The sequence below is a fragment of the Luteibacter sp. Sphag1AF genome (assembly GCF_014192715.1).
GTDB lineage: Bacteria > Pseudomonadota > Gammaproteobacteria > Xanthomonadales > Rhodanobacteraceae > Luteibacter.
In genome coordinates this window covers 57,672-115,342 of sequence record NZ_JACHYH010000005.1, presented here as the reverse complement: position 1 = coordinate 115,342, position 57,671 = coordinate 57,672, and the positions used below count along the sequence as shown (strand labels likewise).

General features: G+C 62.8%; 39 protein-coding genes (2 of these 39 cut by a window edge). 23 read left to right on the top strand and 16 right to left on the bottom strand.

All coding sequences use genetic code 11. The features are described from left to right. From FHW69_RS13500 to FHW69_RS13480, 5 genes are all read left to right on the top strand, one after another. A protein-coding gene (locus tag FHW69_RS13500) for an efflux RND transporter periplasmic adaptor subunit (RefSeq protein WP_183423611.1) crosses the window boundary here: on the top strand, positions 1-450 show its end. The gene continues 732 nt to the left of window position 1, outside the view; the window shows 450 of its 1,182 coding nt (coding positions 733-1,182); the start codon falls outside the window, past its left edge; it ends in the stop codon at positions 448-450. Between the two features lie 35 nt (positions 451-485). Next, positions 486-3,671 carry a CusA/CzcA family heavy metal efflux RND transporter gene (locus FHW69_RS13495; RefSeq protein WP_183423610.1) on the top strand — a complete coding sequence of 1,062 codons (3,186 nt, stop codon included), beginning with the start codon at positions 486-488 and terminating at the stop codon, positions 3,669-3,671. After that, positions 3,668-5,101, top strand: coding sequence for an efflux transporter outer membrane subunit (locus FHW69_RS13490; RefSeq protein ID WP_221195544.1), 1,434 nt, complete (start codon positions 3,668-3,670; stop codon positions 5,099-5,101). The genes FHW69_RS13495 and FHW69_RS13490 overlap by 4 nt, the downstream gene beginning before the upstream one ends. Positions 5,102-5,170: 69 nt before the next feature. Next, a complete protein-coding gene (locus tag FHW69_RS13485; protein WP_183423609.1) occupies positions 5,171-6,379 on the top strand; it encodes a carbohydrate porin in 1,209 nt (402 codons plus the stop codon). Further along, a complete protein-coding gene (locus tag FHW69_RS13480) occupies positions 6,376-6,489 on the top strand; it encodes a carbohydrate porin (protein ID WP_183423608.1) in 114 nt (37 codons plus the stop codon). Before FHW69_RS13485 ends, FHW69_RS13480 begins: the two co-directional genes overlap by 4 nt. Before the next feature lie 9 nt (positions 6,490-6,498). Here FHW69_RS13480 and FHW69_RS13475 read toward each other — a convergent pair whose 3' ends face one another. From FHW69_RS13475 to FHW69_RS13465, 3 genes are all read right to left on the bottom strand, one after another. Then, positions 6,499-7,794, bottom strand: a complete 1,296-nt coding sequence (locus FHW69_RS13475) for an Nramp family divalent metal transporter (RefSeq protein WP_183423607.1) — start codon at positions 7,792-7,794, stop codon at positions 6,499-6,501. A 245-nt stretch (positions 7,795-8,039) separates the two neighbouring features. Then, positions 8,040-8,360, bottom strand: coding sequence for a hypothetical protein (locus FHW69_RS13470; RefSeq protein ID WP_183423606.1), 321 nt, complete (start codon positions 8,358-8,360; stop codon positions 8,040-8,042). Positions 8,361-8,465: 105 nt separating this feature from the next. Then, entirely contained in the window at positions 8,466-9,536 is a 1,071-nt protein-coding gene (locus FHW69_RS13465; RefSeq protein WP_183423605.1) for a glycosyltransferase family 9 protein, read from the bottom strand. Positions 9,537-9,918: 382 nt separating this feature from the next. Between FHW69_RS13465 and FHW69_RS13460 the strand changes: the two genes are divergently transcribed. The 3 genes from FHW69_RS13460 to FHW69_RS13450 all read left to right on the top strand — a co-directional run bounded on the left by FHW69_RS13460 (position 9,919) and on the right by FHW69_RS13450 (position 18,055). After that, positions 9,919-10,362, top strand: coding sequence for a DUF2231 domain-containing protein (locus tag FHW69_RS13460; RefSeq protein WP_183423604.1), 444 nt, complete (start codon positions 9,919-9,921; stop codon positions 10,360-10,362). After that, positions 10,355-11,665 (top strand): sorbosone dehydrogenase family protein, encoded by a 1,311-nt coding sequence (locus tag FHW69_RS13455; RefSeq protein ID WP_183423603.1) that lies wholly within the window; start codon positions 10,355-10,357, stop codon positions 11,663-11,665. Before FHW69_RS13460 ends, FHW69_RS13455 begins: the two co-directional genes overlap by 8 nt. A gap of 237 nt (positions 11,666-11,902) precedes the next feature. Beyond that, on the top strand, positions 11,903-18,055 hold the full coding sequence (locus FHW69_RS13450; RefSeq protein ID WP_183423602.1) for an autotransporter outer membrane beta-barrel domain-containing protein: 6,153 nt from the start codon (positions 11,903-11,905) through the stop codon (positions 18,053-18,055). A gap of 675 nt (positions 18,056-18,730) precedes the next feature. Here the strand turns inward: FHW69_RS13450 and FHW69_RS13445 are convergent. Then, a complete protein-coding gene (locus FHW69_RS13445; RefSeq protein ID WP_183423601.1) occupies positions 18,731-18,982 on the bottom strand; it encodes a hypothetical protein in 252 nt (83 codons plus the stop codon). Between the two features lie 215 nt (positions 18,983-19,197). On the opposite strand from FHW69_RS13445, the gene FHW69_RS13440 reads away from it, so the two are divergent. After that, positions 19,198-20,631, top strand: coding sequence for a serine hydrolase domain-containing protein (locus FHW69_RS13440; protein WP_183423600.1), 1,434 nt, complete (start codon positions 19,198-19,200; stop codon positions 20,629-20,631). A 46-nt stretch (positions 20,632-20,677) separates the two neighbouring features. On the opposite strand, the gene FHW69_RS13435 is transcribed toward FHW69_RS13440, so the two are convergent. From FHW69_RS13435 to FHW69_RS13415, 5 genes are all read right to left on the bottom strand, one after another. Next, positions 20,678-22,126: an efflux transporter outer membrane subunit gene (locus FHW69_RS13435; protein WP_183423599.1), complete on the bottom strand. Its 1,449-nt coding sequence runs from the start codon at positions 22,124-22,126 to the stop codon at positions 20,678-20,680. Continuing rightward, complete coding sequence (locus FHW69_RS13430) at positions 22,123-25,431, bottom strand: efflux RND transporter permease subunit (protein WP_183423598.1); 3,309 nt, start codon at positions 25,429-25,431, stop codon at positions 22,123-22,125. Before FHW69_RS13430 ends, FHW69_RS13435 begins: the two co-directional genes overlap by 4 nt. Then, a complete protein-coding gene (locus FHW69_RS13425; protein ID WP_183423597.1) occupies positions 25,428-28,544 on the bottom strand; it encodes an efflux RND transporter permease subunit in 3,117 nt (1,038 codons plus the stop codon). The genes FHW69_RS13430 and FHW69_RS13425 overlap by 4 nt, the downstream gene beginning before the upstream one ends. A gap of 9 nt (positions 28,545-28,553) precedes the next feature. Continuing rightward, a complete protein-coding gene (locus FHW69_RS13420; RefSeq protein ID WP_183423596.1) occupies positions 28,554-29,768 on the bottom strand; it encodes an efflux RND transporter periplasmic adaptor subunit in 1,215 nt (404 codons plus the stop codon). Between the two features lie 127 nt (positions 29,769-29,895). Beyond that, positions 29,896-30,180: a hypothetical protein gene (locus FHW69_RS13415; protein WP_221195543.1), complete on the bottom strand. Its 285-nt coding sequence runs from the start codon at positions 30,178-30,180 to the stop codon at positions 29,896-29,898. 304 nt (positions 30,181-30,484) lie between these two features. Between FHW69_RS13415 and FHW69_RS13410 the strand changes: the two genes are divergently transcribed. Further along, positions 30,485-30,904 carry a hypothetical protein gene (locus tag FHW69_RS13410; protein ID WP_183423594.1) on the top strand — a complete coding sequence of 140 codons (420 nt, stop codon included), beginning with the start codon at positions 30,485-30,487 and terminating at the stop codon, positions 30,902-30,904. Between the two features lie 214 nt (positions 30,905-31,118). Next, on the top strand, positions 31,119-33,254 hold the full coding sequence (locus FHW69_RS13405) for a TonB-dependent siderophore receptor (protein WP_183423593.1): 2,136 nt from the start codon (positions 31,119-31,121) through the stop codon (positions 33,252-33,254). Between the two features lie 130 nt (positions 33,255-33,384). Here the strand turns inward: FHW69_RS13405 and FHW69_RS13400 are convergent, their stop codons facing one another. Then, entirely contained in the window at positions 33,385-34,302 is a 918-nt protein-coding gene (locus FHW69_RS13400; RefSeq protein WP_183423592.1) for a LysR family transcriptional regulator, read from the bottom strand. A gap of 151 nt (positions 34,303-34,453) precedes the next feature. On the opposite strand from FHW69_RS13400, the gene FHW69_RS13395 reads away from it, so the two are divergent. The 4 genes from FHW69_RS13395 to FHW69_RS13380 all read left to right on the top strand — a co-directional run bounded on the left by FHW69_RS13395 (position 34,454) and on the right by FHW69_RS13380 (position 39,963). After that, positions 34,454-35,884 carry an amidohydrolase family protein gene (locus FHW69_RS13395; RefSeq protein ID WP_183423591.1) on the top strand — a complete coding sequence of 477 codons (1,431 nt, stop codon included), beginning with the start codon at positions 34,454-34,456 and terminating at the stop codon, positions 35,882-35,884. A 27-nt stretch (positions 35,885-35,911) separates the two neighbouring features. Then, on the top strand, positions 35,912-36,394 hold the full coding sequence (locus FHW69_RS13390) for a DMT family transporter (RefSeq protein ID WP_183423590.1): 483 nt from the start codon (positions 35,912-35,914) through the stop codon (positions 36,392-36,394). A gap of 5 nt (positions 36,395-36,399) precedes the next feature. After that, positions 36,400-37,296, top strand: a complete 897-nt coding sequence (locus FHW69_RS13385) for a transporter (protein WP_183423589.1) — start codon at positions 36,400-36,402, stop codon at positions 37,294-37,296. 90 nt (positions 37,297-37,386) lie between these two features. Then, complete coding sequence (locus FHW69_RS13380; RefSeq protein ID WP_183423588.1) at positions 37,387-39,963, top strand: putative mucin/carbohydrate-binding domain-containing protein; 2,577 nt, start codon at positions 37,387-37,389, stop codon at positions 39,961-39,963. A 134-nt stretch (positions 39,964-40,097) separates the two neighbouring features. Here the strand turns inward: FHW69_RS13380 and FHW69_RS13375 are convergent, their stop codons facing one another. After that, positions 40,098-40,979 (bottom strand): glyoxalase, encoded by an 882-nt coding sequence (locus tag FHW69_RS13375; RefSeq protein ID WP_183423587.1) that lies wholly within the window; start codon positions 40,977-40,979, stop codon positions 40,098-40,100. 133 nt (positions 40,980-41,112) lie between these two features. On the opposite strand from FHW69_RS13375, the gene FHW69_RS13370 reads away from it, so the two are divergent. The 4 genes from FHW69_RS13370 (at position 41,113) to FHW69_RS13360 (ending at position 45,429) form a co-directional block, all read left to right on the top strand. Continuing rightward, positions 41,113-41,463, top strand: a complete 351-nt coding sequence (locus tag FHW69_RS13370) for a UBP-type zinc finger domain-containing protein (RefSeq protein WP_183423586.1) — start codon at positions 41,113-41,115, stop codon at positions 41,461-41,463. Between the two features lie 133 nt (positions 41,464-41,596). Continuing rightward, the gene (locus FHW69_RS19075; protein WP_255494802.1) at positions 41,597-41,725 is read left to right on the top strand and encodes a hypothetical protein; all 129 of its coding nucleotides are present in this window, start codon (positions 41,597-41,599) and stop codon (positions 41,723-41,725) included. A 292-nt stretch (positions 41,726-42,017) separates the two neighbouring features. Next, positions 42,018-43,553: an MASE1 domain-containing protein gene (locus FHW69_RS13365; RefSeq protein WP_183423585.1), complete on the top strand. Its 1,536-nt coding sequence runs from the start codon at positions 42,018-42,020 to the stop codon at positions 43,551-43,553. A 121-nt stretch (positions 43,554-43,674) separates the two neighbouring features. Beyond that, complete coding sequence (locus tag FHW69_RS13360; RefSeq protein ID WP_183423584.1) at positions 43,675-45,429, top strand: glycosyltransferase family 39 protein; 1,755 nt, start codon at positions 43,675-43,677, stop codon at positions 45,427-45,429. A 124-nt stretch (positions 45,430-45,553) separates the two neighbouring features. Here the strand turns inward: FHW69_RS13360 and FHW69_RS13355 are convergent, their stop codons facing one another. Continuing rightward, entirely contained in the window at positions 45,554-46,006 is a 453-nt protein-coding gene (locus FHW69_RS13355; RefSeq protein ID WP_255494800.1) for a hypothetical protein, read from the bottom strand. Positions 46,007-46,538: 532 nt separating this feature from the next. Between FHW69_RS13355 and FHW69_RS13350 the strand changes: the two genes are divergently transcribed. Genes FHW69_RS13350 through FHW69_RS13335 form a run of 4 tightly spaced genes read left to right on the top strand, consistent with a single transcriptional unit; the run spans position 46,539 to position 50,885 of the window. Further along, on the top strand, positions 46,539-48,737 hold the full coding sequence (locus FHW69_RS13350; protein ID WP_183423583.1) for a TonB-dependent siderophore receptor: 2,199 nt from the start codon (positions 46,539-46,541) through the stop codon (positions 48,735-48,737). Beyond that, positions 48,731-49,018 carry a DUF3649 domain-containing protein gene (locus FHW69_RS13345; RefSeq protein WP_183423582.1) on the top strand — a complete coding sequence of 96 codons (288 nt, stop codon included), beginning with the start codon at positions 48,731-48,733 and terminating at the stop codon, positions 49,016-49,018. The genes FHW69_RS13350 and FHW69_RS13345 overlap by 7 nt, the downstream gene beginning before the upstream one ends. Beyond that, positions 49,015-50,562: a PepSY-associated TM helix domain-containing protein gene (locus FHW69_RS13340; RefSeq protein WP_183423581.1), complete on the top strand. Its 1,548-nt coding sequence runs from the start codon at positions 49,015-49,017 to the stop codon at positions 50,560-50,562. The genes FHW69_RS13345 and FHW69_RS13340 overlap by 4 nt, the downstream gene beginning before the upstream one ends. Continuing rightward, complete coding sequence (locus FHW69_RS13335; protein WP_183423580.1) at positions 50,559-50,885, top strand: DUF3325 domain-containing protein; 327 nt, start codon at positions 50,559-50,561, stop codon at positions 50,883-50,885. The genes FHW69_RS13340 and FHW69_RS13335 overlap by 4 nt, the downstream gene beginning before the upstream one ends. Here the strand turns inward: FHW69_RS13335 and FHW69_RS13330 are convergent. The 4 genes from FHW69_RS13330 to FHW69_RS13315 all read right to left on the bottom strand — a co-directional run. Beyond that, positions 50,882-51,931 carry a hypothetical protein gene (locus tag FHW69_RS13330; protein WP_183423579.1) on the bottom strand — a complete coding sequence of 350 codons (1,050 nt, stop codon included), beginning with the start codon at positions 51,929-51,931 and terminating at the stop codon, positions 50,882-50,884. The genes FHW69_RS13335 and FHW69_RS13330 overlap by 4 nt on opposite strands. Before the next feature lie 123 nt (positions 51,932-52,054). Next, positions 52,055-52,678, bottom strand: a complete 624-nt coding sequence (locus FHW69_RS13325; RefSeq protein ID WP_183423578.1) for a hypothetical protein — start codon at positions 52,676-52,678, stop codon at positions 52,055-52,057. A 3-nt stretch (positions 52,679-52,681) separates the two neighbouring features. Next, positions 52,682-53,845, bottom strand: coding sequence for a type VI secretion system protein TssA (gene tssA, locus FHW69_RS13320; protein ID WP_183423577.1), 1,164 nt, complete (start codon positions 53,843-53,845; stop codon positions 52,682-52,684). 30 nt (positions 53,846-53,875) lie between these two features. Beyond that, positions 53,876-57,671 carry the 3' portion of a type VI secretion protein IcmF/TssM N-terminal domain-containing protein gene (locus FHW69_RS13315; RefSeq protein WP_183423576.1) on the bottom strand. It continues 113 nt past the right edge of the window, so the window shows 3,796 of its 3,909 coding nt (coding positions 114-3,909); the start codon falls outside the window, past its right edge; its stop codon occupies positions 53,876-53,878.

Here is a 57,671-nt window from a genome sequence, read left to right as displayed (position 1 = left end):
GCGAACGTCACCGAAGATGACGCGCCACAGGTTCACATCGGCGACGCATTGACGGCCACCTTCCCGGCATTGCCGCAGCAAACCATCAAGGCCACGGTGGATTATGTCGGCAACAGCTCCGATGCCTCGACGCATCGGGTGACATTGCGGGCTGTTCTGCATGCGCCACCGGCAGGTTTGCGCGCACAAATGCTTGCCACTTACCACATCGCCACCGAAGCACCCTCGAAGCACGCCTCGGTGCCCATGAATGCCGTGGTGCGCGAAGGCAGCGGAGCGATGGTGGTGTTCACCACCACAGACGGGCGGCGCTTCACCCGATGCCCTGTGCAGTTGGGACCCGCACAGGACGACTACTACCCGGTGCTCTCGGGCCTGGGGCGCGCGCAGTCCGTCGCGACCGAAGGCGCCCTCTTCCTGAGCAACGCGCTTGCGCTGAAATCGCAGTAAGTACGCCTGCGCTCCGTATCCACTAAGGATTGAACGTGTTTCGAGGCCTTGTCGCGTTTGCGCTGACTCGTCGTGCCATCGTGCTCACCGCGCTGGCAGCATTTGTTGTGGCTGGCCTGGTCGCCTATGCGCGGCTCAACATCGAGGCGTATCCCAACCCGGCGCCCGTCATCCTCGAAATCACGGCGCAGGCACCGGGCCTTTCTGCCGAAGAAATGGAACGAAGCTTCACCCGGCCGATGGAGGTGGGGCTGGCCACCACGCCCGGCGTGGACAGCATTCGTTCGACGTCCTTCTATGGCCTGTCGTTCGTACGGGTCACTTTCAAGTACGGCACCGACTATTACTTCGACTACACGCAGGCCGCGCTGGCGTTGCAGCAGAACGTCACGCTTCCCAACAACGTGCAGCCGCAGATTCAGGCATCCAGTCTGGTCGGGGAAATCTTCCGCTATCAACTGGTCGGCCCGTCCTCGGCCAGCCTCACCGAACTGCGCACGTTGCAGGACTGGGTCGTTACACGCCGTCTTTTGTCAGTGCCGGGTATCGCCCAGGTCGTCACTTGGGGCGGGACCACGAAGGAATATGAGGTGGAAGCAGACCTGCACAAGTTGCAGGGCTATGGCATCACCCTTCCGCAGCTGATCGCCGCCATCGGCAACGGAAACAGCAACGTGGGTGGGCGCACCATCAATATCGGCCAGCAGTCGGTGAACATCCGTGGCGTGGGCCTGATCCGGGATGTGGACGATATTGGCCATATCGTGCTCAGCCAGGCCAACGGCACGCCGGTGATGGTGAAGGATGTCGCGAAAGTGGACATCGGCTCCGTGCCTCGTCTGGGTCGTGCGGGGCGTGACAACCAGGATGACGTGGTCACCGGGATTGTGGTCATGAACCGTACCTTGCAGACGAACGAGGTCGTCGGGCGCGTGAAGGCCGAAGTGCAGCGCCTGAACAGCGACGGGACGCTCCCTCCCGGCGTGAAGCTGGTGCCCTTCTATGATCGCTCAACGCTGGTGGCGGTCACCACGCACACGGTGCTGCATAACCTGATCTTCGGGTGCGTGCTGGTCTTTCTTATCCAGTGGATCTTTCTGGGCGATCTGCGCAGCGCGTTGATCGTCAGCGCGAATATTCCGGTGGCGCTTTTCTTCAGCATCATCATGCTGGTGTTGATGGGTGACTCGGCCAATCTCCTGTCACTGGGTGCCGTGGACTTCGGCATCATCGTCGACTCGGCCGTGATCCTCATCGAGAACATCTTCCGCAATGTCCAGAAGAGTCAGGAGCAGCAGCGCGAACTGCTGCATGAAGCGGCGCAGAGCGACCTGGGCACCTACATGCGCACAGGCTCCACGCGCGGCTGGACGGAACGGCTGCGCATGCTTTTCATCAGCGCCATGCAGGTGGACCGGGCGGTGCTGTTCTCTTCGGCCATCACGGTGGCGGCGTTCATTCCCCTGTTCACGATGCAGGGCGTGGAAGGCCAGATATTCAATCCCATGGCGCGGACTTACGCGTACGCACTGACCGGCGCGCTGATCGCGACATTCACCGTATCGCCCGTACTTGCGTCGCTGCTGCTACCTCGTCACGTGAAAGAAACAGAGACCATCTTCGTTCGCGCCATCCGTCGCGTGTATACCCCCGTGCTGCGCTGGGCGTTGACCCGACGCCGGACGACCGTGGCGCTGGGCATGGGCTTCCTTCTGGTTGCCGGCCTGCTGCTGACGCGGGTGGGTACGGAGTTCCTGCCTGCGCTGGAAGAAGGCAACCTCTGGATACGCGCTTCCATGCCAACCACCATCTCGCTGGAAGCGGGCCAGGAACAGGTCAACGAACTGCGCCGCATCCTCCTCAGGCATCCGGAGGTGGTGACCGCCGTGTCGCAACACGGACGCCCTGACGATGGAAGCGATGCCTCCGGCTTCTACAACGTCGAGCTTTTCGTACCGTTGAAGCCCGAAGGCGAATGGCCTGCCGGGCACACGAAAGAGAAGCTGGTGGCAGACCTGCAACGGGAGTTCACCAGCGCCCTGCCCGGCGTCGAGTTCAACTTCTCCCAGTACATCCAGGACAACATCGAGGAAGGCCTTTCCGGGGTGAAAGGGGCCAATTCAGTGAAGATCGTGGGGCCGGAGCTGCCTGAACTCGAACGTCTTGCCGATCAGGTCATGCGCGAGATGCAGCACATTCGCGGCATTGAGGATCTTGGCGTCTTCCATGTACTCGGGCAGCCCAACCTCAACATCACCGTTGATCGCGCGAGGGCAGCGCGGTACGGCCTCAACACGGGTGACGTCAATACGGTGATCCAGGCCGCTGCCGGCGGCACGCCAGCCACAACCGTACTGGAAGGAGATCGCCAGTTCGATCTGGTGGTCCGCCTCGCGCCGCCATACCGGAAAAGCGTGGAAGACATAGGGAACATTCCTGTGGGCTATGCGCTCCCTGGCGGAGGCACGGGCTATGTGCCCCTGCGTGACGTGGCGCATATCAGTCTGGATACGGGTGCCTCGTACATTTATCACGAAGCCAACGAACGCTTTGTGCCAGTGAAATTCAGTGTGCGCGGACGCGATCTGGGTGGCACGGTGGCAGAGGCGCAGCAACGGATCGCCCGCAACGTAGCCATGCCGTCGGGGTATCACCTCGTCTGGGCGGGTGAATTCAATGATCTGCAACAATCCAAAGAGCGACTGGCCGTCGTGCTGCCCATTGCCCTTGGCCTCATCCTCGCCCTGCTCTTTACGCTGTTCAACTCGCTACGCGACAGCCTTCTGACGCTTGCCGCCATTCCGTTCTCCATGGGAGGCGGCATCGTTGCGCTGTATGTCTCCGGACTGGATTTCAGCATTTCGGCCGCCATCGGCTTTGTGTCGCTGTTTGGCGTCTCGGTCATGAACGGCATTCTGGTCATCACTTACTTCAATCACCTTCTGCTTGGCGGCCTGTCACCTGTGGAGGCCATGGCGCAGGCAGCCAGGCAACGCATGCGGCCCATGCTGATGACCGCACTGTCTGCCTGTATCGGCCTCCTGCCAGCTGCCCTTTCCACGGGCATCGGCAGCCAGGTGCAGCGTCCGCTGGCCACGGTGGTCGTGGGCGGCATGCTGATCGGTCCTGTGATGCTGCTGATCGTGGCGCCTGCCTTGCAGGTGCTGGTGGTCGAATGGTCACAGAAACGCGCACGCAGAAGGTCAGGAGGCACGCCATGACGCGGTGGATGATTCTGGCTGGCATGCTGGCGGCATGCGCCGGGTGCGCCGTGGGTCCGGATTACCAGCGGCCACGCACGCCCGAGCCCTCGTCGTATATCCGCGCTCCGTTGACGCCAACGGTCAGCAGCGCGAGCGGACCATCGCAGCAGTGGTCGTCGCAGGAGGTCATCTTACGGACGTGGTGGCAGGTATTCGGCTCCGCCGTGCTCGACGAGCGCGTGGATCGCGCCCTGAACCACAACCCTGACCTTCAGGCAGCGACGGCCGCGCTGCGACAGGCAGAGGAGAATGTGTCCGCGCAACGCGCTGCGTTCTTCCCGTCTGCCGCGCTCAACTATTCGCCGTCCCGTCAACGCAACGCGGTAGGCACGCTCTCGCCCACGCTTACCTCCGGCGCGGCGTACTACACGCTGCACACAGCCCAGCTCAACGTAAGCTACGCACCGGATGTGTTCGGCCTTGACCGTCGCGCTGTCGAATCGTTACAGGCTCAGGCGGACAATCAGCGCTACGAACTTGAAGCGGCGCGGCTGAGTCTTGCTGCCAATGTGGTCAATGCCGCCATTGGGGAAGCCTCACTGCGCGCCCAGATCGACGCGACTCATGCCGTGATTGACGACCAGACCCGCGCTCTTGCGATCCTTCGCGAGCAGGCGAAGCTGGGCTATGCATCGGCGCTTGACGTGGCGGCGCAGGAAACGGCACTCGCCCAGGCCCGGGAAACGTTGCCACCACTGGAGAAGCAGCTCGAACAGAATCGCGACCTGCTCGCGGTACTGTGTGGCGACACGCCCGATCAGGCCGGTAGCCTTCAGTTCGATCTGGAACACCTGACGCTGCCGGTAACGCTTCCGCTGACCCTGCCCTCCCAACTGGTCACGCAGCGCCCCGACGTACGGGCGGCAGAGGAAAACGTGCATCAGGCCAGCGCCGAAGTGGGCGTCGCGCTGGCGAACAGGCTTCCGCAGTTTGCGCTCACCGCCAGCTACGGCGGCAGCTCCACATCCTTCGCGCGAATGTTCACGGACGACAACGTGTTTTGGGCGCTGGCGGGAAGCGTCACGCAAACCGTGTTTGATTTCGGCGCGCTGAAGCATAAGCAGCGCGCCGCAGAAGCGGCACTTCAACAATCGGCCGCCCAGTATCGCAGTGTCGTCCTGGGCGCGTTCCAGAACGTTGCCGACTCGCTGTATGCCGTGGAAAGCGACTCGCGCGCCCTCGCCGCGGCGGATGACGCAGAAGCGGCCGCGCAACACGCATTGACCCTCACCCAGGCCCAGCAGCGCCTCGGCTACGTCAACGCACTGACGCTCATAAATGCCCAGCAGGCATACCAGCAGGCGCGCGTCTGGCGGATTCAGGCACAGGCCCTGCGGCTGTGCGACACGGCCGCGCTGATTCAGTCACTCGGCGGCGGCTGGCGATGACGTATAATCCAGACTTTCGCCGCACATTCCCGCGTGCAGCGTACGCACAATTCCCCACACTGGTCGGCCATGCACTTTCGCGTCTACGTCTGCATTGTTGCCTCCCAGCTCGCCATCTGCGTGGCTGCGGCCGACGAAGTACCGTTACTGAAACCTGTTCTTCTGGGCGCCCAGTACACTTTCGTGGACCAGCGTCAGGATGCCCTGCACTCGCCCTATGCCGGCGAGCGCAGCCTGCGCGCTGATGGCGACGTCGCCCGCTCTCATACCTTCGGCGCCTATTTCGGCATGCAGGCGTCGTCGCGGCTTGCCATGTACCTGGACGTGGAAATGTTCCGTGGTGAAGGGGTCAGTGATTCGACAGGCATGGGTGGCCTGCCCAATGGCGATGTGATCCATGGCGGCGGAACGCTGCCGCGTCACGCCTATGTCGCACGCGTGTTCGCCACCTACGACATTCCTCTGGGCGACGGGTCCACGGCCGTGAAGCGGAAGATGGATCAATTGCCGGGTCATCAGCCGACCGACCGCCTGCAATTGAAGGGCGGCCTTCTTGCGGTGAGCGACGACTTCGACAAAAGCTCCTATGCCGGCTCCGCACGCACCCAGTTTCTCAACTGGAGTTTCCAGAACAGCCCTGCCTGGGACTTTGCCGCCAATACGCGCGGCTACACGATGGGTGGCGTCGTCACCCTCGTGAAAAAGGCCTGGACCGTACGCTACGGCGTCTATCAGATGCCCTCACAGGCGAACGGCGATCATCTCCAAGGCCCGTTGAGCCGGGCACGCGGTGACAATCTGGAAGTGGTCTGGCAACCCGACCCGGACGGGATCAGCCTGCGCGTGATGGGATACCGCAATACCGCGCGGATGGGCATCTATCGTGACGCCATTGCCGCTGCACCGCCTGGCGGCGTGCCGGATATCGTGGCTGACGACAAAGACGGCCGGCACAAACGCGGGTTTGCCGTTGGCATGGATTTGCCACTGGCTGACGACGGCGATACGGGATGGTTCATTCGGGCGGCGCGTAATGATGGGCGTACCGAGTCCTTCGCATTCACTGAAGCCGACGCGAGCATCAGCACCGGCTTGCAGATAGCCGGGCGCGCGTGGGGCCGTCGCGACGACCGGATCGGCATCGCATTCGCGCAGAATCGCCTCTCACCGGACCACCGGGATTACCTGAAGGATGGTGGCGTGGGCTTCGTGCTTGGAGACGGCAATCTGCGCTATGCCCGGAGGACATCGCCGAAGCGTACTACTCGCTGGCCGTGAATCGCTTCTTTACCGTCAGTGCCGATCTTCAGTGGGCTGCCCATCCGGGTTACAACGCGGATCGCGGGCCGGCACGCTTTGCCGGCCTGCGCATGCATCTGGAATATTGATCGCAACGTTCAACCGTTGCCCAGGGTGAGGAACATCACGATAGCTGCGATGCCCATCACCACCGTCGCCGCCCAACCCAGCCACGCTACCAGGCCGCGCACCACCTGCGGTCCCATCGCGCTGTTTCGTTGTGCGAGAAGCATCATCATCACCATCATGGGCACGGCGCATACACCGTTGACTACCGCGCTCCAGTACAGCGCCTTGATCGGATCAATGGACGTAAGGTTGAGTGCCGCGCCAAGCAGCATCGACACGATCAGCACACCATAGAAAAAGCGGGCGTTCTTCGGTTTGTATTCCAGCCCGTAACGGTGCCCGCTGCCCCCGCTTACCGCGAACGCGGTCGCGCCGGCCAGCACGGGAATGGCCAGCAGGCCGGTGCCAATAATGCCCGCGGCGAACAGATAAAACGCAAACCTTCCCGCCACCGGCCGCAAGGCTTCGGCCGCCTGCGCGGACGATTGAATGTCGGTCTTTCCATGAGCGTGTAGTACGGCCGCGCCAGTCAGCACAATGAAGAACGCCACCACGTTGGAGAACACCATGCCGACCGAGGTGTCGATGTTGATTCGACGCAGCGCGTCCGGTGCCTGCGACGGTTTATCAGAGAGGGGTTCACGTTCATTGCTGGAACGGATTTCTTCCACTTCCTGTGCTGCCTGCCAGCAGAACAGATACGGACTGATGGTTGTTCCCAACACGGCCACAATGGCCACCGCATAGTCGCGATTCCACTGGAATGCCGGAATCAGGGTGCCGTGCAAAGCCTGACCCCAAGGAATCTTTTCCACAAATACCGTGGCCACGTACGCAAACAGGCTCACCGTCAGCACCTTGAGCACGGGCGAATAGCGCGAAAACGGGATGAAGACCTGAAAGCCCAGCGAAAGCAATGCAAACCCGATGCCGTACACCACTGCGGGACCACCGATCAGCAATTGCAGCGCCGCGCCCATGGCCGCCACGTCGGCGCCAATATTGATGACGTTGGCGATGACCAGAAGCGCCAGGATGCTGTAAACCCAGGGGCGCGCGAAGTGCTGTCGCAGGTTTTGTCCCAGATCCTTGCCGGTAACGCGTCCGATCCTGCCGCTAACGATCTGTATCCCGATCATCAGGGGAAGCGCAAGGAACAGCGACCACAGCGTCGCATAGCCGAACTTCGCACCCACCTGGGAATAGGTGGCAATGCCGCTCGGATCATCATCGGCCGCACCGGTGATCAGCCCCGCACTCAGGCGCCGCCACCAGGATTGATTCTGTGTACTGTGTTGAGGCTCGGATGACGCATCGTTCAACATGTACACGCCTTGACGGGTTGGGCTCAGTGCCGCATCGCGTCCCGGCAGGAACGTGCGGCTGGCCCCATCATGACGGGGTGTTCGCAAGGGGGAGTGAAGGAGGTTCATGGAGGCCATGCAGGGCTTGGGCAGCCATACAGGCCGAAGCAATTGAATGGCCGGGAGACGCTGCGCCATCTTTGGTAGCGCAGCGTTTTCCGGCTGCCGGGAGGCCTTCGCGAGCACGTTCGCTCCGGCAGAAATCTCTAGGAGACAACAAACGCCAGCCCGATGCTGATTCGATCGTCGCAGCGGTTTCGTGTCTGCAAGTAGTAGTAGCCCGCCTGGACTTCTTCAGGCACGGTAAACGTGACCAGGTTCGCGCCCTCACTTGTCCGATTTGCCAGGAAGTCGTAGCTGCGGGGCAACGTTGGCTCTCCAGCAAAAGGTATGAATTGCACTAACGACATGAACTGCCATTGCCGTTCGGGAGATACCTCGAAACCGCGCAACGTGACCACCTCACCCGGCTTCAATGTTTCCGGTACGGTGATACGGGGCTGCACTTCCTCTTTTTCGTTAGCCATGACCTGTCCTCAATAGGGTTGATCGCTGTTTGCCGCGCTCGGCGCAAACATTCGACCGTACCGATCAGACAGGGTCAATTGACCGTTGGACGTAGGGGAGGTGCGTTATGGCCGCGCGAATGAGGTTTGCGGCGGCATCGTCACGGGCCGTGCACCCGTACCCGGCAGAAGGCCCGCAATCTCACCCGCAATATCGGACGGTGTGCGGTCATAGCCGTAGATGGTGTGGTTCTGGCCACCGTACACGCCCCATTCCTGGGCTTTGGTGCGGGTGAAAATGCCCATGGTGGGCACGCACGTTGCGGACGCCAGATGCATGATGCCGCAATCCGCGCTGATGTAGACATTCAATGCCGACAGCACGCTGGCCAGTTTGCGAAGATCGGTAGAGAAGAACGTGGGATAGCGACCGCCGAGCATCGAGCGCCCGAACATCGGCACGATTTCCACCAGCTGATAGTCCGGGTGCGCCGCTTCCAGCGTATCGAGGAACGGCGTCCACCAGTCCTGGCCCAGCAGCTTGTCGCCCGTGGCATTGGCGAAGATGCCAATGACGCCTTTTTTGCCGGCTGCCGATGACACCGTGGCGAGTACGCGCGCAAGCGCCTCGCGACCTTCGTTCTGCTCGCCGGCTGACAGGCGAATGTCCGGCTGCGGCCACGAGTCAGACGCGGGCTTGCCCAGTGCACTGCGCAATAGAAATACGAGGCTCTTTCCCTTGCTCTCGGGAGCATCCGAGAACGGTACGGCGTGGGTCAGATTGCCCGTCTTCTTGCGGCTGCTGAAACCCAGCTTCCATTTCGCGCGAGCCATCAGCAGATAAAGGCGTCCGGTTTGCGACTGCGGGTCCGGATCAATCACCAGATCGTAGGAGTTCCTGCGCATGGCGCCGAGTTCGCGCCACAGCGCAATGGGATGTCCGAAACCGTGCGCAGGCAACGAAAAGATGCGGCTGACGCTGAAGTAGTTACGATAGATGACGCTCGCCCCGCCGCGACGCGTGAGGATGTCGATTTCCGCGCCCGGATAGGTGGCTTCCAGCTCCTGGATCAGCGGCGTCAGCAACAGTGTGTTGCCAAGCGTATGGCTGACATAGCAGACCAGAATGCGGTGGATGCCGGTAAGCGGTAACGGTTCACCGGCCGGCTGCGGCGGCTTGCCGAAAATAAGGCGCATGAGTCCGCTGGCAGCGCGACGACGAAAGCTTGAGGGCGGGGTCTGCATGGGTGATCTGGAGGCCGTCAATGGCCAGTCGCGGGCGTCGACAGGCAGTAAGGGAGAATGCGTCGCGGGTATTTTCCACATCACGCCTTACGGCGGGGTGACGAAATGTTCACAATCGCAACTCATAAGTGCGCGGACGCTTCCTTGCCCGCGCATTGCGTGGGAATTCGATCCGAAATTCCACGCCTCGTCAACGGTTGTCACGGCAGGTTACGTGCCCGCCATTCAGACACGCCGTCCACATCTTCCGCACTAGTCTGCCGCCACGCCAGCGCCTCGCCCCAGGACCTGTCCGGGCTGCGCTTTCTCTCCATTCCCAGGGAAACCCCCGCCCATGAGCCTCCGTGCCGCACCGCACCGCTCCGTCGTGGCCAATGCCATCTACGGACTGCTCAATCCGATCCCTTTTGGCTGTTTTGTCGCCGCCATGATTTTCGACATCCTGTACGCCCGCACTGGCGTGATCGTGTGGATGAAAGGTGCCGCCTGGCTGATCGTTATCGGCCTGCTTTTTGCGGTAATCCCGCGCGTGCTCAACCTGGTGCAGGTGTGGATCACGTCCCGGGTGGTCGCGCGCACGGCCGACCGGCTCGACTTCTGGCTCAACCTGGTCGCCATCGCGCTGGCCATCGTGAATGCCTTCGTGCACAGCCGGGATGCCTACGCGGTTATACCGCAGGGCGTCTGGCTTTCAGTCGGCACGGTCCTTCTGCTGGCCGTGGGCCATCTGGTGATGGCAGTGCGTTACAGCACGCCGGGAGATCTGATCCATGAATAACGCCTTCTGCCGAAGCATCCTTACCCTGGCCTGCGTCGCGGCGCTCGGCGCCTGTAGCGACAAGGCCACGTTTGAACCTGCCCAGCAATCTGGCAGTCACCCCACCCTGCCCGCGCCTCGCAATTTCCTGATGCCGCCGATGCAGGTGCCCGACAAGGCGGGCTGGAAGGACGGGCAAATGCCGACCGTGGCGCCTGGACTTAACATCGAGAAAGTCGCGGATGGCTTCATGCACCCACGTCAGTTGTACGTGCTGCCCAACGATGATGTGCTGGTGGTGGAATCGAACGGCCCTGGCACGGAGCCGGTCACCACGCCCAAACAGTTCCTCGCAGGCATGGTGAAAAACCAGTCCGGCAAGGGCGGAAAAGGCGGCAACCGGATCACCTTGCTGCGCAGAAACGGCAATACGTGGGACAAGCACCTGTTCATCGAACACCTCAATTCGCCCTTCGGCGTGCAGCTGATCGGTGATTGGCTCTACGTAGCCAACACCGATGGCATCGTGAAATTCCCTTATCAGGCGGGCGAAACCACCATCACGGCACCGGGTACGCCTTTCGCAGACCTGCCCTCGACGATCAACCATCACTGGACCAAGTCGCTTCTGGCCAGCCCCGACGGCACGAAGCTCTACGTGGGTGTGGGTTCCAACAGCAACATCACTGAGAACGGTCTGGACGTGGAATACCGCCGCGCTGATGTTCTTGAGGTGGATGTGGCCACGGGCGCCAGTCGCATCTACGCAGCGGGATTGCGCAATCCCACCGGCCTGCAATGGGAGCCAACCACGGGCAAGCTCTGGGCCATCGTGAATGAACGCGACGAAATCGGTGCCGATCTGGTTCCCGATTACATGACCTCTGTGCAGGACGGTGGTTTCTATGGCTGGCCCTACAGCTACTACGGTCAGCACGTGGATATGCGCGTAAAACCGCAGCGTCCTGACCTGGTGGCCAAAGCTCTCGTTCCCGATTACGCCATCGGTTCGCACGTGGCGCCGCTCGGTTTGCTGATGTCCAATGGCAGCGTGCTCAGTGGCAAATATCAGGCCGGTGCGTTCATCGCTGAGCACGGCAGCTGGGATCGTTCGCCATTGAGCGGCTACGAAGTGGTGTACGTGCGCTTCGAGGGCGGCAAGCCTGTGGGCCTTCCTGAAACCGTGATTTCCGGCTTCCATTCAAAAGACGAGTCGAAGCTTTACGGGGCGCCCGTTGGCCTGGTTGAGGATAAAAGTGGTGCGTTGCTGGTGGCGGATGACGTGGGCGACACGGTATGGCGGGTGACCAGCACAGCGCCCTGACAGCTGAAAATCAAGCAATTGGCCTGCCAGAATCGCCCAACCGGACTACCACCTATGGCCGACTGGGCAAGTTATCGGGTACGCGCTAATCCTCGACGCGCCGCGTCAACGTGCTGCGGGGTGCAGTCACGGACGTCGGGTTTTTCGCCGATCAACATTTGGCGACGTTGCTGCGGGAGCGACGTGTTCGGATGATGCGGGCGGACAAGCCTGACCGCGGCATATCAAGGGGTTGATATGAACGCTGTCTACCGACTGGTATGGAGAGCGGGAATCTGCGCTTGGGTGGCGGTATCGGAACTGGGCAAATCACATGGTCATCCTGCGCAGGGGCGCAGGCACATCCGGGCGAAACGACTGCTCGCCACCTCCCTTCTGGCCTGTGGCACGCAGGCGGCATTCGCACAGGTCGTGACCCTGGGCGCGTATGACCCCCAGATCAACGACAACCTCGTAGGCGCACAAATCGTGGCTCCCGGGGCCACCATGACGTTGCAGGGCCCGCAGCTTTTCGGTGCCGGCGATCCAGGCACACGCACCACCACACTGGGCGCGCTGGGCGCGGCCAACCGGATCGTGTCCGGCTCACAGTGGATCGGGGCAGCCCGCCTCAATCCGGGAACACAGAACTTCGGCGTCACCGTGCCAGACCCCATCACGGGCGGCTCCCGCGTGGTATCCACGTATGCCACCGCCAACCTCGTACCCGCCGCACCCGTTGATGCCAGCACCTCCGTGTCTGACGTGGTGGACGTCAACGGGGCCCAGTACATCAATGTACGCGTCGGAACGGTCAACTCCACCGGCGGCACGCTCGACGTCAACATCGGTTCGAGCGGCGCGGCTTCTACCGCCGCGACCAACGGCTGGACCATGGCAGCCAAGCAATCCTCGCTGTTCTATGCCGATGGCACCGGAGCCAGCCCCAGTGCGATCAACTGGAACTCCACAAATCGCATCACCTTTACTGGCGTGACGGCCGCTCCCGCACAGCCGCAGTCACTGAATGTGACCTTTGTCGCGCAGTACGGCGGAACCTTCTCGGTAACCACGCTGGACGGCGCCACCACGACCCAGACCGTGACCAACGATGCGCAGTTGCGTACGTACAACAACTGGCTGATCAGCCAGCTGCAAAGCGGCAACATGGACCCGACGCAGTACACCGCCAACTTCAACAAGGCATACACGTCGTCCACGCAAAGCATCACTTACAGCATCACGGCAAGCAATCCGGCGGACGAGATCGCGCAACCGATTGGCCTGCGGGTGGTCATGCATGCGGTAGGCGGCCTGGCCCGGGATACCGTGGCCATCGGCGGGAAGCTGGAAGTGGCCAATTCGGTCGGCGGCGCCATGCGTGCCGAAGCAGGCGGGGCCATCGTGAACAACGGCACGCTTGCCACGATCAATGGCAGCGGAGACGGCGTGGCCATGCTGGTGACCGGTGCAAGCCACGGTTCCAACAGCGGCGTGATCAACGGTAACTTTTTTCTCAATCCCAATGGCACAACGGTCGACGGCTCGTTCGGATCGAACATCGTGGATCTGAGCGGCGGCAGCAATTTCGACAACAGCGGCATCATCAATCTTGCAACCGGTGCCACCAATGGCGCGGGCGCATCCGCTGGCATCCGCGTGGGAACGCAGTCGCTGGCCACCAGCGGCGGCATCATCAACGTGGGTGTTACCGGTTCCAAGTCCAATGGCTCGATGACCGGCGTGCTGCTCAACGATCCGACGGCATCGTTCACCAACCTGCCCGTTGGCCTGATCTATATCGGTCGGGGCCCGCAGACATCGGCAACGGCCGCACCGGCCGACGTCGCCGTGAACCAGGGCACCATGACGGCAGGCATCACGGTCAACGGCAACGCCACGGCGCGCAATCAGGGCACCATCACCATTGGCAGCAAAACGCAGAACGCCGCCGCCATCCTGGTCACCGGCGGCCCGAATGCCACGGTGAACAACACCGGCACCATCAACATCAATGGCGCAGCCGCCACCGTACCGCGCGAGAACGATGGCATTCTGGTCATCAATTCCGGTTCGGGTGGCGGCATCACGGACAGCGGCACCATCAACCTCAACGGCGTGAACGGCGTTGGCATCAAGGTGTTGAGTACGGGCGGCACAGCATCGGCGGCCACGGCGAACGGCGTCATCAATGTAGCCGGTGGTGCTGATCCGGCCAGCGGCACGCGCAACTTCGGCGTCTGGGCGGAAGGCCAGGGTTCGGCCACGGCCACGGCAAGCGTTGGCGGCACCGTCAATCTGCTGGGCAACGGCGCCATCGGCATACATGCGCGGGGTCGCTCCACGGTCAACGTCATGGCAGGTGCCGAGCCCACCTTTGCGGGCGGCAGCAATCAGATTGCGTTCTTCGCGTTCGGGCCGAATGCATTGATCAACGTGGCCGCCACATCCCTCAACGTCACCACGACAGGATCCACCCTGTTCAGGGTGGAAAACGGTGCGAACTTCGACGGTACTGGCCTGAGCATGACCGCCTCCGGAACTAACTCGCTGGCCGTGCTTGGCACCGGAGCCCCTTCCGTCGTCAACACGCATGGCGCACAGATTGAAGTCACCGGCAACAACGCAACGGGCGTCGTCGTGGAAGGCGGTGCTACCGGCACCATTGATGCGGCCACGACCATGCATCTCACCGGAGTGGGTTCCGTGGCGGGCATCGTGGATGGCCAGAAGCACACGCTCACTGGTGCCAACAGTGGCTCGCCCGTCGCCTCCACGGCCCTGACCACAGCGGCAACGCTGACGGAGAGCCAGCAGTCACTCACCGGATACATCGCGAGAAACAGCGGCAAACTCACCAACTCGGGCAACATCAGTTTCAGCGGTGCAGGTTCCACCGGCATTCTGGTTCAGACCGGCGCCACGGCAACCAACAGCGGCGATATAGCCATTACTGACGGCGGCACCGGCATACTGGTGGACAGCACGGGCGCGACCAGCGCGACCACGGGCACCACTACCGGGCTGGTAACGGTCAACGGTGGCAGTACATCGGCAAGAACGCGCGGTGTGGTGGCAACCGGCTCGCGCGCGGTGGTGAATCTGTCCACCGGCAGCCGCATCCAGATGAACGGTGACGGCGCCATCGGCGCGGAAGCCAGCAACGGCGGCACAGTGAATGTGGTGGCAACTGCCACGCCTGTATTTGGCGCGGCGGATCAGATTGCGTTTCACGCACTGGGCGCGGGTGCATCGGTACGCAGTGCGGCAAGCGCGATTGACGCCAGCACAGCCAACTCCACCATTTATCGCATCGACGACGGTGCGACGCTCGCGCTGACCGGCGCTGCCGGACTTACTGCCTCAGGCAACAACGCGCGCGGCATTACCGGATCGGGAGTGGGTACGGTGGTCACGACCGGCAGCGCGAACTTCAACGTCAGCGGCAATGGTGCGCAGGGCATCGGCATTGACGGCGGGGCCAGCGGCACACTGAGTGCCGGATCGAGCATGAGCATGGGTGGTCCCAACGCCACTGGCGGCATCGTGGATGGACAGAAGATCGACATCACCGGCGCTGCGGTGGGCTCACCGGTAAGCACCACATTGACCAGCAATGCCGCAGTCAACGGCAGCGGCACCAACGCCACGGGCTTTATTGCCCGCAACATGGGCACCCTGGTCAACAACGGTGCCATCACCATGACGGGCGCCGGGAGCACGGGTGTCTGGTTGCAGAGTGCAGGCAATCTGACCAACACCAGCAGCATCCACGTCACCAATGGCACGGGTGTGCGCGTGGAAGGCGCCAGTCCACAGACCATCCAGATCGGCTCCGTGACGGTGGACGACGGACTCGCCGGCTTGCGCCTGCTGGCCGGCGCACAGGCGACGATCAACGACTCGGCAGGCAGCATCGTCACGCATGGCTCCGCGAACGGCATTCTGCTCGATACAGGCGCCGTCTCCCTGTCGGCCGCCAACACCACCATCACAACGGACGGCACCGGCAACGGCATCGAGAACGCGGCGGAAATCGCCGCCGTCACGCTCGACAACGTCACCGTGAATGCCGGCAACGGCGCCGGCATCCGCACTGCGACGGCGTTTTCGCCCTCTTCCAGCGTGACTATAAACGTCGCCGGATCGGGAACCGGGCTGGCCTTCCGTCATGCCGACGGGAGTGCCGCTTCCGGCGATCTTCTGCTGGGTACGGGTTATGTGGTGCAGGCAAACGGCGCCGGAGCCACGGGCATCCAGGCGCTGACCACGGGCGCGGTCAACACGCAGGCTACCGTAAACGTGAACAGCGCATCGGGCGGATCGGCGCTGGTCGCAGGCACGGCATCAAGCACGGTCAACGCCGGAGTGCTGACCTCAGCCAGCACGGCCGCTCCCGTGGTGGACCTGTCCAATGGCACCGGCACAACCTTCACCAACACCGGCACGATACAGTCCAGCAGCCCCACCGCCGTGGCCGTGATGGGCAGCGCCGGTAACGACGTGCTTGCGCTGACCGGGGGTGCCGTACGTGGCGACATCGCAACCGGCGCCGGCACCGATCAATTCAGCTGGACCGCAGGCACGCTCAACGGCAGCCTCACCATGGGAAGCGGTGCCGGCAACAGCGCACTGGTTGCCGGGGTGGATCTGGGCCAGACCTATCACCTGACCGCCGGAACGGGAGGCGGCAACGCGCTCACCTTGCAGAACATCGTGGCGCGCGGCGGCTCCTTTGCCGCTGATGATCTGGGCAAAGGTACCAACCTCGGCAGCGGCTGGAACACCATCAACTTCAGCAACGGCACGAACTTCACGCTGACTGACAACCTCCAGCTTGCCAACAGCGACGTCGTCATCGACAGGACGTCAACGCTGCGGGTGGGCAACGGGGTGAATCCGGTGATCTTCGGCGCATCGCCGGGAAGCGCACGGGTGACCAATGCCGGCGTGATCGACTTCACCAATGGTGGATCGCCGGGAAACCAGCTCACCATCAACGGTGACTACGTATCCAATGCGGGTGTGCTGCGCATGGGCACGGACACGAATGCTGGCGGAGCGCTGTCCAACCAGTTCACCGACCGCCTGCTGGTGCAGGGAAACGTCACCACACCGGGCGGCCCCACCATTCTGGCCATCACGCCATCGGCGGCCAGTACAGGCGCGCTGACCGACCTCAACCAGAACAGGGCCGTGGAAGCGAACGAAGGCATCTCGGTGGTGCAGGTGGCGGGCACATCCACGCCGGACGCCTTCCAGCTGGTCAACGGCTACCTGGGCGTGGGTCCCTGGAAGTACGGGCTTTATTCGTTCGCTCCGGGATCGAGCGACGCCACGCAACGCGTGGTGCCCGGCAGTGGAAATACGTTCTGGGACTATCGCCTGGCCAACGTCTACGCATGCGAAGCCGACTGCGAGCCGACTGGCCGCCGGGAAGTGGTGCCGCAGGTGCCCTCCTATATTTCCACGCCAACCGCCCTCGCCTCCTACAGCTACATGGTGATCGACAATCTGCACAAACGGCTGGGTGAAGTACGCCACGAGAGCGATCTGGACGAGGGGCAGAACGGCGAAGTGTTCGCCCGCTACATCGGCGGCGACTACCACTACGACACCGACCGCAGCTTCAGGGAGTTCGGCTACGACTACGACCTGACCACCCAGGCGATCCAGGTCGGCGCCAATGTGCTCAGCATCGACTCCGACAAGTCCGGCATGCGTGGCGGCGTAGCGCTGACCCACGGCACCACGCGCATCGAGCCGAACGCCGTGGATGGCTACAGCCGGACGAAGTTCTACAGCAACAGCATCGCCGCCTTCCTCACCTGGCAGGACGTCAACGGCTTTTACGTCGATGGCATCGTGTCCGGTGACCGTCATCAGGGCGATGTGGATACCGCATTCAACAAGGACGTCGCGCGCCTGCGCGTGTCGGGCTGGACGGCATCGGTGGAAACCGGTTACCCGTGGAAGTTCGACAATGGCATGACGCTTGAACCGCAGTTGCAACTGGCCCGTATCCATCAGCACGTGCAGGACACCACAGACCTCACCGATGCCTCGGTCCATTACGACGACTACAACCAGAACATCGGGCGGCTGGGTGTGCGCCTGACCCGGACCTGGGACAGCGGTGATGGCATGCTGCGCACCCCATATGTACGCCTGAACTACATCCAGGGCTGGGGCGGCCGACCGCAGGTCACGGTGGCCGATGCCGCCATACCGGACATCACGGCGAACTTCACCGGAGGCAGCTACGGGCGTGCGCTGGAGCTGGGGCTGGGCGGCACATGGACCTTCCGCAATCACATCTCCCTGTACGGCGAAGGCGATTACCAGAAAGCCCTTGGCAGCGACGGCACCCGGGGCTGGGGCATCAACGTGGGTGCGCGCTGGAACTTCTGATACTTGCGTAAGCGACAGGACTTCGTCACGGTCTCCTGACAGAATGCGTTGCCCCCGAAGGGGCGCGATCACACAGATCAGGGGGAAGTGGATGAGCAAGTCGTTCGGATGGGCACGCATCGCGCTGGCGTGCGCTGCCCTGGCAGTACAAGGTGGCCCCATTCCGCAGGAACTTCTGAACCTGCTGCCCGGCTTCGAGCCACATTGATGACCGCGCGAAAAGTCCCCCGGATCGTTGCTGGCATCATCGTGCTGATCCCCGCGCTCTACTTCACGTCCTGCAGCCTTATCTCAGGCCAGCGGGCGCGTGCATTCGAGCAAGTCCATGTTGGCGATACGGAGCAACAGGTCATTGATGTCATGGGTAAGCCCGCCGACCGAGAGACTGCCGGCGGACCCCGCCAGACGAAATATGGCGTGGCAGCCTGCACGGCACCATGCATGCAGCGGTTGTGGTATCCCAATAGCATCAGCTTGGCGGGAGAGGCATGGTCCGTAGATATCGGGTCGGACGGTCACGTAGTGAATGACGACCATATAACTTCGCCTTGAGTGGCCATCCAAGGCCGTCAGTGCAAATCGATAAATCCTTATAAATCTGTTTTTGTACGAATACCTGCCGATCCTCTATAAGCCTGGGCGCGCACGGCTATCGCGACCCGCGACAGTTCGACCTTAGTCGGCGTGAAGTCGCAACAGATCCGCCCGTAACGCGTCGGGATCGCCCATGACCATACAGAGTTCATTCCACTGATCGACCAGGTGCAGCAGCTGCGTCGTATCAAACGTGGCTCGCAAGGTTTCCAACACCATCGCATCGGCGACGTCCGGCGTCAGCAAAGCGCGAATGCGGCGGCCCGCCGGCAAGTCCTCCGATTCTTCCAGCAGGATGGCCAGGACATCGTCGAGTCGGGCTACCAACGGCATGTACGCCTGAACTACATCCAGGGCTGGGGCGGCCGTCCGCAGGTCACCGTGGCCGATGCCGCCATACCGGACATCACGGCACCCGAGGCTGGGGCATCAATGTGGGGGCGCGCTGGAACTTCTGATACTTGCGTAAGCGACAGGACTTCGTCACGGTCTCCTGACAGAATGCGTTGCCCCGAAGGGGCGCGATCACACAGATCAGGGGGAAGTGGATGAGCAAGTCGTTCGGATGGGCACGCATCGCGCTGGCGTGCGCTGCCCTGGCGGTAGCAGGCATGCCGGTGCTCGCCGCCGAAAAGGAATACAACGACACTGCGCTGCTCTGGCAGGTGCGTAACAACGAGCAGCGCTATGGCATCGAAGGTCAGGCAGTACTGATCATCCATAACGGCAAGGTGCTGTTCCGGCAAGCCGATGGCTACGCCGACAGGCCCACCCACCGGCCCGTGATGACGGACACCATTTTCGAAACGTTCTCGGTGGCCAAGCTTTTCGCCAGCACACTGGTCATGCAACTGGTGGACGAGGGCACCGTGGAGCTGGACAAGCCCGCCGTCCTGTATGTAACGGGGCTGCCGAAGACATGGCACGCCATCACCGTACGGCAGCTGCTGAATCACACATCGGGTCTTCCCGAATATTTCGAGGAAGGCAAAGGACAGGTCCCGTTCCCGGAGAGTCCGGCCGCGATGTACACCGCGCTGGCCGACAAGCCCCTGCGCTTCCCTCCCGGCTCCGATGTCCGCTACACGCAGACCAACTACGTCGTGATCGCGCAGCTGATCGCCGAGCACTACGGCAAGCCGTACGCGCAGGTGGTCGATGAGCGGATCATCGGCAAGCTGAAGCTCACCAACACCTCGCTGGGCGCTCCGCTGCCGCGTCGTCAGGGCGTCGCGACGCAGTTCATCGGCAAGGATGGCAAGCTGGAGAAAGATCCCGGCATCACCTTCCCGGCGTATGGCTATGGCCATGCGGGCATGTTCTCGACCATTGATGACCTGGGCACCTTCCTCAAGGCCATGGCTGCCGGGGAGATGGTCAGGAAGGAAACGCTTGAAAAGCTCTGGCGGGAAGACACGCTTTCCAACGGCAGAACCGGCTGGTTCGCGACAGGCTGGGAATCGGGCCAGAGCGACGGCTATCGCTACGTCGGCCACGATGGCGGCACGAAGGTACGCGTCCGCATCGCGTGGAAAGGTTCGCTGGACGGCGATACCTACATCGTGGTGTACCTGACCAACGGAAGCCGTCGCAACGTATGGTCACGCGTTCTGGTCGACAGCATGCTTGGCACCGTCTCGCCGGGGGATTTCCCGGCGGAGGCCCTGTCCAATCGGCTTATCGACGAGGCGACCGCACGCTACGCCAACCCGGTCGTCGGCACAGCGAAATCCATCCGTGAAAGCACCCCGTTGCAGGGCAAGGACCTCGAACGCCAGGTCAACACCACCGGATACACCGTGCGTGAAAACCTGGGCGTGGAGGCGGCGCTGCGTGTGTTTGAACTGAACACCGTACTGTTTCCCGCCTCGGCCAATACGTGGGACAGCCTGGCGGAAACCTGGGCGGCCAAGGGCGACCAGCAGAAGGCGAAGATGTACTACGACAAATCACGCGAGCTGGCGAAGAAGGCCGGCAAATAGGCGCCTAAGCGAACGAACGGAACACGATCCGGCTTCAGCGGCGTTCTCAGGGTGAAGACGTCGCTGAAGCAGGTGGAGCTGGCTGGGTGGCCGAGCCGCCCAGATCACCGATGAGCGACACCGCATCCAGAAGACGCTGCTGCTGAACACTCAGCGCGCTTTGCTGGGTGCTGACCAGCGTCGTCTGCGCGGTCAGTGCGGTGGTGTAATCGACGGTGCCTGCCTTGTATTCGTTGAACGCAATCTCCGATCCGCGGGTCGCGTCGCGAACCGCCGAGTCCAGCACTTCGGCCTGCTGCGCCAGGATGCGCAGGCCAGCGAGATCGTCTTCCACGTCCTGCAAGGCGGTGAGTACGGTGCCGCGATAGTTGGCTACCGCCGCTTCGTATGTGGCACGCGCGGCTGCGACCTGTCCATGGCGGGCGCCGGCGTCGAAGATCGTCTCACTCACGTCGGCACCCAGCGACCACACGTGGTTCGCCACGTGCAGGAGCCCGGCCAGTGGCGACTGCGAGAAGCCATCAGCGCCGGACAACGTGATGTCCGGGTAGTAGGCGGCGATGGCTACGCCGATGGCCGCGTTTTGCGCAGCCATCTGTCGCTCGGCTACCGCGATGTCGGGGCGGCGCTGCAACAGCGTGGACGGGACGCCCGCCGGCACGGTGGGAAGCGTGGGCAGCTTGTCACTGTGAGGGATATTCAACTCCTCCGGCGTCTTGCCCACCAGCACCGCAATGGCATGCTCGTATTTTGCGCGGGATACACCGAGCGCGATCAGGCTCGACTGCGCGTTCTCCAGCTGCGTGCGGGCCGAAATGAGGTCCGAGGGCGGGATGATGCCCGCGGCGTCCTGATTGCCGATGACGCGCAGGTATTCCTTGTAGTCGTTGACGGTCCGCGTCAGCAGGTCGATGTTCGCATCCGTCACGCGCAGGTCGATTACAGCCGTAGCCAGCGCCACCTGCGCGGTAAGCGTTGCATTGGCAAGGCTCGCGGCATCTGCCTCGGCAGTGGCCGTGTTCTCTTCCACACCACGGCGCACCTTGCCCCACAGATCAGGTGCCCAGCTCACGCTGCCTTCCAGCGAACCGGACGAACGGATGCCCGGACTGACGCTGACCGTATTGCCCACGCCATTGCTTCCCGTGCGCTGCCGGGTGGCCGAGCCCGTGATGCCGATGGTCGGGAACAATCCGCTGCGCGCCACCTGCACATCGGCCAGCGCGGCCTGATAGTTCTCGTAGCTTTGCCGAACCGTCTGGTTCGACACCGACACCATGGGCTCCAGTTCGTTGAGCAGCGGGTCGTCGAAGACCGCCCACCACTCGCCCTTGGGCACCGCGTCGCCGGGCTGCGCCTTGCTCCAGCCGGGTGTTTCCTTGAAGTCAGCAGGCATGCTGACCTGAGGCTTGTGATAGTCGGGCCCCACCATGCAGCCATGCAGCAGCCACAGGAGCGAAACCACCAGAGCTTTGCGGGAATGGGTCATAGTCATGCGCTTGCGTCCACGCGATTCCACGGCAGGCGGGCGGACCAGGTCGCCAACCTGGCGCGTAATCCGTCCAGATAGAGATAGATCACAGGGGTGGTGTAAAGCGTGACGATCTGGCTGAGGATCAGCCCGCCCATCACCGTGATGCCCAGCGGCTGCCGCAGCGACGCGCCCTGCCCGATGCCAATGGCCAGCGGCACGGCACCGAGCACAGCCGCTGCCGTGGTCATCATGATCGGGCGCAGCCGGATCACCGCGGCCCGGTGAATGGCTTCGCGCGCTTCCAGTTGTTCATGGCGCTGCAGGCGGATGGCCACGTCAATCATCATGATGGCGTTCTTCTTCACAATGCCGATGAGCAGGATGATGCCGATCATCGCGATCACCGAAAACGGGATGCCGAAAATCAGCAACGCCAGCGTCGCGCCAATACCTGCTGACGGCAGCGTGGACAGAATGGTCAGCGGGTGAACGGTGTTTTCGTACAGGATGCCCAGCACGATGTATACGGCCGCCAGGGCAGCCAGGATCAGCAACGGCATGGTGGACATGGATTGACCGTATGCCTGCGCCGCCCCGGCGAAACTGCCATGGATGGAAGCAGGCAACCCGATCTCCCGGGACACCTGGTCGATCACCGCCGAGGCGGCACTCAACGAACCACCCGGCGGCAGATTGAACGAGATGGTGGCCGCGACCAGGCCGTCCTGATGACTCACCTGGGTGGCTGTGTGGTTGCTGACGTAGCTGGCCATCGCGGGAAACGGCACGAGCGTTTCCGCCGCCGTGCTGTCCGCGCTGCCGCTGGAACTGCCGCCCTTGGCGTTGGCAATGGCGTTGGTAAGCTGGTTGGCCACGGCATCCGCGTTCCTCTGGTTGGTGTTACTGGTGGCCGCTGTGCTGGTCACCGTGGATGGCACCGTGACCCCTTTCACCAGCGAGCTGGACATCTGCGTCTGCTGGCTGCCTGCCGCATTGCCCGCCGCTGTACTGAAACGTATGCGGTCGAGGGTCTGCGGGTATTGCCAGTACTGCGGCGCCACTTCCATCACCACGTAGTACTGGTTGAGCTGGTTGTATACGGTGGAAACCGTGCGTTGCCCGAAGGCGTCGTACAGCACGCTATCGAGCTGGTTCGGGGCGAATCCGAAGCGCGCCGCCGTGGCGCGGTCGAAGTTCACGAAGATCTGCAAGCCATGCTGCTGAAGATCGGAATTGACGTCCGACAGCTGCGAGTGGCCCTTGCTCAGGGCGGCGACAAGTTTCGGCACCCAGGCGAACAGTGCGGCAGAATCGTCACTGGTCAGCGTGTATTGATATTCCGCCGCCGACTGGCGACCGCCGATGCGCAGGTCCTGCGCTGCCTGCAACAGCAATCGCGCGCCCGATACCGCATTGAGTCGGGGTCGCAGCCGATCCACCACCTGCGCCGCCGAAATTTTCCGTTCGGCCAACGGCTTCAGCTCGATGAATACGTTGGCCGTGTTGAGGGCGCGCCCTCCCGTGAACCCCGCAACGGACGCTACCGCCGGATCTTTCTGCACGATGTCCTGGAGCTGGGCCAGCTTCTTCTCCATCGCCTGGAACGAGATGCTCTGGTCCGCAATGATCTGGCCGGTGAGAATGCCGTTGTCCTGCTCGGGGAAAAACGTGGACGGCACGAAGCGGATGAGCAACACGTTGAGGATGATGAGGCCAATGAGCGTGAGGCCCACCAAAAGCCGATGATCCAGCGCCACGGCCAGCGAGCGGTCGTAGCCATCCTTGAAGCGGTCAAACTGGCGCCCTGCCCAGGCCGCCCAGCGGCCCGGCCCTTTGCCGCGCGCCGCTTCACGACGCAGCACCGCTGCGGCAAGCACAGGCGTCACGGTCAGCGAAATCAGCAGCGACAGCAGGATGGCGATGGACAGAGTCACCGCGAATTCATGGAACAGCAGGCCAACGATACCCGGCATGAGAAGAATGGGCAGGAACACGGCGATCAGCGACAGGCTCATCGAGATCACGGTGAAGCTGACCTCGGCGCTACCCACCAGCGCGGCCTCCTGCACATCCATGCCCTCGTCCACATGGCGCACGATGTTTTCCAGCACGACAACCGCATCATCCACCACGAATCCGGTGCCGATGGTCAGCGCCATCAGCGACAGGTTGTCCAGGCTGTATCCCAGCATGTACATCGGACCAAACGTGCCCACGATGGACAGAGGCAACGCCACCGCTGGCACGATCACCGCGCGCGGGGATTGCAGGAAAATGAATACCACACCGATGACCAGAAGCACCGCGATGAACAGCGTGCGTTCGGTGTCATCCACCGCTGCGTTCACCGACTGCGAGCGGTCAACGGCAACGCCCACATGCACGTCGTGCGGCAGCGATGCCTCCACGGCAGGCAACACCTTGCGAATTTGCCCGACGGTTCTGACGATGTTGCTTCCGGGCAGCGGATACACGATCACCAGCACGGCGTCCTTGCCGTTGTACAGACCGGCGTTGCGCAGGTTCTCCGCCGAATCCACCACGTCGGCCACATCGCGCAGGAACACCGGAGCATTGTTGCGATAGGCCACCACCAGATCGCGGTACGGCGCGGCCTTGCTGATCTGGTCGTTGGACAGGATCTCGAAGCGCTGGTCGCCCTGGTCGATATGGCCTTTCGCGCTGTTGGCGTTGGCCGAGCCGAGCGCGGCGCGCACGTCCTCCAGCCCGATGCCATAGCTGTTCAACTGGTCCGGATGCAGTTCCACGCGCACCGACGGCAGCGCGCTGCCTCCCAGGGTGATCTGCCCTACCCCGTCTACCTGCGAAAGCTGTTGCTGGAGAATGGAGTTGGCCGAATCGTAGAGCTGCGCGCGCGTCAGCGTGGACGAGGTGAGAGCCAGCACCATGATCGGTGCATCGGACGGGTTGTACTGGCGATACGTCGGGTTGTTGCGCAGCGTGGATGGCAGGTCGGCGCGGGCGGCCTGGATGGCAGCCTGCACGTCACGCGCGGCACCATTGATGTCGCGGCCCAATCCGAACTGGATCACCACCATGGCCGAGCCGACCGAACTGGTGGAGGTCAGTTCGGACACATCGGCAATCGAGCCCAGCCGGCGCTCCAGTGGTTCGGCCACGGTGGACGCCATGATGTCCGGGCTTGCGCCGGCCATGCTTGCCTGCACCACAATCACCGGAAAGGTGACGTTGGGCAGCGGAGCCACTGGCAGATTCATATACGCCAGCATGCCCGACAACAGGATCGCCACCGCCAGAAGCGTGGTGGCGACGGGCCTGCGGATGAATAGCCCCGGGATGTTCATGGGGTGTGCTCAATCGCGGGATCGGCAGGTGGAGCGGGCTTGTGGCGGAACCGCGAGGCCAGCCGGTCGAAGAACAGATAGACAACCGGCGTGGTAAACAGCGTGAGCAGCTGGCTGAGTGCAAGTCCGCCGATGATCGCCAGACCCAGCGGGCGACGCAATTCCGAGCCGGTACCGCTTCCCAGCAGCATGGGCAGTGCGCCGAGCATCGCCGCCAGCGTCGTCATCAGGATGGGACGGAAGCGAAGCAGCGATGCCTCGAACACGGCATCTTCAGGCGACTTCCCGTGCTCACGCTCACCTTCCAGCGCGAAGTCCACGATCATGATCGCGTTCTTCTTCACGATACCGATGAGCAACACGATGCCGATGATGCCGATCACATCCAGATCGTGGCCGGTCACCATCAGGGCAAGCAACGCACCAATACCCGCCGAAGGAAGCGTTGACAGAATGGTCAGCGGATGGATGAAGCTCTCGTACAGCACGCCCAGCACGATATAGACGGCTACCAGCGCGGCCAGCAGCAGGTAGACCTCGCTGGAGAGCGAGTCCTGAAAAGCCTGCGCTGCACCCTGGAACGACGAGGAGATGGACGACGGAAGATGCACCGCCTGCTCTGCCTTCGTGATGGCATCCACGGCTGCACTGAGTGAAGCCCCATTGGCAAGGTTGAACGACAGCGTCACCGTGGGGAACTGCGCGAGATGACTGATGACCAGCGGCGACTTCACGATGTTGATGGTCGCAATGCCTTTCAGGGGCACCTGCCCGCTCGTGCCTGTCTGACTGGGCAGGTAGATGTCACCCAGCGACTCCACCGTCGGAAGACTTTCCGGCTTGGCCACCAGAATGACGCGGTACTGTCCGGCCTGCTCGAAAATAGTGGACACGATGCGCTGGCCCAGCGCGTCGTACAGCGCATTGTCGATGGTGGCCGCCGTGATGCCGTAGCGTGCGGCCAGCTGCCGGTTCACCTCGATATTGACCGCCAGGCCGTCGTTGTTGAGATCGCTGGTCACGTCCGTGATGGAGGTGATCTTGCGCATGCGATCCAGCAGATCAGGCACGACCTTGGCCAGATCCTGCTGCGTGGAACCGCGCAGCACGAACTGGTACTGGTTGGGCGACACCGTCGTGTCCAGCGTCAGATCCTGTTCCGGCTGAAGGAACAGCTTGATGCCTGCAACGCTGGCTGTGGACTGCTGGAGGCGGCGCGCAATCTCTTCAGCGGTCCCTGAGCGGTCGCTCTTGTCCTTCAGGCTGATAAGAAAGCGGCCGTTGTTGAGCGTCTTGTTGGTGCCGTCGATGCCCACGTACGACGTGAGGCCGGTGACGTCGGCGTCTTTCAGCAGCACATCGGCGAGCGCGGCCTGACGCTGCACCATGGCACTGTAAGACACCGAATTGTCCGCCACGCTGATGCCTTCGATGGCACCGACGTCCTGAGTGGGAAACAGGCCCTTGGGGATGACGATATACAGGCCAACGGTGATGGCAACGGTAATCACGAAGACCACCAGCGTCAGCGTTTGCCGGGCCATCACAAAACGCAGCCCACGCTCATAGGCTCCCAGCGTGCGGTCGAACAGTGCTTCGCTGATGCGCTCGAAACGACTGGGATGCCGGTCGACCTGCGCCCGCAAAATCCGCGCGCAAAGCATGGGCACGAGGGTCAGCGACACGATCCCGGAGATCACGATGGTGATGGCAAGCGTCACCGCAAACTCATTGAACAGCCGTCCGATGACGCCCCCCATGAACAGCAGCGGGATCAGCACGGCAATCAGGGACACCGTCAGGGAGATGATGGTGAAGCCAATCTGGCCCGCGCCTTCCAGCGCGGCTTCCAGCGGAGTCATGCCCTCTTCCAGATAACGCACAATGTTCTCGATCATCACGATCGAGTCGTCCACCACGAAACCTGTCGCAATGATCAGCGCCATCAGGGACAGGTTGTCGATGGAGTAGTTGAGCTCGTACATCGCCGCGAGCGTGCCGATCAGCGACACCGGCACCGAGATGCTGGGAATGATCGTGGCCGGCACGTTGCGCAGGAACACGAAAATCACCAGCACCACCAGCGCGATGGCCAGTCCCAGCTCGAAGGCGGCATCGGAGACCGACGCGCGGATCACGCCTGTGCTGTCCGAAACGATCTGCACCTTCATGCCTGCGGGTAAGGTGGACTCAAGCTGCGGCAGCTTCTGCTTGATCTGGTCCACCGTGGCGATCACGTTGGCCCCCGGCTGACGCTGCACGTTGAGCACGATGGCCTGCTGCTTGCCGTACCACGCGCCCTGCTCCGTGTTCTGCGCCGACTGGGTCACGCGTGCGACGTCGCTCAGGTATACCGGCGCGCCGTTCTGATACGAGATCACCGTGGCCAGATAGTCTTTCGGGTCATGGATCTGGTCGTTGCCGTTGATGGTGTAATCCAGCTCCGGGCCGTCGAAATTTCCCTTGGGCTGGCTGACATTGACGTTGGCCAGCAACGAACGCAGGTCGTCGATGTTGAGCCCATACGCGGCAAGTTTCTTCGGGTCAGCTTCCACGCGGATCGCCGGCACATTGCCGCCTGCGGGAACCACCAGGCCCACGCCGGGTACTTCGGAGATCTTCGAGCCCAGGCGATTGTTCGCGATGTCCTGCAATTGCGGCAGTGACATCGACGTGGAGGTCACCGCCAGCGTGAGGATCGGCAAGTCGGCGGGGTTGACCTTGGCATAGGTGGGCGGCGCGGGAAGGCCGGTCGGCAGCAGACTGTTGGACGCATTGATCGCCTCCTGCACGTTCTGTTCGGCGACATCCAGGCTCAGCGACAGGTCGAACTGCAACGTGATGATCGAGGCACCGGCCGAGCTGTTGGAGGTCATCTGTTGCAGCCCGGGGATCTGGCCCAGCTGCACTTCCAGCGGCGCGGTAACGGTGTTGGCCATCACCGAGGGACTGGCGCCCGGATAGAACGTCTGCACCTGGATCACCGGGTAGTCGACGTCCGGCAACGACGACACAGGCAGGAAGCGCACGGCCACGAGGCCGACCAGCACGAGCGCAACCATCAGCAGCGCTGTCGCCACCGGTCGCAGCACAAACAAACGGGAGATATTCATGCGCGGCGGTTACGTCGAATGCCGCCGTGAACCGCCACCGTGTGTCGATGACGACGACGCAGGATGATCCGTGGAACGCGCACCGGGAAGCCTGATCTTCGCGCCATCCGTCAGCCGGTCCATGCCATCGGTGACGACGGTTTGTCCGGCCGTGAGGCCTGCGGTGATTACCGTGTTCCTGCCGTCGCTGGGTCCGAGCGTGACCTTGTGCACCGAGACCGTCTGGTCGGCATTGACCAGATACACATAGTCGCCCGGTGCGCCGCTCTGCACGGCAGGCGTGGGCACCAGCACGGCCTGCGACAGCGTGTCGACCAGCAGGCGCACGTTGACGAACTCATTCGGATACAGCGCTTCGTCGTCGTTGTCGAAACTGGCGCGCAGCATCACCGTACCCGTGCTTGTGGCCATCTGGTTGCCCAGGGCGTAAAGCTTTCCGGTGGCGATCACCTTGCTGTTGTCACTGTTATAGGCCGTGACAACGAGCGGTGTCCCCGTGTTGAAGCGCTTGAGCACCTTGCCCAGCGCATTCTGCGGCACAGTGAACTGCACCGTGGTGGGCTTCATGGTGGTGATGGTGACGATGCCCGGTGACGTCGATTGCGTCACGTAGTTTCCCGGGTCAACCAGCCTCAGACCCACGCGTCCGGCAACCGGCGCGGTGATGCGGCAATAGGTCAGGTCCAGATCGTATTGTGCGATGGACGCCTGATCGGCTTGTACGGCCGCCTCACCCTGCTGCACGGTGAACTTCTGATCGACATAGGTCTGCTCGGCGATCGACTTCTGCTGATACAACTGGGTGAAGCGCGTCAGGTCGGAACGGGCCTGGGCCAGGCTTGCCTGGTCCTTGGCGAGCTGGGCCTGTGCCTGCTTCTTGCTGATTTCGTACTGGCGCGGGTCGATCTGCGCAAGGAATTGCCCTTTCTCGACATCCTGCCCTTCCTTGAAACCCACCTCCGTCAGGTAGCCGCTCAATTGAGGAAGCACATTCACGGTGGCCACCGGCGTGACGGTGCCCAGCGCGTTCAGCACTACCGGCATCTCGCCCAGCGTGGCTTTGGCGGCACTGACCAGCTGCGCCTGCTGGGGTGGCTTGCCCTTGCCTGCACCGCTGATGAGGTGAAACAGCACCAGGCCGATCAGGACGCAGACGATAACGGCGATGATCCAGAATCGCCTCCTGCGATGTGGCCGGTTCGCGGTAGAGGTCGCGTCATTCATTGATGCCATCTCGGTGCAGCTCCATTCGGATTCAAAGGCAGGAACGCGCCACTGCGCGATACGTTTAATAACGTATGACAGCGTTTACCGTACGCTCATTTTCAGCACAGCGCAGGAAGCTGCGATTTCAGAGGTTCACGACGTAAGTGATGAGGAAGCACACGCCCGTCAACATAATCATGGCGAGGATGAAGGCCACATCAGCAATACGCTCCAGCCGGTGCAGGCGCACGTCAGAGTCCACACGCATGGCCATATAGGCGGCAAGCGTGGCCACCAGAAAGAAGATGGCATCAAACGAAAGAAGGTCGTCAGCAATCGTGTCGGTGCGTGTGTAGGAGATGACAACACGCAGCAATCCGATGCCCGTGAGGCACACCCCGACCATGGCGGCGGAGATGGTGCAGATCATGCGGCAGGTCCCTTCCGCAAGCGGACTGATGGTTGGCGTCTTTTGCATGGGCATGCAGCTCCCAAAAAAGGATGCCTAAGCAACGATTGGCGTGACGACGGCGTTGACCCATTCATGTTCGCAACATGAATGGATGCCTTTTCATGCAGTAAACCGTGCCGTCTGCCCAGCCGTTTTTACGCGTGGCCACCAGTGATTCCGTGCCAGTCTGGCGACCCGCGTTCGCTTGGCACCAACGACACACCACGGCTCGTTCGTTTGCATCCACCTGCCGCGGCCACCCTCATCTATCGCAGGTGATCTCATGAAGACCTTTCGCAGCCTCGCCCTGACCACCGCCTTTCTTACCTGCGCGGCCGGCATTGCCCCGGCGGCGATGGCCCAGGTGTACGTCGATGCCAACGTGAATCTGGGACCGGCACCGGAATGCCCGTATGGCTATTACGACTATGACCCGTACCCGTGCGCGCCCTATGGCTACTACGGCCCGGAATGGTTCATCAGCGGTGTGTTCATCGGCGCTGGCCCGTGGTTCCATGGCCCGGCGGGCTTCCGCGGTCACGTGGACCCGCGCTTTGACCCGCGTCGTGGCTATGGGCGCCCGCTTCCGCCGCCCCATTCACGCCCCATGCCGACGGAACGGTTCGACCGGATTCCGAACTTCCGTGGCGACGAATGGCGTGACGGGCATGGCGGCGGTGGCCGCGGTGACGAGCACCGTTGATCGTCTGACAAACGGCTAAACGGCTATCGGAAGCCGCCGGGCGATCCGCCCGGCGGCTTCGCTACCCGCACTTTCATGCGAAATTCACGGTACAAAGCCCCCTCAATACCTATTGACGGCAGATAAGGCACGCCGGAGAATCCGCGCCTCAACTTATCTCCCGCCAGCCACGCCTCAGAAGCCCAGCAAGCGATTTCCTCATAGGGGCTTCTCTGTGGCACACATCTTTTCGCCTCGTCGCGCGATGCTTCCGCTCGCGCTGGCCATTTTTTCTTCACTGTCCGCCAACGTTGCCCAGGCAGATGACCGGGACAGCGACAAAGTCACGGACCTGAAAGCGGTGAACGTCAAGGCGACTACCGACGCTCCCGGCCGCACCGGTACCAAGCTGGACGCGCCACTGATCGAGGTGCCGCAGTCGATCTCCGTCATCACCAGCGACGATATCGTGATTCGCGCAGCTCACTCCCTGAGCGATGCCCTGACCTATTCCGCTGGCGTGTCTTCCAATGCGACCGGTACGGATCAGCGCTACGACTGGCCGTACATTCGCGGCTTCTCGGCAGGCTCGCAGGGCATCTACGTGGACGGCCTGCGCTTCCAGCCCGGCCAGTTTGCCGGCCGGGTCGAGCCCTATCTGGCCCAGGAAATCGCCATTCTGAAAGGGCCCGCTTCCGTGCTTTACGGGCAGAACTCCCCCGGCGGCCTCATCAACGTGACCAGCAAAATGCCGCAGGCTGAATCACTGCATGAAGTCGGCGTTTCCGTGGGCAACAACGGCTACAGGCAGGCCCAGGGCGATTTTGCCGGTGCCCTGAACGAATCGGGCACCTGGCAGTACCGCCTGACCGGCACCACGCACGACAACGATACGCAGATGGATCACTCCTACGACAAGCGCGTTGCCATCGCGCCGGCCATCACGTGGGCGCCGGACGCCGATACTCATCTCACCTTGCTGGCCAATTACCAGCGCGACCTGACGAATGCCATGTATCCGTTCCTGCCAGTACAGGGCACGGTGTATCCGAACCCGAACGGCCGCATCAGCACGAGCCTGTTTGTGGGTGATCCGGACTTCGACAGCTACCGTCGCAGCCAGTACGGCCTGGGTTATCAGTTCTCCCATCGCATCGACGATACCTGGACGGTGCGCCTGTCCGGCCGCGCAGAACGCATCGAAGTGGACTGGCGTCAGCTGTACGCCACCGGCAGTATTTCACCGGATCTGCGCTCGTTTAACCGCTTCGCGATGCACGATCTGTCGTGGAGCAATGCGTACACGTTCGACAATCAGGCGGTTGCCGATTTTGAAACCGGTGAGTTCAAGCACAAAGTGCTGCTTGGTCTGGACGCCTCATACAACGTCGGCTTCGATACGAGCTACGGCGCACTGGCCACCCCGATTGACGCATTTGCTCCCGTGTACAACCAGCCTGTGCCTGCGCTGGGCGCGCCGGGCTCCGAGGTCCATCAGGTGCTCAAGCAGACCGGCCTGTACGCGCAGGACCAGATTACCTGGGGCAAGTGGGTTGGCCTTTTCAGCGCGCGGCACGACTGGGTGAGCAGCAGCACGCATGACCAGGTAAGCAGCACGGAAAGCCATCAGGACGACGGCAAGAACACGTTCCGCGCTGGCATCGTCTATGTCGCCAGCAACGGACTGTCGCCGTATGTGAGCTGGGCAACCTCGTTCGAGCCCAACACCGGCACCAACTTCCAGGGCACGCCGTTTGCTCCTTCTGTAGGCAAGCAGATCGAAGGTGGCCTGAAGTACCAGCCGCGCGACATGGACGCATTCGTCACCGTATCGGTGTTCGACATCCATCAGACCAACGTGCTGACCACCGACGTTGCCCATCCGCAGTTCTCCATCGCCACGGGCGAAATGCGCTCGCGCGGCGCGGAACTGGAAGGCGTGGCCAATCCGCTGCCGGGCTTGCAGCTGCGTGCGGCCTACACCTATGACCAGGTGGAAACCACGCGCTCCACCGATCCCACGGCCATCGGCAAGCCCCCGGTAACCGTGCCGATGCACATGGCCTCGCTGTGGGCTGATTACACCTTGCAAGGTGGCGCGGCACGGGGACTCGGGTTTGGTGCGGGCGTCCGTCGCCTCGGCGAGAGTTATGGCGGCACGTATGCGCCCAACGGCGTGACCACCGACTTCAATGTTCCCGGCTTCACGCTGGTGGACGCCGTGGTTCATTACGACATCGACGGCGTGCGCCTGGCACTCAATGCGAACAACCTGCTCGACAAGCGCTATGTGTCGACCTGCTATGGCGACCTGGGCTGCACGTTCGGCAACCGTCGCACGGTGATGGCCAGCGCGACGTACCGCTGGTAATCAACGACCTGCCTGTGGGGGCGAGCCTGCTCGCTCCCACAACAGCCCTGCCTCAGAGAAACAGGTATCGGGTCGTGCCGGTGATCGTCTCGTCGAGGGGGCGGCTGCGTGCCCGCACTGATGCGCCACGTTAAACCGCAGGCTCCACGTTGCCCATGGCCACCTGGCGCACCACGTGAATGAAGGCTTCCAGGCTCGGCGGCATCCGCGTACGGCTGGGGTGATACAGATAAAAACCCCGGCTGGGCGGCGAGAAATCGCGCAGCAGCGGAACCAGCTTGCCCTCGTCAAAGAGTGGCTTCATCCATTCTTCTGTCCACACCGTGATGCCCAGGCCATCCACGGCGGCCTGCAATGCCACCGCGCAGTCGTTCACGATCAGTGAGCCGGTAACCTGCAATTCAAACCAGTTGCCGTCGCGGGCAAATTCCCACGGATAAAGACTGGATTGTCCGGCACGGCGCCAGTTGATGCAGCGGTGTTCGCGAAGATCCTCCGGCGTCTTGGGCGTGCCGTTTTTTTCCAGGTAAGCCGGCGACGCCACGGCAATCTGTCGAAGATCAGGCCCCAGACGCACCGCCACCATGTCCTGGTCAATGTGCTTGCCCAGCCGGATGCCTGCATCAAAGCCATTGGCAATGATGTCGCCAAGGCTTTCATCGCTGTGCAGGTCCAGCACCACGTCCGGATAGTCGCGCTGGAAGATGCCCAGCATGGGCTGGAGCAGATGCACCAGCGCCATCTGCGGCGCCGCGATTCGCAGCGTGCCGCGCGGGGTGTCGCGCAACTGGTTCACTTCCTCGATCGCCTCATCGAACTGGTCGAACAGCGGTTGCACGCGAGCAAACAGGCGGCTACCCACCTCGGTCAGGCCCATGCTGCGGGTGGTCCGGTTGAACAGGCGAACGCCCATGCGGGTTTCCAGCCCCCGGATGGTCTGGCTCAAGGCCGACGGCGACACGCCCAGCTCTCCGGCGGCGCGCGCAAAGGAACCTTGCTCTGCGATGGTGACAAACGCTTTCAGGTCGGCAAATTCGGCCCCACGCATTGTGTATCTCCAGCTTCACAGGGCATGAAAGCCCCGGGCGATTGTTGCGGACGGGCGGTGAGCCTAACTTTCTCATCACGGCGAATGGGCCGCTTTTCGCGGGCAAAACCATTCTAACGCCGCCCTCTTCGCAGTTCATATGGAGTCTTCAATGACCCTCGCAACCCCCATCCAGACCGACGCCTATCCGCCCACCAGCTGGCAGGCGTTGCGTGCCGTCGTGGCGCCTCTGGACGCCGTGCCCGCCACCCGCCAGCTGCTGATCAAGGGCGGCACGGTCCTGACCCTGGACCACGCCATCGGCAACCTGGAACGCGGCGACGTGCTCATCGAGGGCGACCGGATTCTTGCGATTGCCGCCGAACTTCACGTCGATGGCGCGCAGGTGCTCGACGCCAGCGACATGATCGTGATGCCCGGTTTCGTCGACTCCCATCGCCATGCCTGGGAGGGCCAGTTGCGCCGGATCGACCCGAACTCGCCCACGCTGATGGATTACCTGAACTCCACGCACTTCTCCTTCGCCACGCATTACCGCCCGGAAGACATGTACGTGGGCAACCTGCTCACCGCCCTTGGCGCACTGGACGCGGGCATCACCACGCTGGTGGACAACTCGCACAATGCGCGCAGCCCGGCTCACTCGGATGCTTCCGTGGATGCGCTGGAAGATGCAGGCATCCGCGCCGTTTACGCTCCCGGCCGGCCGCTTGCTGGCGAGTGGGCCGAGCACTGGCCGCATGATCTGGCGCGCCTGAAACAGGAGCGCTTCGCCAACGACCAGCAACTGGTCACCATGGCGATGATGTCGCAGTGGGACAAGGACACCTGGGCAGCTGCACGCGCGTCGGGTCTGCGGATCATCACCGAGTTTCTTGGCCAGGACATGGGCAACCTGCTTCCCGATCTGGCCGAAGGCGGCTACCTCGGCCGCGACAACATCTTCAATCATTGCACTGGCCTGACCGACGGCCAGTGGCAGATTCTTCGCAACCACGGCGTACAGGTCAATGTGTGCCCGCGTTCGGACGCCCAGTACGGTCTTGAAGAAGGCCTCACCGTTTACCAGCGCGCTGTGGACCACGGTATCGACCCGGCCATCAGCATTGATGTGGAAGCGTCGTACGGCGGAGACATGTTCGCCGAGATGCGTGCGGTGTACTTCATGCAGCGCGGCCACGCACAGCATCGCAGGCATTCAGGCGACCAGAACGCACCGGCACCCGTGCTGGTCCGCGACATCCTCGCCGCCGCCACCATCAACGGCGCACGCGTTGCCGGACTGGAAGATCGCATCGGCACGCTCACGCCGGGCAAACAGGCCGACCTCATCCTGATCCGCACCAGCGACATCAACCTTTACCCGTCCAACCATGCGGTTGGCACCGTGGTGCACGCAGCCGAACGCAGCAACGTGGACACCGTGATCGTGGGTGGCCGCATTCGCAAGCGCGACGGCAAGCTGCTTGGCGTGGACATGCCGGCGCTGCGCGCGGCGACCGAAGCCTCGCGGGCCCACCTGTTCGCTGGCGTGGGTTACACGCCCGATTCGTTTGCAGACTTCCCTGCGGTTGCTGCCTGACCCCTTTTCCCACGCGGAGTCCATCCCATGAACGTGCTTCTTTTGCTCGTCGCCTTTGCGGCGGGTTCGGCCATCTCTGCCCAGGCGGCGGTCAACAGCCAGCTGGCGGGCGGACTCGGCGGCAATACCGTGGTCGCTGCATTGATCTCCTTTGTCATCGGCACGCTGGTGCTCGCGGCCGTCGCCTTCGGCAAGGGCGGCATAAGTGACGCCGTGGCACACATTCCCCAGCAGCCGCTATGGCGCTTCGGTGGCGGCTTCCTTGGTGCGGCCGCCATCTTCAGCACCGTGCTTCTGGCGCCACGCATCGGCCTGGCCAACATGCTTGCGCTGGTGATCGCCGGCCAGCTGGTGACCTCCATCACGATCGACCAGTTCGGTCTTCTGGGCATGGCAGTACGCCACGTCTCATCACTGCGCATCGCCGGTGCGGCGGTACTGGTGGTCGGCGTGCTGCTCATGCTTTTCGGCGATGCACTGATTCGTCTTCTCGACAAGGCTCCGGGCTGAATGTCATGAAACACTTCAAGAAAACCTTTGCTCTTCTCGCGCTGGCCGCAGGCGTGGGCATCGCCACCCAGACACACGCCACCGAACATGGCGGCGACAACATCGGACAGGGATCGGAAGGTTTCTACGCGGGCGCCCTTCCCCCGGCTGGCTGGTATGGCGTGTTTTACGGCAACCACTACCACGCCACACGATTCAATGATGGCGACGGCCATTCGTCCATTCCGTCGTTCGACCTGAAAGCCGATGTGCTTGCCGGCCGCCTGTTCTACATGACCGATACGCAGGTGGCTGGTGGCAGGCTGGGCTTCTTCGCCATCGGTTCGCTGGCCTCGCTGCGCAGCGAAACGCCCGAAGGTCGCGCTCGCCGCGATGGCGCTGGCGACATCACGGTGGGCCCCGCACTCGGCTGGGAGAACGGCCCCTGGCATACGCTGGTGGCTATGGATGTCGTGTTGCCGACAGGCAGCTACAACAGTACGCGTGCGCTCAATACGGGCAACAACTATTACTCGTTCCGCCCGATCTATTCGGTCTCCTGGCTTCCTGCCAGCGGCATCGAAGCGTCGATCAAGGCCAGTTACACCTTCAACACGACCAACAACGCCACCCACTATCACTCCGGCCAGCTCTTTCATTTCGACTACTCGCTGACCTTCCCCGTGACCGATGCGCTGCGCGTGGGCGTCAACGGATATCTGGTCAAGCAGACAACCGACGACCGCCAGTACAGCGCGCGCGTCGGACCTGACGGCATGCGCGGCCGCGTATTCGCCATCGGTCCTGCGCTGGAATACAAGCTCGGCTCCACCATTGTCGACTTCAAGGCGCTGAAGGAGTTCGCCGTGAGAAACCGCGCGCAGGGTTCGAGCATCTGGGCCAAGGTGGTGGTGCCCCTGTGATCGCAGGCGCACCTACAACCGATGGCCGGGTTGTATGCGGGGGGCGGGCCGTTAGCATCACCCGCGTATCCCAACCCGAAGAGCCCCGCCATGGCCACGCTCACGCAGACCAAACGTATCTCCACCCTGCAACGACCTGTCTGGCTTGAACTGGCGAAGCTGGGCAAGGGTGTGGAACACGACCGGCAGTCGCTTGGCATCATCCTGCCCGTAGGGGCCACGCTTCGGGTTCGCCAGTCCAATGAGGCGTTCGCTTCGCGCCTGAATCTGCGGCTGCTCAATGACGATAGCGAGACCGAGCTTTCCTCGTGGGTAGAAAATGCGTGGGTGAGCGTGGTGGCGCAGGCTGTCTCCGTGGCGTTCATCGACACGCCTCTTGTCGAGGACCCGGACGCTGTACCCACGGTGGAGTTCGAGTATCCGGACGATGCCATCGCACTGCCCACGTTCCGCGCAGGTGATGACGAAGCCGCCTTCTTCGCCGAGTGGGACAGCCAGGATGCCGACTTCGCGCTGCTTGAAAGCGCCGAAGTCATCATGCTGTTGCCGCTTATCGACAAGGAAAACCTGCGCAGCCTCGAAGGCGGGATCGCGGGGCTGTTCGCGTTCTTCCAGGATGTGCTTTCGTTCTACAACGAATTGGTCGGCCTGTCTTTTGAGCCGCAGCGACCCACCGATCTGAACATTGCCAACCGCTTTTTCATGAAGGCCGACGAGCACGGGATCGGCCTGGCGTATTTCGGCAACGTGTGGACAGCCGAGTCCTCGAACTCCATGAAGGGGTTCTTCCTGACCCCCGAGGCAGACAACTGGGGATGCCTGCATGAGCTTGGGCATGCTTATCAGGGCGGTTTCATGACGAACTCTGCTCTTGCCATGAGCGAGGTCTGGAACAACATCTACGCTGCCAGCTATGAGGCCGTGAACCTGGGCGACGCCAAGTTCGAAGACGGGTGGCTATACAACTATGGTGGCCAGGCGGGCGTTGAAAAGAAGCTCAATGATGTTATCGCATCCGGGGCGCCCCTGAACCAGTGGGATCTCCGGCTGAAGCTCTACTTCACCATGCTGATGATCGACCGCGCGGGCAGAAGCGCGTTTACCTGGTTCAACCAGCAATACCGCATGTATTGCAACCCGCCCGGCACCCCTGCCGATGCCCCGCCGCTGGTGGACATGCTGGCGGAAAGCTTCGCAACGGCAGGTGCGAAAGTCGATGTCGCAGCGGTGATGGACCTGGGTCATCAGCCTCTGAGCCCGTGGCAGCGTCAACGCAACCTGTTCAGTCAGGCGCAGGCCGTTTATCCGCTGAACCAGTTCTTCTCGGGTGACGAACTGAGCCGATGGCGGCAAACGCTGAAGCAGGAGGGTGATCTCAGTCTGGTGTCGCCACAGCAACTTCGCGCAACGGGGATCAAGGGCGATGTCGAGCTTTCGCTGTCCATCGACGACTTCAGCCAGATCTACGGGCAAACGCTGGTATGTCTTGATGGAGCGCATGTTGCGCGATCCGTGCTGATTGAAGAGGAGACGATTTCTCTCAGTCAACTTCCCATCGGCATTTACACGGTGCGCGTCCCCACCGGGCGAAACATCAAGTATCTGTCAGGTCCGGACTATCTGGTCGTCACCCCCGGCAAGCGCGCCGAAAAGATAACGTTCCTGCCACGACACGGAAGCGATGTGCTTTCGCAGGAGATCCGTCTCCTCGGCCTGTCGGACAAGCAATTTGCCTACGTCACGATTGATCAGGAAAACCACTGGCTCGTCGTGGATGTCTCCACCGAAACGCCGCATCTTTACTACCCCGACGAAACGTATGCTTCGATCACCGTGATGCGAAAAGGTGCCGTGGTTTTCAGCCTCGTGATTCCCGGGACCAAGGCGACGCTGACTCACACGGAAATCCCCTTCGACTTCGGCGACGTGCTCCAGATATTTCACGATGAGCCGAAAAACCGGTTGAAGCTCGTGCCCCCCTTTGATGGGGTACTGGACGGCATGTCCAAGACGAATGTCTTCGAGATTACGTCGCAGGGACTGCGTAACCAGTCACTCGGCAACGATACCGGCCAGGCGTTGCTGCCGCGCCTGGAAGCCACGGCGGCGAAGATTCGCACCATACCGTCCATGCTGAATGCGAAGCATGCCGCGGCCAAGGACAACCTGCTCTTCGCCATTGATACCTATCGAAGTCCGGAGCGCGAATCGTTGCTCGCCCTCTATGCCGACTGTCTTCCGACGGACAACGATGTTCCGGCCGATACGCTGGGCAATGCGTTTTCCCTTTCCTGCCTGGGCATCAGCGACCGCGAGTTTCTGACCGCCCATATTGACCTGCGGACCCGGCAGATCACGGTCGCCCTCAGCAAAGGCGTGGCGCATGGTCGCTTCCCCGAAACCTATGTCCGGCTTTTCATCATGGATGCCAACGGCAAGCCGCTACTGGATCTGGACGTGCTGGGCACGACGGATCAGGCAGCGAAAACATGGACGTTCCCGGTTTCAGGCGATGGTGGGGAAGAGATCCGCATCTATCACGCCGAGCCGAAGAACCGTCTGGTCATTACCAATGAAATGCAGAACGTCCGCCTTGCTGAGCGCAGCATGCAGCAGAACTTCCGGCTTACCCCGACAGGGCTCGAACCGCTGCTGACGGACGCCTGAGTCAGAACTGCCAGTTCACGTTGAAGCTCGGGCCACTCAGCCTGACCTTCTTGATGAACGCACTGTCACGCCCTCATGGTGGGCGACATCGCGATAATTCAACTGATGGCCGTGCCATTCACGGCCGCCGTCAATCACTTGGTGGGCATGCTCTTCTGCACCGCGTGGATCTCGGCCACGTAACCACCGGGAAACTCGACCATCGCCGAACGGCGGTCGGCCTGTGCGTGCGCCGCCACGATAATGGTTGCGCCCGTGGAGGTGGCTCGCTGCAAGGTGGCATCCAGATCGCCGACCTCGTAACCGGTGAGTTCGCGACCGTAAGGCCAGGGCACCTGCCCGTCCGTGGCAAACACGGCTACCTTGCCGTACAGCGATTCGATGAGGATGTGGCGATAGGAGGTATTGCGGCCAATGTCGGCACCGGGCGCGTTCTTCACATCGGACACGACCTTGCCATGAGCGAAACGGACGAACGCGCGCACAAAGCTGTCTGCCGCTGCCGTGGGAACATACACGCGGTTTTCAGGCACGTATTGAAGCGCCGCATACTCGGGCTTCTTCGTGTGCCAGTACAGCTGCATGTTGACTCCACCGGGCCAGCTGACCACGGCATCGCGGCCGATGGGATCATTGAAAGGCGCCACCAGCGTCGTGGCCCCCGACATCTGCGCGGCCTTCACCGCCTCATCCAGGTCGGTGACCAGATAGCCGGTGCGTTCGCTGCCAAACGGATAAGGGACCGGCGTGCGGAAGCCAAATACCGAGACGATGCCGGACGGCGTCTGCACGATTTGCGACGAAGTCGACGATGGCGTGGGCGTAACGGTGGCCACGACCTGCGGCGAAGAATGGCCACCGAATGTCGTGGCGAAACTGGCGACGAAGGCGTCCACCTTGTCCGGAGCAACGTAAACATGCGTACTGTCATATTGCGGCCCCACCGCGAAATCGGTCGTGGCGAATGCGGGGGCGGCAAGGAGCGCGCCGATCAGGAGGGCGGGCAGACGACGCATGGCGGGGCCTCGGACGAAAGAATGTGGACGCGCCCGTTATCGTATTCATGGCCCGGCAGAGTCAATGGCTACAAGAACCCCTCCGGCTGCCGGCCTAACCTGCTCTTGCCCTTTCGCTCCGGTAACCGGCCCCATGACGACGCACACCCCTGAGATCAATCCATCCGTCCCGCCCAGCGGCACTGGCTGCGTGGAATGCCTGGCCACCGGCAGCTGGTGGTTCCACCTGCGCCGCTGCGCGCAGTGCGGACACATCGGATGCTGCGATGAGTCGCTGGGCAAGCACGCCAGCCAGCATGCCCATGAATCGGGCCACCCGGTCATCACCAGTTTCGAGCCCGGGGAAGACTGGTTTTACGACTACCGGAACGACGGCATGTTCGACGGTCCTGTGCTTGAGCCACCCCATAGCCACCCGCTCAGCCAGCCCACACCAGGCCCGGCAGGGCGCGTCCCCCACAACTGGCAGCGGCTGCTGGACTAAAGCGCGTGTCACATAGCTAAACGCCCGATATCTGAAATGTGAACGCCGGCCCGCAAATCCGGCAGCTCCCGGTCAACAGCGCGACCGGCTCCCCCGTTTTTTGCCTCAGGTTCCCAACAACCGGAGAGGCATCATGAAACGACTTATCCTTGCCGCCGCCGTCCTGGCGATGACCATCGCCGTTTCCGGCTGCATCGTGGTGCCCGCACGTGGCGGTTATTACCACGGCGGCTACTGGGGCCATGGCTACTACTACCGCTAAGTGAAACGCGCCAGGGAATGCGCGAGGGGAGCCAGTTTTGTCATCCGGGCCCCGGCAGGGCATGATGAAGCTGGCAGGATCACGCCAGCAGACGAATACATCTTCTACACGCAAATTCGGCAAAGTCAGCTACTGTGCCGTTATACGGTAGCGCTCCGGGTCGCGGCGCCTCAAACTTCGCCCATCGGGTGCAATGCCTGTCATACAGGTCACGCATGCGGACGCCAGCGGGGGCGCCTTGCCGCACGGGGTGGCTCATCATCGCCATCGGGTGGAAATCGCGGAGGACGACGTGAGAACCGAAAACAAGGACTCGTTAACGCTCGCGCACCACGCCGCCATCGCGTCAGCCTATGCGGCGTGCTATGTGTTGACCCGCTACTTCTCGTTCTCGCACTGGATTCTGCCCGCTGGCCTGCGTCTGGTCTGCCTGCTGCTGCTTCCCCGCCGCGTGTGGCCTGCACTGGCCATCGGCGAGACGATCACCATTGCCGAAAGCGCCCTTCTGGACGCCCCGCCGTATGGTCTGGCGTGGATGATTGCGGCCTCGTTCCCGCCCATCGTCCTGTGCATGCCGGCCGTCGCGCTCATCAAGCGCCATCTGAACATGCTCAAGCCCGATGGCCATCTGAACATGGCCATGTTGCTCGTGGCCTCCATGGCCTGCGCCGCCCTGAATACGCTGGGCAACGCGGTGGCCCTTGCTTCCGTGCACATGCCCGACGGTTCCCCGGCACCGCATGTTGCCATCCCGGTGCTGCTGACCTGGTTCCTGGGAGCCTACCTGGGCGCGCTGACCCTGATGCCGACGCTGCTAGCCATCCGCGAGTGGGTGGCCCGCCACGGTGACGTGCTGGCCTGGCGCACCTGGTCGCAAAGCCGGCTGCTGCGCGATCTGCTGTTCTGGACGGTCCCCACGCTGGCCGTGCTGGCCGTGGCCGCCCCGCATCTGGACGATGCACCACGCCAGTGGTGCCGTCTGCTGATGGTCCTGCCCGTGGCGGTGCTCACCGCTCGCCATGGCTGGCAAGGTGGCGCGCTGGGCGGCATGCTGGCCAGCATCGCTCAGGCTTCCACCGCCACGACCGTCCGCGATCCGCAGATGATCCAGGCGCAGGTCGTGCTGGCCTTCGCCATTTCCACCTCGCTTATTGTCGGTGTGCGCATGGCCGCCCGCGTGGGGCCATCCGCCCTGCTGCGCATTCCCTTCTTCAACCACCTGCGCATGGCCCATGCCGGCGTGGCGTTTGCCGAGGCACCGGCGTCCCCGACGCGGGCTGCCCGGAACCATGTGCAGGCCCGCACCCGCTTCCGCGATGTGTTTGAGGGGACGGAACGCCAGCCGCAGGCAGCTCCGGCCCGAGTGCAATTGCCCAGCGAGGCGCCTGTCGCGTTTGAAAGCTCGTTCGCCACGGCCGTGCAGCGCACGGGTGCCAACTATCGCTACAGCGCACGGGGTCTGCCCCTGGCAGCCTTTGAGCCTGCCGTGGAACGCGAACTCCAGCGCATGGCCAGCGAGTTGATTCCCTATGCGCTGGCCACCGGTCCGTGCCAGGACATCAGCCTGCAGCTTCGCGCAGGCATGGATGGCGACAGGCCGTGGCTGGTGCTGCGCGTGGTCGCGCACCGCTCGGGCGAGGCCAGCATTGCCTTCCGCTCACCGAGGCGCTGGGCCGAGATGATCGCCCTGCTCGGCTCCCGCCGCCTCGACCTTGCCGCCATGCAGGCTCATGCCGCCATGCACGGTGGAATGCTGCGCGTTCGCCAGCACGCCCGGTCGATCCAGGCCAGCTTCACGCTGCACGAGCCCCGCCTGATCGAAAAGTAAGCGTCCCGAAGGACAAAGGCGCACCACATCTGAAACCCCGGAAGCGGAACTTAGTCCAACTTCCGGGGTTTCAGATGTGGTCGCCCTTGAACATCCCCCTTGACGCTCGCGAGATGGTGCATTGACTCAGATATCAGACGCCTCCGGAACGCACCCCTACCGCGACACAACCCTTGCCCGACTCGGCTGGCCAGGCACTTTCAACGCCCTTATTGCCGTTACCTGCTGCGTCTTTGCCTTTATCGGCATCTCCAGCAGCAGTCTGTGGGGCGACGAACTGTTCACCATGCGACTGGTCGATCATCACCAGGGCCTGGGCGACGTGTTCCAGCGCATGCTTTCGGACGTCCATCCCCCCTTGTACGACTTCCTGCTTTACGGCTGGGTGGAGTACTTCGGCACCAGCGAACTGGCGGTGCGCCTGCCCAGTGCCATCCTCGCGGTCCTGTGCATCCTCCTGTTCGTTTCAAGCACGCGCCGCCGGTTCAGTCCGGCGGCCATCGCTTTTGCTTGCGCGGTGGCCACCAGTTCGATGTTCTGGTACGTGCAGGCGCAAAATGCGCGCAACTACAGCCTCGCTATGGTCATCTCGGCCGCGCTGCTTGCAACCGCCGTTACTTTCCACCGTCGCATATGCGCAGGCGAACGCTTTCCGGCGGGCCCATGGCTGACCCTTACCCTGCTCGCCATTGCCGGCAGCCAGACCCATGCATACATGCTGCTCGTTGCCGGCATGGTGTTTCTGTTTCTTCTGCTCGCGACACGCAACTGGCCGCAGCGTATTGGCCTTTGCCTGTCCGGACTGGTCGTACTGGGGCTCTACGTCGCTCTCCTGTGGATGATGATCCACGCGCCGGAACACGATTTCGACGCCACCTGGTTCCGCAATAGCGCAGGCTTCTTCAGCTCACACCTGCGCAGGGCCATTTTCCAGTTCATGAGCCGCCAGGCGCTGCTGATCGTGGTGGTCATGCTGGTGATGGGGTGGATACGCCGCCAACGTGCCGAACCGGCAACGCGCGACCCGCCTCATACACTCGACTGGGAAGTGGGCTTGTGCGGTTTCGTCATTGTCGGAGTGATTGCTGGCGGGATTGCCGTATCGCTGCTGGTTGCACCGTCGTTCTCTTATCGCAATGTGCTGGTATGCGCACCGTTCGGCTGGCTCCTGCTGGCGCGACTTTACGACGCCGCGGGACCTCGCACGGAGACGCGAAAAGGGGCCATTGCTGCGGCGGCCATCGTGATACTTCTTGGCTCTCAGGCCGCCGTATTGTGTCGCGGCCGGCTGTTGCCCTCCACTGAGCCCTGGCGGGCATCGGCGGCCTACGTGCAGGGTCTTCCTGGCTGCAACGGCGCCACGCTGCCAGTTATTTCCCAGCCTCGTACCTATGGCCCCTCGCTTTCACCCCGCGTGCGCTTCATGATCGAACGGCGCTACTACGGCTACTACCTGCCGTCCTCCTATCACCCTTTGGCCTATCTTGCCGATGACTGGGTCAGGCAGGCTGGCGCGCTGGTCCAGTCCAACAGCACCTGCCCGGTGCTTGGCTGGATACTGCATGACGTGTCGGAGGAAAGCGCGGCGCTGACGCTGGCCAGGCAATTCGTCAGCCAGCCGGGTACGGGCAACCAGCTCGTCATTCAGGAGATAAATTCATACGAACTGAGCTGGATGCGGTGGAAGGCCGTGCCGCGCGCGTACGTATTCCTGCGAGCTACTCCCCGGATCGTCGAACAAGCGCCCGCATTGCCAGCGGGCGTACCGCCAGACAAAAAATACGCTTTGGGTAACCGTCTGCTGTTGACCTTCAACCCATCCGCGCCGGAAGCATCGGCCTGGGACATACGCCGCCTGCATTCGGGCACTCCCTGACCCCGCCGGACTCGTGGCCGTACACCTGAAACGCAAGAGGCCCGGGTCTGGCGACCTGCCAGACCCGGGCCCCGGGGTGCTTACGTCACTTCACACAGGCGTGCTTTGCCTATGTCGGCAAGGCTTACGGCCCGCGCGTGCTGCACTCGATCGGATCCTTGCAATCGCCGCTGGTCGCCCGGAGGGCATTGGTGCCGTCGGTTTGCGGTGCGACCAGCACGGTGACGGTGCTGTCGCTGTAAACCACTTCACCAGCGGTGCTGGCCGGCGCGGGCTGCGGATCAGACGGCGTGGCGACGCGGGATGCATCCACACCGACCGGAAGGCCGATCACGTTGTTGCCGGCACTGAGCACGGCGCCACGAACCACGCCGTTGAGGTCGTTGACCTGGACGTAGCGCAGACCGGAACGCTCGAACACGTACACGTGGTAATGCGGGCTTGCGCTGACGTCAGTCGCGTTGGGCCACGATTGGCCAAGACCGGTGGCAGGCGGCAATCCGTCCGCGTGCGCCGACATCGAGGCAACCGGCAGAAGAAGCATGGCAGACAGCAGGAGAGGGGTTGCGGATCGCATGGGAAACTCCTTTGATTTGACCGGGAACCGGCGCCGCGTTTGTCGGAACGGTGCCAGTGAAGTTGCGTTACGCCCGTCCCGGACTCCGGAACGGTGCGCCGACGGGCACACTCTCCACGAAATCCAGCGCGAAATGAGTAGTGCTGCCGATTCCGCATAACTTTGGTACGTCAACCTGTGCTCGCTTCGGGGAGTGGCACGGGACGTAAATAGCGGAAAGCGCTGTCAGTTACGGGGCAAACGTAAGGCAGGCAACTGACAGCCATGCGGGAGAGTTAAGGCTGAAGCATGCACCGGCATGCGCCCCGCCTATGCGCAGCTGCGGCAAGAATGATGCGCAAAATTTTACGCCAGAGTCTTTTAATGCGACTCATTCTCAGTTACATTGCGCCACGGAATCGTTTACGCCTACGCGGCATCACGGAACAGACCCACCCACAGGCCAGCATCGAAGGCTTGTAAGGCAGCGCGTTCCTGTCGCGTTCCCGCACCGCCCTTATCTCCGGCGGCGGTCAGCCAACAGGAAAATTCAATGATCCACCGTCCCCGGCTCAAGCGAGCCGCCCTGTGTGCGCGCGCCTTTTGCGTCAGCGCCCTGCTCGTCAGCCCCACGCTTTTCGCCGCCGAGGACATCAGCGACGAGGAAAAGAAGAAGGCAGCCACCGCGCTGGACGCGGTAAAGGTGTCGGGCGTGACCGAGTACGGTTTCGTGGCGCGGCAGACGGGCGTGGGCAGCAAGACCGACACCCCGCTGATTGAAACGCCGCAGTCCGTGTCCATCGTGACTCGCGAAGAACTGGACGTGCGCAACGTACAGACGCTCGTCCAGGCAGCCGCCTATTCGCCGGGCGTGCAGTCGCCCTATCCCGATCCGAACGGCAGCTGGCTGTATTTCCGGGGTTTCTTCTCGTCGCAGTATCTGGACGGCCTGCGCATTCCGTACAGCAGCGGCGGCGGCGCCGCCACGATGCAGACGGAAATATGGGGCATCGAGCGCGTGGAAATGCTGCGCGGCCCGGCGTCGGTGATGTACGGCCAGAACGCGCCCGGCGGTATTTCCAACGTCGTGAGCAAGCGCCCCACGCTTGATCGGGTGCATAACGTGCAGCTTCAGGCCGGCTCCTACGGCAAAGTGCAGGGCGCGTTCGATGTCGGCGGCCGCATCGACGATGCCGGCGTTTACCGCTATCGCATCGACGGCCTGGTTCGCGATGCCGGCACCCGCTTCGACCACGGCCGCAACGACCGCCGCTTCATTGCACCCAGCATCTCGTGGAACCCGTCTGACCAGACCAGCCTCACGCTGCTGACGCAATACCTGAAAGAAGACCTCACGCCACGCAACTGGTTGCCGGGCGAAGGCACACTGCTGCCCAACCCCAACGGCAAGGTCTCGGTGCACCGCTACACGGGTGATCCGGCGTTCAATCAGTACACCCGCGAACAGACGGCGGTGGGCTACGCGCTCGATCACCGTTTCACCGACTGGCTGAGCCTGAAACAGAATTTCCGCTACACCGACGTGCACGTGCACACACGCTCGGTGGCTCCGGGTTTCAATGGCTTCTCCGGTACGTCAAAGCGCCTGATGTCGCGTACCGCCAGCGAAGCATGGCGCGAAGGCGAAGCCACCGCGCTGGACACCCATCTGGAAGCTGATTTCGCGACGGGCCCGCTCGATCACCTGCTGATCGGCGGCGTGGATTACTCCTACTACAGCGAATCGGCCGCCAGCCGCAGCGGCACTGCCACGCCCATCGACGTGTTCACGCCCGTTTACGGCGCCGCGCTTCCCTCGACATGGACCATCGGCACGCCCACCCGCCAGACCCAGCGTCGTACGGGCAGTTACCTTCAGGATCAAATCTCGTACGACCGCTGGCGCCTGACCCTGGCGGGCCGCTACGAAGATGTGTCCACGCAGACCATCAACCGCGCCACGGGCCTGACCACCGCGAAGTTGAATGACCATGCGTTCACCACGCGCGCTGGCCTCCTGTACCTGGCCGACAACGGTCTGGCGCCCTACGTCAGCTATTCGGAGTCGTTCGAGCCCTTGAGCGGTGTGGATTTCTACGGTGCGCCGTTCCAGGCCACCAAGGGCAAGCAGAACGAAATCGGCGTGCGCTACCAGCCGGTGGGGAGCAACCTGCTCCTGTCCGCCGCACTGTTCGATCTGCGTCAGGTCAACAACCTGATGACCGATTACGATCCGACACATACCTGCAATGGCGGCGGCCCGCTCAGCTGCTCGGTGCAGTCCGGCGAATACCGTTCGCGCGGTGTGGAGCTTGAGGCGAAGTACAGCGTCAACGATGCGCTGAACCTCACGGCCGCCTATACACGCAACAACTCCAGCTACACGAAGGCGAACCTCGACGTGCAGGGCAAGGAGCCCACGGGCCTGTCACCGAATGCGGCTTCCGTATGGGCCAACTACACCGTGCAGGCCGGCCCGCTTGCAGGCCTGGGTTTCGGCGGCGGCGCGCGCTACACGGGCTGGATGTGGATGGACAGCGCCAACACGCGCAAGATCCCTGGCTATACGCTGATGGATGCCCTCCTGCGTTACGACATGGGCCAGCGCGTCCCTGCCCTGCACGGCATGCGGATAGCGCTGAATGTCACCAACGTGCTCAACAAGGAAACCTTCCCGGGCATCTGTTCGGTCAGCTATTGCCTGTACGGTGAAGGACGCACCGTCAACGCAACGCTCGATTACCGATGGTAAGCCGCACACGGATCTGGCCTGGCGTCGCTTCGCGCGCCGTCGCGGCCATGGTAGGCGGATACGCGCTGGCCGCCGCGTTTTCCGCCTTCGTGGCCGTGCTTCCCGGAAACCGGGCCGAACTGACGATGACCGGACTGCTGCTTTCCTTCGCTGTGTACGCGTGCGCCGTGATCTGGGTGTTCGCCGCGCGCACCGCGTGGCGTGCCTGGTTGGGATTGATCGTGCCAGGGGCGTGCCTTGCCCTGGGCCTGTGGCTGTTGTTACCCGGTAACCCTGCATGAAAAACGGATTCCGCCAGTCCATGGCGTGGCTGCATACGTGGTCTGGCCTGCTGGTCGGCTGGATTCTCTTCGCGATCTTTCTGACCGGCACCGCGGCGTACTATCGCGATGAAATATCGCGATGGATGCGGCCCGAGTTGCACGCAGGCAGCGCCATCACCCCGGCCGAAGCCACGGCTGCCGCCGTGACATTCCTAAGGAAACGCGCGCCGGATTCAACCAGCTGGATCATCGGCCTGCCCAGCGCGCGCGAGCCGGTGCTCACCCTCTACTGGCACGATCCGGCGGTGCGCCGCTTCGCCAGCGCCGTGGTCGATCCGGCCACAGGCAAGCAGATCAGCGCACGCGACACGATGGGCGGTGAGTTCTTCTACCGCTTTCATTTCCAGCTGCATATGCCGCCCGTCTGGGGACGCTGGATCGTGGGCTTCTGCGCGATGTTCATGCTGGTGGCGATTATTTCCGGCGTCATCACGCACAAGCGCATCTTCAAGGACTTCTTCACCTTCCGACCCGGCAAGGCGCCCCTGCGCTCGTGGCTGGATGCCCACAATGCCACCGCCGTGCTTGGCCTGCCCTACCATCTGGTGATGACGTACAGCGGCCTGGTCACGCTGATGTTCATGTACATGCCGTGGGGTATCTCCGCGGCCTATCCCCAAGGCAGCGACGACTTTTTCAGCCAGTCACTGGGGACGCCGGTATCCGTGGAAGCCTCGCACCAGCCCGCCGCCTTGGGTGATGTTGCCGCCATGGTTGCCAGTGCAGCGAAGGCATGGAATGGCGCGCCCATTACACGAGTGAATGTGCAGCATCCCACCGATGCAGCGGGACGTGTGGAAGTCATCGAAGGCAGCGGCAATCGCCTCAACCTCGATGGGCGATCCATGACTTTTGCCAGCAGCGACGGTCACCTGATCCATGCCTCGCAGGGGCAAACGCATGCCGGCGCCGCGCGTGGCGTGATGTATGGCATGCATGTCGGTCGCTTTGCGGGGCCGCTGCTGCGCGTCTTCCTGTTCCTGTGCGGACTGGCTGGCAGCGTGATGGTGGCCAGTGGCCTGGTGCTCTGGGCCATCAAGGAGAAGCAGAAGCACATCAAGACCGGCAGTCACTTCGGGCTGCGCCTGGTCGATGCCCTGAATATCGGCGCCATCACCGGCCTGTTGATTGCGATGGGCGCATTCTTCCTGGCCAACCGGATCATTCCCGCCTCGTACGCCGGCCGCAGCCATGCAGAGATCTACGTATTCTTCGCCGCATGGGCGACGGCTGTCCTTGCCGCCTTCGTGAAGCCGTCGCGGAAGATGTGGCAGCTACAGATGGGCGTGGCAGGCCTGATGTTCGCGAGCCTTGTCGTGGTGAATGCGCTGACCGGCGACGCGTCGCTGGTGCAGTCCATCACTGCACGCGACTGGCCCATGGCAGGCTTCGACGTTGTGACGTTCCTGCTGGGGCTGCTGTTCGTCTGGACGTCGTACCGGATCGGGCACTGGACGCCTCCGGTCCCGCGTCGAAATGCCCGTGCGGAGGTCACCGCATGAGCGTGGTGGCCCTTGCCTACGTGGGATTCGTGGCGCTGATGATCGCGATGGAAAAACACCATGAAGAACTGATGCAGGCCAGGCCCACTCCGGCACGTCGCCGCGTCTGGCGCTGGGCGGGCTGGGCGGCGCTGTGTGCGGCCATGGCGGTGGCGATGTACCGCTGGGGTGGCCCCGTCGGCTTCGTGGCGTTTGCCATCGGGTGCACGGTCGCGGCGGTGCTACTGGTCTTTGTGGTGCTGGTCTTTTGTCCGCGCTGGACGGTACCGCTTATGACAGCCGCCGCAGTAGCCACGGCGGTACTGGTGCCACTGGGTGTTTAGCCGCGGGCGTTGGTGGGCTTCACGGGCGGAAGCATGCGCGCGTCACTCAAAGCGCGCCGACGTGTGCCTGTCGTGACCGTCGTACTGGCCATGTCGTGCAGAGAGCGAGTCGTCAGATCTTCGGTATCCGTCCTGGTGTGCGTATTGACCGTGTGGCCCGAGGGCAGATTGCCCTGGTGTGTGCGGAACACATCCATGGCCTGCAATGGCTCGTTGCCGGTGTGCTGCAATACCGCCTTCATCGTGGGCGGCACCAGATGCTGCAACCGCGAGTCGCTCATCATTTGTGCGCCGGTTTCCCACTTCAACCGCTCCCGGCCTTCCTGGATGTGATCGACGAAATTGTCAAAATGCGGTGCCTGGCGAAGATCAGCGTTGCCGGTCAGCGCGGAATGGCGCGGCGTTGAAAGCGCAGCGACGTCACCCTTTACGGTATGGAACTCGGTCGACGGACTGACCATGTGCTTGATGGTCGCCAGTGAGCCCATGATGGCGACGTCCTTGAACCGCGACGGAGACGCATGATCCTTCAGCGTTGTCTCTACGGCCTTCTCGCGTGTGGTGTCGCGCGTGCCATGTTCTGTGGTGATGGCTCCCAGCGTGCCACCCACCAGCTTTGACTTGATCGCGGGCGTATGGCCGCCAACAGGTTCTGAAGAACCGTGCGCGTTGACCCACGCCAGGTCGGCGGTACGCGAACGGCTGGAGAACACGTCTTCCGCTTCGCTCTTGGTTATGCCCCCCCAATGCGTGGGGTCACGCAGCATGCGCGTGGGCACGTGCTCATCAAGGCCGGTTCCCACGAAGCTCTGCTTGGCGCCCGCCTTGCTGGTGAGCGTCTTGTCTGCCTTGACGCGGATCGCACGTGCGGCCATGGCCGTCTTCTTCGCGGCAGCCGTCATGCGTTTGGCCCAGTCTACCCGCTTGCGGACAAGCTCTTTGGACACACCGGGAGCCAGACCCGTTTCGGCAAGATTCGCCATGCGTTGCAGTTTGATGCCCTTGATCACGAGCTTCAGCGAGCTCGGCTTGCCTGTCTTTTTCATGGGCGACAAGGCTTTTGAAGCCTTGTGCGCTGAGTGCTTCTTGGTATTGACAATCTTTAGCGGCGTGAGTTTTTTCACCATGATCGGAACTCCGTAGCTCTGCTTTTCAGGTTTACGGCTGCGCTACTTGTGATTCACCGTGAAGCGGTCATAGCGATCCGGATGCGCAGGCGTCACACCCGACGGGCTCGCATACGTGTGCACCTGGTATTCGCGACTCTGCGGGCGTCCGTTCGGATGAAACGAATCCACGATCACCAGGCTGCCTCGCCTGACCAACGGTGTTGCCGTCGGAAAATGCGTATCAAGTTGACTGCCGATACGGTTCTCGATTCTCTTGTGTGCACGCAGATTGACGTTGCGATGCTCGTTGATCAGGTTGTTGGGCGAATTGGGGCCACCAAACGTATCGGGAAGAAGATGCGATTTGTGGGTCAGCATCGCGCCGTGGCTATGAGCAGGATTGAGAACGCCGATGTTTTTCAGTGACTGGCGCGGGGCATTGGTTGGCCTGCGCCTGAGCGTGCCAGACACGAATGCCTTGCTGATGGCCCTCTTCCCATGGAAGAACACGAACTCCTTGCGCGCGCCGAAACCCCGCGAATTACGGGTGATATTCGCCTGTCGCTTGAATGCTTCGTAGCGTCGTTGCTGGATGGAGGTGTGCGTCACCCGGACTTCGGGGCTCCCATCTGGCGTCGCACGCACCTTGAATGACTTCCATGCCCTGCTGCCTGGTCCTTTCATGAATCACTCTCCTTGCCGGTCGCCGTCGCTGCCGAACAGGTCCGCCATCTCGATACGGCCGCCTGAGCGCACATACATTTCCTGATAAAGCTCCGCTGCATTGAGGTGACCCCACTCCACCGCACGGCGAACCAGATAGGGCACCGGGCTGTGCGGTTCGATATGCATGAGGTAGTCCGCGATTTCGGCCAGCGCGCGGTAGGCGCGTGCGCGCTCTGCGGTGGAGTTGATGTCTGCGCTGCCGTCATCGTCATCCACGACATCTCCTTCCGGCTCATGGCCATCGTCATCCGCCGCCATGGCAAGCGGTGCATCCGTAACGGGCGTGCTCTTGCCACGCCGCATGAGTTCGGCCTTGAAAGGCGCTTCCATCCTGGCCAGAAGATCGTCGATCCTGCCCAGTGAAGGAGCATCGTTGCCCAGGTGTGCACGCAAAAGCGTTTGCAGACCTTCGATGGCAATACGACCGGCTGCCAGTTGCTCCTGTTTTGTTTGCAGGTCGTCGCTTCTGGAGCCTTCCACTATCTGGCGCAGTTCGCTGAGCGTGAGGGCGTCCCGTGCTTCATCCGGAACGTCGCCGTGCACGCCGCGCAAGCGTTCGTAGAAGTGAGCCCGCTCCCAGTCCGACCACGTGGCACGTTGTTCTTCGTTGTCCACCAGCGGCACCAGCGAGACCGTGGTGATCAACTTCTCGTTCAACCAGCGGACGACGTTCGCGCGTGCTTCGAATTCGCCGTCAACGGCCTGCGGATGAAGTTCGACCCACCAGCGCTCGCACAAGTCGTGAATCAGACCGAAGCAAGGGGCCAGTGCCGCCAGGCCGCGTTCGTGCAGTTCAGACTCCACGAGCCATGCCGCCAGCTGCATGTCCTTCCCCACAACATTCAGGGCATTGACGATCATGTGCGACACACGTGACCAGTCGGTGCGCTTGAGTTCCTGAGCCCACGCGCCCATCGGCAGCGAGGGATCATCGCTTTGCCGGGCATGCCCGATGGCGCGCCATGCGGTGGTGCCGCGCAAGGGCAGCCCTGTGGGCAAGGTGCCATCCAGCGGCGTGAGCAGCGCTTCACGCGAAACACGCAAATGGGTCGCAAAGTAATCCGGCTCCCTTGCGGCATCCATTGGATGGGCGGAAGCGGATGTCACGCTATTGGCATCAGGCATGGCGTTCGATACTCCTCGGCAGGCGAAAGGTCACCACAGCACGGGTGCCTCGCGCGGGAAATTGGGGGGAGCCAGCGATACCGGCGCGTGGGTGGCCGCATCCGATCCGCCGAGCTTGAGCGTCAGGTAGAAGTCGGCAGCAGTGCGCGATCCTTGACTGTCCAGGACCGGCACCTGGAAACGCAGGAGCTTCTGGTCCGGGTCCAGCGCATTCGCCGGGCCCGCCGCCGCGTAGGCATCCATTATGCGCAACAGCGCCCAGGAGCCATTGACGCGGAAGGTAGCGTGATAGCCGATGACCGACAGATCCGGCTGCGCATCGTCGGCCACGGGCGTGAAGCGCGACCGATCCGCCCATTGCAGGTCCAGCGACAGCGGGTCGCCCACGTGCCATGTAAAGGTGGTTGCCGTGCCCGGCCACGCGGCCGGTGGCTGGTCGCCGCCCGTCAGGGTCCATGCGATCAGCTGATTGCTGACCGGCGAATCGGCAGCCTGCGCACGGAACCCGACCTGCACATCGACCGGACCACTTTGCGGCGTAAGCAGCAGATTGCTGGCGAAGAACGTCTGTGCCGCATCCAGCTGGCTGATGAAGGCCTTCATGCGATCCGCACGATCCCCCTTCGCATGCGCAAGCTGGGCGACCAGTTCCGGCTTCTCCTGCGCGTAGTACACAAAGAACCCCTTCACGATGCCCGGTGAAAGCTCGCGCGAGTCGGCCTTGCCGAAGGGATAGCGGCCCGCCAGCTGGCTGTTGAACAGCATGCCGATGCGCATGTAATGCAGGTCGATGCCCGCCTGACCGTGGTTGGCGCAGGCGGCGCGCCCCATGGATTCCATCGCGCTGCGCCGTGCAGAGAACAGGTCGTTGCCAACCGGCGCCGATACGTACGTGCTCCAGGTGGAATCGCAGGTGGCCGCCGTCAGGTTGGCCAGTTGCTTCAGGAACACATCGTTCAGATGCGCTGCCTGGCCAGCCGGATCGGCGAACTGCACCGCACGGTTCAGCTCAGCGATGGTGTTGCTCCAGTACGTGTCGGTCTGCGAGTTGCGCCGCTGGGTGTTGTTGACGCCCTGGGTCTGTTTCAGCAGCGACACGAACGGCGCCGCGTAGCGTGCCAGCACCTGCACGCGCTGAAGCTGGCGATCCAGATAGTCCTGAAGTACCGGCGTAGTGCCCAGGTCGAACAGCGGCGAGCCGTCTCCCTCGGTCGACTGTCCCGGCGGATCGTACAGATGGCTGGCCGACGCCAGGCCCGACACGTCCAGAAGCATGCTCGAACCGTAGTTCTGCGCGCACTGGCCCATTTCATCGGCAAGATTGTTCAGACCCAGCTGACGCATGCGTTGCTGGGCCTGCATCAGCGGTGGCAGCGCGGCTGCGAGGTCGGCGCTTTCCGTGGCCAGCTCGCGATCAATCTGCGAGGTCGCGTCCAGTCCGGTATCCACCGGCTGCACTACCGTACGCAGATTCCGGGCAAGCGCATCCTGTAGAGCCATGTCCAGCTGAGCGCGCGCAAGACGGTCATACAGGGGCTGGTCCGCCGCGGGTGTCAGCTGGCTGATGTTCTGCTGGCTGGCAAACATCTGGTACTCGCGAAGATCGGACAGCAGCGGATCGAACGTGCCCGGACGCCAGCCACCGGCCGCGCCATTGCAGTGATACGGCTGCGGTGACTTCACCTGCATGTAGCCCACGTCGGCCAGCGCGCGCAGACCCGCCGCTTCCCGGTTGAGGCCCGGATTGATGCCTTCGAGCTGATGCGTGGTGGGATTGACTACCAGCAGCGCACCATACGGTGCCACGCTCGCTGCGCGCAGGCCGTCCAGCGCGGGCTGATAGCACTGGGTGGCATTGAAGCGGTCCAGCGTGGCGCGCAGGGTCGGGTCATAAAGATGGTCGCGGATCAGCGTCTGGATGCCGGGCGCAATCTCCGCACCCATGCGCGTGCACGGGTTGTCTTCCGGAGTACTGAGCAGCCACGCGCCATGCACCCAGTCCAGCCAGCCGTTGAAGCTGCGCAGGGTGTCCAGTACCGGTGGCTTGCCTTCCTGCAACGAGGAAAGCAGTGATACGCCCGAGCCGGCACGCCGCAGAAGATCACTCTGGGCCTGCGCTGCCATGCGATCAAACTGCTGGGCCAGCCGGGCGCGCAGCTCGGGTGTGACCTTCGGTGGATCGGCATATGTAGCCTGCAACAAGGCATCGGAAAGCGGGCTGTCGACCTTGAGCGTCTTGTCCGGCAGCGGCTTGCCGTACACGTATTCGGACAACGCGCCGAAATCCAGCAGCAGCGAGCGCTGTTCCACGGCACCTGGCTGGGCGATGTTGACGAAGCGCTGGAGGTTTTTCTCCAGGACCGCCAGTTCGGACAACTGGGCCTTCAGCTGGTCCTGATCGTTGCGATACGCCGCGCTGGGCTCAGTCATCGACTCGGACACGTTCAGTGTCGTGGCCGTCAGCGCGTCGATCTTCTTCTGGAGATGGCAGGCCAGGGACGGCAGCACCACTTCCTGCAAGGCCTGAGTCGACACGACGTCGGCCACACCGTGATTGATGCGCCTGTCGACCCACGACAGCGGAATGGCCAGGTAGCGGGTGTTCTCGTTGAGCGAGGTTACCTGCTCCACCAGCATGTAGACGCGGGCCTGATCCAGACATCCCGGCTGCTCGGTGACTTTGCTGTTCACCGAGATGTTGACCACGGTGTCGCGAAGGATCTGCGCATGGCGATTTACCTGCGCCGCGCTCCACGGCAGCGCCACGGCCAGTGCCACCGCAACGGCCAGACAGCCCAGCTGAAGCCTGCGAATCAGGCGGTTGCGCGCAAGCAGTCCCTTCTGCGTGCGCACCGCAAGACGCCGTTCGGCCAGCGCCTTGAAGCCAACCAGTTCGGGCACGAAAGCGATGTCCTTGCGCACGCCGCCACCGGGCGCAACCGGCTCGGGGGCACCGGTGAAGTACAGGCCCCGGCAGAATGAGCGGGTGTCATAGACGTTGGGTTTGAACAGCGCTTCGAGGAAGGTGAGCAGCGGGGCCTGGAGGCTGCGCATGTGCTGCGGGAACAGAAAGAATCCGTCGGCGTCCTCGATATGATCCTTCGTGGTTGCGGCATCCAGCACCAGTGCGCGCATGCCGTCGATCACCTTGTCGAACGCACGCGGCACCCACTCCGACGGCAGGCCATTGTCGTCGATGGTGGGACTGGACCAGCCGATCATCTGTTCGCGCAACGCCGGGTCCTGTGCCTTCCAGAACGCGTTGAAGCCGGGCAGCACGTCGCACTGGCTGACCACCACGTACACGGGTAACGCGTATGCGATGGCGTCCTGCAATTCGTGCACGCGCGCATACGCGTAGCGTCCCAGAGCCAGGCGCTCGTCGTCGCTGGCGGCAAACAGGCGCGCGGCGGAAATGACCCAGACGATGCCGTCCACGGCGCGGTCGGGGCGCAGCGTGTCCAGATCGGCCAGCATGTCCGGCCAGCGCGCATCCGCCAGCGATTTGGGGCCGGGCACCGGCATCACCGCGTGGGTGTCGATCAGGATGCCCTGATCGAGGAAATACCACGAACTGTTGGCCACCGCCGCCGACAGGAACTTCTCCTGGCGCGCGTCGCGCCGCTGCGGCGCGCGCTGCATGGCCGTGGGCACCGATGCGGCGATGCTGCTCTTGCCGTCACCGGGGAAGCCGAGCACGAGCAGCCACGAACTGTTGTACCGCCAGTCCCGTCGCGCCAGAACGTAGCGTACCGCGCGGTCGATCACCGCCCAGCGGCGCCGCACGTTGTCACGGAAACGCACCCACAGGCTCTGGCCATCGCGG

What these genes read in the sequence shown, in the direction of transcription:
- FHW69_RS13465 (WP_183423605.1), bottom strand. Translation starts at nt 9,536, where the DNA reads ATGCGCCTTATTTTCGGCAAGCCGCCGCAGCCGGCCGGTGAACCGTTA.
- FHW69_RS19075 (WP_255494802.1), top strand. Translation starts at nt 41,597, where the DNA reads ATGAAACGACTTATCCTTGCCGCCGCCGTCCTGGCGATGACCATCGCC.
- FHW69_RS13380 (WP_183423588.1), top strand. Translation starts at nt 37,387, where the DNA reads ATGGCCACGCTCACGCAGACCAAACGTATCTCCACCCTGCAACGACCT.
- FHW69_RS13475 (WP_183423607.1), bottom strand. Translation starts at nt 7,794, where the DNA reads ATGTTGAACGATGCGTCATCCGAGCCTCAACACAGTACACAGAATCAA.
- FHW69_RS13460 (WP_183423604.1), top strand. Translation starts at nt 9,919, where the DNA reads ATGAGCCTCCGTGCCGCACCGCACCGCTCCGTCGTGGCCAATGCCATC.
- FHW69_RS13355 (WP_255494800.1), bottom strand. Translation starts at nt 46,006, where the DNA reads ATGCGATCCGCAACCCCTCTCCTGCTGTCTGCCATGCTTCTTCTGCCG.
- FHW69_RS13415 (WP_221195543.1), bottom strand. Translation starts at nt 30,180, where the DNA reads ATGATCTGCACCATCTCCGCCGCCATGGTCGGGGTGTGCCTCACGGGC.
- FHW69_RS13435 (WP_183423599.1), bottom strand. Translation starts at nt 22,126, where the DNA reads ATGACTATGACCCATTCCCGCAAAGCTCTGGTGGTTTCGCTCCTGTGG.
- FHW69_RS13330 (WP_183423579.1), bottom strand. Translation starts at nt 51,931, where the DNA reads ATGAAAAAGACAGGCAAGCCGAGCTCGCTGAAGCTCGTGATCAAGGGC.
- FHW69_RS13325 (WP_183423578.1), bottom strand. Translation starts at nt 52,678, where the DNA reads ATGAAAGGACCAGGCAGCAGGGCATGGAAGTCATTCAAGGTGCGTGCG.
- FHW69_RS13335 (WP_183423580.1), top strand. Translation starts at nt 50,559, where the DNA reads ATGAGCGTGGTGGCCCTTGCCTACGTGGGATTCGTGGCGCTGATGATC.
- FHW69_RS13430 (WP_183423598.1), bottom strand. Translation starts at nt 25,431, where the DNA reads ATGAACATCCCGGGGCTATTCATCCGCAGGCCCGTCGCCACCACGCTT.
- FHW69_RS13420 (WP_183423596.1), bottom strand. Translation starts at nt 29,768, where the DNA reads ATGAATGACGCGACCTCTACCGCGAACCGGCCACATCGCAGGAGGCGA.
- FHW69_RS13455 (WP_183423603.1), top strand. Translation starts at nt 10,355, where the DNA reads ATGAATAACGCCTTCTGCCGAAGCATCCTTACCCTGGCCTGCGTCGCG.
- FHW69_RS13385 (WP_183423589.1), top strand. Translation starts at nt 36,400, where the DNA reads ATGAAACACTTCAAGAAAACCTTTGCTCTTCTCGCGCTGGCCGCAGGC.
- tssA (WP_183423577.1), bottom strand. Translation starts at nt 53,845, where the DNA reads ATGCCTGATGCCAATAGCGTGACATCCGCTTCCGCCCATCCAATGGAT.
- FHW69_RS13470 (WP_183423606.1), bottom strand. Translation starts at nt 8,360, where the DNA reads ATGGCTAACGAAAAAGAGGAAGTGCAGCCCCGTATCACCGTACCGGAA.
- FHW69_RS13485 (WP_183423609.1), top strand. Translation starts at nt 5,171, where the DNA reads ATGCACTTTCGCGTCTACGTCTGCATTGTTGCCTCCCAGCTCGCCATC.
- FHW69_RS13350 (WP_183423583.1), top strand. Translation starts at nt 46,539, where the DNA reads ATGATCCACCGTCCCCGGCTCAAGCGAGCCGCCCTGTGTGCGCGCGCC.
- FHW69_RS13445 (WP_183423601.1), bottom strand. Translation starts at nt 18,982, where the DNA reads ATGCCGTTGGTAGCCCGACTCGACGATGTCCTGGCCATCCTGCTGGAA.
- FHW69_RS13340 (WP_183423581.1), top strand. Translation starts at nt 49,015, where the DNA reads ATGAAAAACGGATTCCGCCAGTCCATGGCGTGGCTGCATACGTGGTCT.
- FHW69_RS13375 (WP_183423587.1), bottom strand. Translation starts at nt 40,979, where the DNA reads ATGCGTCGTCTGCCCGCCCTCCTGATCGGCGCGCTCCTTGCCGCCCCC.
- FHW69_RS13440 (WP_183423600.1), top strand. Translation starts at nt 19,198, where the DNA reads ATGAGCAAGTCGTTCGGATGGGCACGCATCGCGCTGGCGTGCGCTGCC.
- FHW69_RS13370 (WP_183423586.1), top strand. Translation starts at nt 41,113, where the DNA reads ATGACGACGCACACCCCTGAGATCAATCCATCCGTCCCGCCCAGCGGC.
- FHW69_RS13400 (WP_183423592.1), bottom strand. Translation starts at nt 34,302, where the DNA reads ATGCGTGGGGCCGAATTTGCCGACCTGAAAGCGTTTGTCACCATCGCA.
- FHW69_RS13390 (WP_183423590.1), top strand. Translation starts at nt 35,912, where the DNA reads ATGAACGTGCTTCTTTTGCTCGTCGCCTTTGCGGCGGGTTCGGCCATC.
- FHW69_RS13410 (WP_183423594.1), top strand. Translation starts at nt 30,485, where the DNA reads ATGAAGACCTTTCGCAGCCTCGCCCTGACCACCGCCTTTCTTACCTGC.
- FHW69_RS13490 (WP_221195544.1), top strand. Translation starts at nt 3,668, where the DNA reads ATGACGCGGTGGATGATTCTGGCTGGCATGCTGGCGGCATGCGCCGGG.
- FHW69_RS13395 (WP_183423591.1), top strand. Translation starts at nt 34,454, where the DNA reads ATGACCCTCGCAACCCCCATCCAGACCGACGCCTATCCGCCCACCAGC.
- FHW69_RS13425 (WP_183423597.1), bottom strand. Translation starts at nt 28,544, where the DNA reads ATGAATATCTCCCGTTTGTTTGTGCTGCGACCGGTGGCGACAGCGCTG.
- FHW69_RS13345 (WP_183423582.1), top strand. Translation starts at nt 48,731, where the DNA reads ATGGTAAGCCGCACACGGATCTGGCCTGGCGTCGCTTCGCGCGCCGTC.
- FHW69_RS13450 (WP_183423602.1), top strand. Translation starts at nt 11,903, where the DNA reads ATGAACGCTGTCTACCGACTGGTATGGAGAGCGGGAATCTGCGCTTGG.